The sequence below is a fragment of the Sporosarcina sp. ACRSL genome (genome assembly GCF_022346605.1).
Classification (GTDB): Bacteria; Bacillota; Bacilli; order Bacillales_A; family Planococcaceae; genus Sporosarcina.
In genome coordinates, this window is record NZ_JAKRNT010000004.1 from 1 (window position 1) to 57671 (window position 57671).

General features: G+C 48.9%; 59 protein-coding genes and 1 riboswitch (1 of these 60 running past the window's edge). Of the genes, 54 read left to right on the forward strand and 5 right to left on the reverse strand.

Annotation, left to right across the window (positions count from 1 at the left end; translation table 11 throughout):
• Nucleotides 1-330: 330 nt before the first annotated feature.
• The gene (locus MHZ92_RS06950; RefSeq protein ID WP_239430870.1) at nucleotides 331-519 is read right to left on the reverse strand and encodes a 2-hydroxymuconate tautomerase; all 189 of its coding nucleotides are present in this window, start codon (nucleotides 517-519) and stop codon (nucleotides 331-333) included.
• Nucleotides 520-587: 68 nt separating this feature from the next.
• On the opposite strand from MHZ92_RS06950, the gene MHZ92_RS06955 reads away from it, so the two are divergent.
• Nucleotides 588-1118 carry a YwhD family protein gene (locus MHZ92_RS06955; protein WP_239430871.1) on the forward strand — a complete coding sequence of 177 codons (531 nt, stop codon included), beginning with the start codon at nucleotides 588-590 and terminating at the stop codon, nucleotides 1116-1118.
• 487 nt (nucleotides 1119-1605) lie between these two features.
• Here the strand turns inward: MHZ92_RS06955 and MHZ92_RS06960 are convergent, their stop codons facing one another.
• The gene (locus MHZ92_RS06960; protein WP_239430872.1) at nucleotides 1606-3663 is read right to left on the reverse strand and encodes a transglycosylase domain-containing protein; all 2058 of its coding nucleotides are present in this window, start codon (nucleotides 3661-3663) and stop codon (nucleotides 1606-1608) included.
• A gap of 165 nt (nucleotides 3664-3828) precedes the next feature.
• Here MHZ92_RS06960 and MHZ92_RS06965 point away from each other — a divergent pair, with 165 nt between their 5' ends.
• The 15 genes from MHZ92_RS06965 to MHZ92_RS07035 all read left to right on the forward strand — a co-directional run bounded on the left by MHZ92_RS06965 (nucleotide 3829) and on the right by MHZ92_RS07035 (nucleotide 17384).
• Nucleotides 3829-4254 carry a DUF1934 domain-containing protein gene (locus MHZ92_RS06965; RefSeq protein WP_239430873.1) on the forward strand — a complete coding sequence of 142 codons (426 nt, stop codon included), beginning with the start codon at nucleotides 3829-3831 and terminating at the stop codon, nucleotides 4252-4254.
• Nucleotides 4251-5918 (forward strand): arginine--tRNA ligase, encoded by a 1668-nt coding sequence (gene argS / locus MHZ92_RS06970; protein ID WP_239430874.1) that lies wholly within the window; start codon nucleotides 4251-4253, stop codon nucleotides 5916-5918. Before MHZ92_RS06965 ends, argS begins: the two co-directional genes overlap by 4 nt.
• A 466-nt stretch (nucleotides 5919-6384) precedes the next feature.
• Nucleotides 6385-6570, forward strand: a riboswitch (cobalamin riboswitch).
• A 129-nt stretch (nucleotides 6571-6699) separates the two neighbouring features.
• A complete protein-coding gene (locus tag MHZ92_RS06975; RefSeq protein WP_239430875.1) occupies nucleotides 6700-7692 on the forward strand; it encodes an ABC transporter substrate-binding protein in 993 nt (330 codons plus the stop codon).
• Nucleotides 7685-8677: a FecCD family ABC transporter permease gene (locus MHZ92_RS06980; RefSeq protein ID WP_239430876.1), complete on the forward strand. Its 993-nt coding sequence runs from the start codon at nucleotides 7685-7687 to the stop codon at nucleotides 8675-8677. Before MHZ92_RS06975 ends, MHZ92_RS06980 begins: the two co-directional genes overlap by 8 nt.
• Before the next feature lies 1 nt (nucleotide 8678).
• Nucleotides 8679-10145, forward strand: coding sequence for an adenosylcobinamide amidohydrolase (locus tag MHZ92_RS06985; RefSeq protein WP_239430877.1), 1467 nt, complete (start codon nucleotides 8679-8681; stop codon nucleotides 10143-10145).
• Between the two features lie 25 nt (nucleotides 10146-10170).
• On the forward strand, nucleotides 10171-11127 hold the full coding sequence (gene cbiB / locus MHZ92_RS06990; protein ID WP_239430878.1) for an adenosylcobinamide-phosphate synthase CbiB: 957 nt from the start codon (nucleotides 10171-10173) through the stop codon (nucleotides 11125-11127).
• Nucleotides 11114-12175: a threonine-phosphate decarboxylase CobD gene (cobD, locus tag MHZ92_RS06995; protein WP_239430879.1), complete on the forward strand. Its 1062-nt coding sequence runs from the start codon at nucleotides 11114-11116 to the stop codon at nucleotides 12173-12175. Before cbiB ends, cobD begins: the two co-directional genes overlap by 14 nt.
• Nucleotides 12176-12520: 345 nt before the next feature.
• On the forward strand, nucleotides 12521-13108 hold the full coding sequence (locus tag MHZ92_RS07000) for a bifunctional adenosylcobinamide kinase/adenosylcobinamide-phosphate guanylyltransferase (protein ID WP_239430880.1): 588 nt from the start codon (nucleotides 12521-12523) through the stop codon (nucleotides 13106-13108).
• Entirely contained in the window at nucleotides 13105-13935 is an 831-nt protein-coding gene (locus MHZ92_RS07005) for a cobyric acid synthase (protein WP_239430881.1), read from the forward strand. The genes MHZ92_RS07000 and MHZ92_RS07005 overlap by 4 nt, the downstream gene beginning before the upstream one ends.
• A gap of 1 nt (nucleotide 13936) precedes the next feature.
• Complete coding sequence (gene cobS, locus MHZ92_RS07010; protein ID WP_239430882.1) at nucleotides 13937-14701, forward strand: adenosylcobinamide-GDP ribazoletransferase; 765 nt, start codon at nucleotides 13937-13939, stop codon at nucleotides 14699-14701.
• Nucleotides 14674-15270 (forward strand): histidine phosphatase family protein, encoded by a 597-nt coding sequence (locus MHZ92_RS07015; RefSeq protein ID WP_239430883.1) that lies wholly within the window; start codon nucleotides 14674-14676, stop codon nucleotides 15268-15270. The genes cobS and MHZ92_RS07015 overlap by 28 nt, the downstream gene beginning before the upstream one ends.
• Complete coding sequence (locus MHZ92_RS07020) at nucleotides 15222-15620, forward strand: bifunctional adenosylcobinamide kinase/adenosylcobinamide-phosphate guanylyltransferase (RefSeq protein ID WP_239430884.1); 399 nt, start codon at nucleotides 15222-15224, stop codon at nucleotides 15618-15620. Before MHZ92_RS07015 ends, MHZ92_RS07020 begins: the two co-directional genes overlap by 49 nt.
• On the forward strand, nucleotides 15617-16198 hold the full coding sequence (locus tag MHZ92_RS07025) for a cob(I)yrinic acid a,c-diamide adenosyltransferase (protein WP_239430886.1): 582 nt from the start codon (nucleotides 15617-15619) through the stop codon (nucleotides 16196-16198). The genes MHZ92_RS07020 and MHZ92_RS07025 overlap by 4 nt, the downstream gene beginning before the upstream one ends.
• A gap of 2 nt (nucleotides 16199-16200) precedes the next feature.
• Nucleotides 16201-16686: an ECF transporter S component gene (locus MHZ92_RS07030; protein ID WP_239430887.1), complete on the forward strand. Its 486-nt coding sequence runs from the start codon at nucleotides 16201-16203 to the stop codon at nucleotides 16684-16686.
• On the forward strand, nucleotides 16683-17384 hold the full coding sequence (locus MHZ92_RS07035; RefSeq protein ID WP_239430888.1) for an alpha-ribazole-5-phosphate synthase: 702 nt from the start codon (nucleotides 16683-16685) through the stop codon (nucleotides 17382-17384). Before MHZ92_RS07030 ends, MHZ92_RS07035 begins: the two co-directional genes overlap by 4 nt.
• A 12-nt stretch (nucleotides 17385-17396) precedes the next feature.
• Here MHZ92_RS07035 and MHZ92_RS07040 read toward each other — a convergent pair whose 3' ends face one another.
• Nucleotides 17397-18338, reverse strand: coding sequence for an alpha/beta hydrolase (locus MHZ92_RS07040; protein WP_239430889.1), 942 nt, complete (start codon nucleotides 18336-18338; stop codon nucleotides 17397-17399).
• A 287-nt stretch (nucleotides 18339-18625) separates the two neighbouring features.
• On the opposite strand from MHZ92_RS07040, the gene MHZ92_RS07045 reads away from it, so the two are divergent.
• The 10 genes from MHZ92_RS07045 (at nucleotide 18626) to MHZ92_RS07090 (ending at nucleotide 32677) form a co-directional block, all read left to right on the forward strand.
• Nucleotides 18626-20776, forward strand: a complete 2151-nt coding sequence (locus MHZ92_RS07045) for a heterodisulfide reductase-related iron-sulfur binding cluster (protein ID WP_239430891.1) — start codon at nucleotides 18626-18628, stop codon at nucleotides 20774-20776.
• Nucleotides 20777-20957: 181 nt separating this feature from the next.
• Nucleotides 20958-22151, forward strand: a complete 1194-nt coding sequence (locus MHZ92_RS07050) for an acetyl-CoA C-acetyltransferase (protein WP_239430892.1) — start codon at nucleotides 20958-20960, stop codon at nucleotides 22149-22151.
• Between the two features lie 206 nt (nucleotides 22152-22357).
• Nucleotides 22358-23206 (forward strand): 3-hydroxybutyryl-CoA dehydrogenase, encoded by an 849-nt coding sequence (locus tag MHZ92_RS07055; RefSeq protein WP_239430893.1) that lies wholly within the window; start codon nucleotides 22358-22360, stop codon nucleotides 23204-23206.
• A 190-nt stretch (nucleotides 23207-23396) separates the two neighbouring features.
• Nucleotides 23397-24533: an acyl-CoA dehydrogenase gene (locus tag MHZ92_RS07060; protein WP_239430895.1), complete on the forward strand. Its 1137-nt coding sequence runs from the start codon at nucleotides 23397-23399 to the stop codon at nucleotides 24531-24533.
• Nucleotides 24534-24730: 197 nt separating this feature from the next.
• Nucleotides 24731-25870, forward strand: a complete 1140-nt coding sequence (locus tag MHZ92_RS07065) for an acyl-CoA dehydrogenase (RefSeq protein ID WP_239430897.1) — start codon at nucleotides 24731-24733, stop codon at nucleotides 25868-25870.
• A gap of 13 nt (nucleotides 25871-25883) precedes the next feature.
• Nucleotides 25884-26510 (forward strand): TetR/AcrR family transcriptional regulator, encoded by a 627-nt coding sequence (locus MHZ92_RS07070; RefSeq protein WP_239430898.1) that lies wholly within the window; start codon nucleotides 25884-25886, stop codon nucleotides 26508-26510.
• A gap of 196 nt (nucleotides 26511-26706) precedes the next feature.
• Nucleotides 26707-29964, forward strand: a complete 3258-nt coding sequence (gene icmF, locus MHZ92_RS07075; RefSeq protein WP_239430901.1) for a fused isobutyryl-CoA mutase/GTPase IcmF — start codon at nucleotides 26707-26709, stop codon at nucleotides 29962-29964.
• Between the two features lie 128 nt (nucleotides 29965-30092).
• Nucleotides 30093-30257 carry a hypothetical protein gene (locus tag MHZ92_RS07080; RefSeq protein WP_239430903.1) on the forward strand — a complete coding sequence of 55 codons (165 nt, stop codon included), beginning with the start codon at nucleotides 30093-30095 and terminating at the stop codon, nucleotides 30255-30257.
• Between the two features lie 57 nt (nucleotides 30258-30314).
• Nucleotides 30315-30896, forward strand: coding sequence for a DNA-directed RNA polymerase subunit delta (rpoE, locus tag MHZ92_RS07085; RefSeq protein WP_370644648.1), 582 nt, complete (start codon nucleotides 30315-30317; stop codon nucleotides 30894-30896).
• A 167-nt stretch (nucleotides 30897-31063) separates the two neighbouring features.
• Nucleotides 31064-32677: a CTP synthase gene (locus MHZ92_RS07090; protein ID WP_239430907.1), complete on the forward strand. Its 1614-nt coding sequence runs from the start codon at nucleotides 31064-31066 to the stop codon at nucleotides 32675-32677.
• A gap of 253 nt (nucleotides 32678-32930) precedes the next feature.
• On the opposite strand, the gene MHZ92_RS07095 is transcribed toward MHZ92_RS07090, so the two are convergent.
• Complete coding sequence (locus tag MHZ92_RS07095; RefSeq protein WP_239430908.1) at nucleotides 32931-33452, reverse strand: DUF2529 family protein; 522 nt, start codon at nucleotides 33450-33452, stop codon at nucleotides 32931-32933.
• A gap of 190 nt (nucleotides 33453-33642) precedes the next feature.
• On the opposite strand from MHZ92_RS07095, the gene MHZ92_RS07100 reads away from it, so the two are divergent.
• The 6 genes from MHZ92_RS07100 (at nucleotide 33643) to rho (ending at nucleotide 39550) form a co-directional block, all read left to right on the forward strand.
• Nucleotides 33643-34011: a response regulator gene (locus tag MHZ92_RS07100; RefSeq protein WP_304649571.1), complete on the forward strand. Its 369-nt coding sequence runs from the start codon at nucleotides 33643-33645 to the stop codon at nucleotides 34009-34011.
• A gap of 133 nt (nucleotides 34012-34144) precedes the next feature.
• Nucleotides 34145-35002 carry a class II fructose-bisphosphate aldolase gene (locus MHZ92_RS07105; protein WP_239430910.1) on the forward strand — a complete coding sequence of 286 codons (858 nt, stop codon included), beginning with the start codon at nucleotides 34145-34147 and terminating at the stop codon, nucleotides 35000-35002.
• A gap of 90 nt (nucleotides 35003-35092) precedes the next feature.
• Nucleotides 35093-35740, forward strand: a complete 648-nt coding sequence (gene fsa / locus MHZ92_RS07110) for a fructose-6-phosphate aldolase (protein ID WP_239430911.1) — start codon at nucleotides 35093-35095, stop codon at nucleotides 35738-35740.
• Between the two features lie 20 nt (nucleotides 35741-35760).
• Entirely contained in the window at nucleotides 35761-37038 is a 1278-nt protein-coding gene (locus MHZ92_RS07115) for a UDP-N-acetylglucosamine 1-carboxyvinyltransferase (RefSeq protein WP_239430912.1), read from the forward strand.
• 110 nt (nucleotides 37039-37148) lie between these two features.
• Nucleotides 37149-38114 (forward strand): class II fructose-bisphosphatase, encoded by a 966-nt coding sequence (glpX, locus tag MHZ92_RS07120; RefSeq protein ID WP_239431240.1) that lies wholly within the window; start codon nucleotides 37149-37151, stop codon nucleotides 38112-38114.
• A 152-nt stretch (nucleotides 38115-38266) separates the two neighbouring features.
• Nucleotides 38267-39550, forward strand: a complete 1284-nt coding sequence (gene rho / locus MHZ92_RS07125) for a transcription termination factor Rho (protein WP_239430913.1) — start codon at nucleotides 38267-38269, stop codon at nucleotides 39548-39550.
• Between the two features lie 27 nt (nucleotides 39551-39577).
• Here the strand turns inward: rho and MHZ92_RS07130 are convergent, their stop codons facing one another.
• Complete coding sequence (locus tag MHZ92_RS07130) at nucleotides 39578-39835, reverse strand: hypothetical protein (RefSeq protein ID WP_239430914.1); 258 nt, start codon at nucleotides 39833-39835, stop codon at nucleotides 39578-39580.
• A 54-nt stretch (nucleotides 39836-39889) separates the two neighbouring features.
• Here MHZ92_RS07130 and rpmE point away from each other — a divergent pair, with 54 nt between their 5' ends.
• From rpmE to MHZ92_RS07240, 22 genes are all read left to right on the forward strand, one after another.
• A complete protein-coding gene (gene rpmE / locus MHZ92_RS07135) occupies nucleotides 39890-40105 on the forward strand; it encodes a 50S ribosomal protein L31 (RefSeq protein WP_147054073.1) in 216 nt (71 codons plus the stop codon).
• Between the two features lie 199 nt (nucleotides 40106-40304).
• Nucleotides 40305-40907, forward strand: coding sequence for a thymidine kinase (locus MHZ92_RS07140; protein WP_239430915.1), 603 nt, complete (start codon nucleotides 40305-40307; stop codon nucleotides 40905-40907).
• A gap of 126 nt (nucleotides 40908-41033) precedes the next feature.
• Complete coding sequence (locus tag MHZ92_RS07145) at nucleotides 41034-42038, forward strand: VanW family protein (RefSeq protein WP_239430916.1); 1005 nt, start codon at nucleotides 41034-41036, stop codon at nucleotides 42036-42038.
• Between the two features lie 200 nt (nucleotides 42039-42238).
• Entirely contained in the window at nucleotides 42239-43174 is a 936-nt protein-coding gene (locus tag MHZ92_RS07150; protein ID WP_239430917.1) for a nuclease-related domain-containing protein, read from the forward strand.
• A gap of 446 nt (nucleotides 43175-43620) precedes the next feature.
• Nucleotides 43621-44697 carry a peptide chain release factor 1 gene (prfA, locus tag MHZ92_RS07155; protein WP_239430918.1) on the forward strand — a complete coding sequence of 359 codons (1077 nt, stop codon included), beginning with the start codon at nucleotides 43621-43623 and terminating at the stop codon, nucleotides 44695-44697.
• Nucleotides 44690-45535, forward strand: a complete 846-nt coding sequence (gene prmC, locus MHZ92_RS07160) for a peptide chain release factor N(5)-glutamine methyltransferase (RefSeq protein ID WP_239430919.1) — start codon at nucleotides 44690-44692, stop codon at nucleotides 45533-45535. The genes prfA and prmC overlap by 8 nt, the downstream gene beginning before the upstream one ends.
• Before the next feature lie 43 nt (nucleotides 45536-45578).
• A complete protein-coding gene (locus MHZ92_RS07165; RefSeq protein ID WP_239430920.1) occupies nucleotides 45579-46142 on the forward strand; it encodes a stage II sporulation protein R in 564 nt (187 codons plus the stop codon).
• 61 nt (nucleotides 46143-46203) lie between these two features.
• Nucleotides 46204-47232, forward strand: coding sequence for an L-threonylcarbamoyladenylate synthase (locus MHZ92_RS07170; protein WP_239430921.1), 1029 nt, complete (start codon nucleotides 46204-46206; stop codon nucleotides 47230-47232).
• A 68-nt stretch (nucleotides 47233-47300) separates the two neighbouring features.
• Nucleotides 47301-47801: a manganese efflux pump MntP gene (locus tag MHZ92_RS07175; protein ID WP_239430922.1), complete on the forward strand. Its 501-nt coding sequence runs from the start codon at nucleotides 47301-47303 to the stop codon at nucleotides 47799-47801.
• A 59-nt stretch (nucleotides 47802-47860) separates the two neighbouring features.
• Nucleotides 47861-48307, forward strand: coding sequence for a low molecular weight protein arginine phosphatase (locus MHZ92_RS07180; RefSeq protein WP_239430923.1), 447 nt, complete (start codon nucleotides 47861-47863; stop codon nucleotides 48305-48307).
• The gene (locus MHZ92_RS07185; RefSeq protein WP_239430924.1) at nucleotides 48304-49584 is read left to right on the forward strand and encodes a methyl-accepting chemotaxis protein; all 1281 of its coding nucleotides are present in this window, start codon (nucleotides 48304-48306) and stop codon (nucleotides 49582-49584) included. Before MHZ92_RS07180 ends, MHZ92_RS07185 begins: the two co-directional genes overlap by 4 nt.
• A 120-nt stretch (nucleotides 49585-49704) precedes the next feature.
• Entirely contained in the window at nucleotides 49705-50142 is a 438-nt protein-coding gene (rpiB, locus tag MHZ92_RS07190) for a ribose 5-phosphate isomerase B (RefSeq protein ID WP_239430925.1), read from the forward strand.
• A 17-nt stretch (nucleotides 50143-50159) separates the two neighbouring features.
• Nucleotides 50160-50726, forward strand: coding sequence for a TIGR01440 family protein (locus MHZ92_RS07195; RefSeq protein WP_239430926.1), 567 nt, complete (start codon nucleotides 50160-50162; stop codon nucleotides 50724-50726).
• Between the two features lie 140 nt (nucleotides 50727-50866).
• Nucleotides 50867-52120, forward strand: a complete 1254-nt coding sequence (glyA, locus tag MHZ92_RS07200) for a serine hydroxymethyltransferase (protein WP_239430927.1) — start codon at nucleotides 50867-50869, stop codon at nucleotides 52118-52120.
• A 42-nt stretch (nucleotides 52121-52162) separates the two neighbouring features.
• Nucleotides 52163-52372: a hypothetical protein gene (locus tag MHZ92_RS07205; protein ID WP_239430928.1), complete on the forward strand. Its 210-nt coding sequence runs from the start codon at nucleotides 52163-52165 to the stop codon at nucleotides 52370-52372.
• A 333-nt stretch (nucleotides 52373-52705) separates the two neighbouring features.
• Nucleotides 52706-53335, forward strand: a complete 630-nt coding sequence (upp, locus tag MHZ92_RS07210) for a uracil phosphoribosyltransferase (RefSeq protein WP_239430929.1) — start codon at nucleotides 52706-52708, stop codon at nucleotides 53333-53335.
• Nucleotides 53336-53375: 40 nt separating this feature from the next.
• A complete protein-coding gene (wecB, locus tag MHZ92_RS07215) occupies nucleotides 53376-54476 on the forward strand; it encodes a non-hydrolyzing UDP-N-acetylglucosamine 2-epimerase (protein WP_370644664.1) in 1101 nt (366 codons plus the stop codon).
• Between the two features lie 538 nt (nucleotides 54477-55014).
• Entirely contained in the window at nucleotides 55015-55389 is a 375-nt protein-coding gene (locus tag MHZ92_RS07220; protein ID WP_239430930.1) for an ATP synthase subunit I, read from the forward strand.
• A 29-nt stretch (nucleotides 55390-55418) separates the two neighbouring features.
• Nucleotides 55419-56129 carry a F0F1 ATP synthase subunit A gene (gene atpB, locus MHZ92_RS07225; RefSeq protein WP_239430931.1) on the forward strand — a complete coding sequence of 237 codons (711 nt, stop codon included), beginning with the start codon at nucleotides 55419-55421 and terminating at the stop codon, nucleotides 56127-56129.
• 70 nt (nucleotides 56130-56199) lie between these two features.
• Nucleotides 56200-56424 carry a F0F1 ATP synthase subunit C gene (gene atpE, locus MHZ92_RS07230; protein ID WP_239430932.1) on the forward strand — a complete coding sequence of 75 codons (225 nt, stop codon included), beginning with the start codon at nucleotides 56200-56202 and terminating at the stop codon, nucleotides 56422-56424.
• Between the two features lie 206 nt (nucleotides 56425-56630).
• A complete protein-coding gene (atpF, locus tag MHZ92_RS07235) occupies nucleotides 56631-57158 on the forward strand; it encodes a F0F1 ATP synthase subunit B (RefSeq protein ID WP_239431242.1) in 528 nt (175 codons plus the stop codon).
• Nucleotides 57155-57671: the 5' portion of a F0F1 ATP synthase subunit delta gene (locus MHZ92_RS07240; RefSeq protein ID WP_239430933.1), read on the forward strand. The gene runs 23 nt beyond the window's last position; 517 of the gene's 540 nt are visible here — the first part of the coding sequence; its start codon is at nucleotides 57155-57157; its stop codon lies off the right edge, out of view. The genes atpF and MHZ92_RS07240 overlap by 4 nt, the downstream gene beginning before the upstream one ends.

The following is a 57671-nucleotide window of genomic DNA, read 5'->3' on the forward strand; positions in this document are numbered from 1 at the left end:
GCCATGGCACCAGCTAACAATTATGCTGGCCTTGCCTGCCAAGGCTAACATGTCCGCCACTCCATGTAAAATCCGCTGAGTTGTCGGCGATTGTGCTTTACACATACTTCTTGACGGTACCTCAAAGTGAAGTCGCCCGCGCTCAAAGTGAAGCCATCCGCGCTCAAAGTGAAGTCGCCCGCGCTCAAAGTGAAGCCATCCGCGCTCAAAGTGAAGTCGCCCGCGCTCAAAGCGATGCCACCCACGCTAAAGCAAGCTCCCGAACTCTCATCGCATCCACACCACAAACAAAAAAACGATGTGAGAATCAAGATTCTCACATCGCTTCAATCATTCGGCGTCGCTCATGCGCTTGCCTGCTTTTGCGTAATGGTTTTTCGCCATTTCTTCGATGATGACAGAAACGTTTTCAATAGGAGCCCCTGTTGTTTCAGCTACGACTGCAGACACTTTCTCACAGAGATTACGCTTCTGCTCATCCGTGCGGCCTTCAATCATTTTTACAGTTACAATCGGCATACTAGTTCCCCCTTTCGCCTAAACTTAGGTATAGTGTATATAATAGCAGAGTGGGAGGGGTTATAGGAATGTCGAATGAGCAGAAACCAAAACAGAAAATAGGATTTACCATCATAAAAGACGATCCGACCGATGGACATAAAGGATTTGGTATCGGATCATTGTCATTGGAAAACGTCTCGCCGGTCATCGTCGATATCGAGGAAGGGGAGGCGCGCATCGAAATTGGGGCCATGCATGCCCGGAGCGATACGGAGCGCGGGATCAAATTTACGACGAACCGCGAAGATTCCGAAGGCGGAAAGCCGTACTGGCTCGTCTGGGTGACGATCGATTTCAAAGAAGACGGCCCGTATTATGCAGGTGTCACGGCGTGCGAAATGGTCGTGAATCGCGAAAAGCGCAGAGGCTATAAAATTCTTGCAGATCATGTGAATAAAATGGATAAATCGATGAAGCGGCATATCATCGTGGATCATATGGACGACAAATCGAAACAGATCCTTGCAGACTTTCTGTCCTCACACAATCAGGAAATGTGGGAGCGCAGCGAGCCGAAATTGCGCATCGATTTAGGTGTGGAATCCCCAGAATTATGAACAAACTGTGAAACTTGGTAACTTCCGCGGCATCTGAGGTTGAATGTCTACGAAAAAGGAAGTACACTGAACTTACAGCTTGCAATTGTAAGCTAGGACAACCGAAGTTATGCGCCTGCTGTCTATTCATGGTTCAACACAACCCAAGCATTGAGCCGCCATGGATAGCTTGCATTTCAACGGTAAAAAAAGCTTTGCCTCACTGATTTAATTCAGAAGGGCAAAGCTTTTTTGATGTTCAACTTCGTCTAGACTCCGAGCGCCAGAAGCTCGGGGTCATAAGTCAAAGCTGCTCTGTGGCAAAAGGCGCCACGCCGCATCTTCGCCTTATGCCCGTCGCCTCTAGGCAGGCGCCAGTGATTGTGCTCGCAACGCTGCGCTTATGCTCGCAAAAGCCGTTCTTCGTGACGGCTAGTGCAAAGATGTGCTCGTAACGCTACGCTTTTACTCGCAAAAGCCGTTCTTCGTGACGGCTTTCGCTTTTGTTTTATTCAAAAAACGAAAACGGGAATAGATCGAATGTGCCAGATTCCTCTTCACCGTTGTTTCGCTTTTCCCTCAAGTTTTTGTCGGTGCATAGTTTTTGTGGCATGTCTTTCTCCTTCACGTACATGAGCCGCTGTTTCGGACATTCGTTGACTGCGATGCCGCCGGTTTCGATGTCGACGATGACGCCGCTCACGCCTTTCGGTGGGATGAACGGTTCTGGAGTTTTGCCGGCGTGGACTGTCTCCATGAAGTCTATCCAGATTTTCTTGGACGCCGCTTTGTCTTCTAATTCCGTCAGTTGCTGGCCGATGTCGTACCCGGTCCAAATCCCGGCTGTCAGCGAAGGAGTATAACCGACCAAATATTGATCGGAAATCGTCGTACCCGATTTTGCGGCGTACGGTCTTTTTTGCTTCGAGCGCATCGACAGCCCCGTTGAAACGGAATAATCATTGAAAACAGGGTCGAACATGCCTGTCATCAAATGGGTGAGGACAAATGCGTCCTGCTCGGTAATCACTCGCTTCGTGCTCCTCTTCGGCTGTTCGTACACCGTTTTTCCTTCTGCATCGGTAATTGATACAATCGTCGTCGGTACAACTTCCAACCCACCCGAAGCAAGTCGGTTATACGCATTCGTCATTTCGAGCAAGGTCACAGTTGAAGTACCCAAAGCGACAGCGGGGGACTCCTGGAACTTGACGTCGAGTCCAAGCCGCTCCGCCATTTTATTGAACTTTTTATAGCCGATATCTTCAAGTGTTTTCACGGCATAAATATTATCCGATATAGCGATCGCCTGTGCGAGGGAAATCGGATGGCCCGCAAACTTGCCGTTGACGTTTTTCGGCTCGTACGTCGAACGCCCTTCATCGTATGTGAAAATCGTCCGTTCCGTCGACATGAACGTGAGCGGATTATAGCCGTCTTCAAGCGCTGCAGCATACAAAATCGGCTTCATGACAGACCCGGGCTGCCGTTTCGCCTGCGTCACCCGGTTGAAAGGGCTCTCGCGATAGTTTAATCCGCCGACGAGCGAAGTGATTGCCCCGGTTTCAGGTTCCATCGATATGAATCCGACTTGCAGTCCGCTATCCGGCATCCATTTTTCGATGAACTCCTCCGCCGTCTGCTGATGATGCGGATCGAGCGTCGTCCGGATTGTCCAACCGCCTTCCGCTGGATATCTACCTTTCTCGCTTAAAATCTGTTCCGCTTCCCGCCACACTTCGTCCAGGAAATATGGGGCAACCCGCTTCATATCCCTCCAATCTTCGGTCTTCAACGTCACCGCCACATCCACCGCGCGTTGCCTTTGTACTTCAGTAATGAACCCTTGATTTTCCATTAGGGAAAGGATCAACAATTGACGTTCACGGGAACGTTCGGGATTATCCAACGGATCGAAAACGGCCGGACCTTTCGCAATCGCCGTAATAACAGCGGCCTCTTCAAGTGTCAACTCTTGCGCAGGTTTTGCGAAATAAAACCTGCTTGCTGCCTCGACACCATACATCCCATGTCCGAAATAGACTGTATTCAAATAGCCTTCCAAAATGACGTCTTTCTCGTAAAAAACTTCCAACCGATACGCATAGAGCGCTTCTTTTATTTTCCGATTCCATGATTTTTCATGTGTCAAATACAAATTCCGGGCATACTGCTGAGTGATGGAACTTGCGCCTTCCGCTTTCCGCATTGTCTTCAAATCTTTTAACACAGCACCAGCGATCCGTTTATAATCAAATCCATTATGTTCATAAAAATTACGGTCTTCCGTTGCAATGACCGCGTCGATCAGAAACGGAGAAATTTCATCGAGACTTACCCAATACCGGCGCTCTGCAGAGAATTTATCACCGATCTGCCGTCCGTTCTTATCGAGGAACACGCTCGCTTTCGGCACGCTCAACGAAGGGGCGCCCGTAATTTGCGCATAGAGCCGGAGACATAGAAACATAGTGAAAAGCGCCGTCAGCGCCGTCACAAGTAGCAGGGCGATGCGTCGAACGAAATGTTGTCTCTTCTTTTTCTTTTTATAATCGACCCGTCTCATACAATCCCTTCTCCCACCGTTCTTTTTAGTCAGTATGGGACAGGGGCGGGAAGATTAAACGGGGAACCGGCGAAAAAGCATCAATTCGATTCGCGATCTATTGGAATAGTGTAGGGAAAAACGATATAATGAATAGATATTTTGAACGTCAAGGGCGGTGCAAGAGTGAAATCAAACATGGAAGGACGAAACGTCGATGTCCGTCTCCAGTCAGCGATCCGGCATGTCGGCCAAGCTGCGGACAAGCATGAGCTTACGGCTTCCGGGTCAATCATTGAAAAAGCCGGAAAAGCCTACCTGCAATTTACGGAAAATGTGAACGGACAACAAGTGAGGACGACGGTAAAGCTTGATCAGAAAGATGCATTGATCATGCGGACCGGGGCCGTTCAAATGCGCCTGCCTTTCTCGATTGGCGACATGCGACCCGGCACGTATGGCAGCGGTCCGGCAACTTTCGATCTGTTAGTGAAGACGACGAAATTGGAAGTCCGACCGGATGAGTTCATCGCACATTATGAATTGCATTCGGAAGGCACATTACTAGGCACACACGAATTAACGATTACATATACGGAGGGACAACAATGAACGCAGTTGAAAAAATCCAACAGGAAATTAAAGAAGCATTCCGCGAAGCGGTGCTCGCTTCCGGGCTAGCAGACGAATCCGCAATGCCGGACATCATTCTCGAAACGCCGAAAAACAAAGAGAACGGGGACTATGCAACGAACATCGCGATGCAATTGACAAAAATTGCGAAAAAGCCGCCTCGCGCAATCGCGGAAGCTATTCTTGAGAAACTGGACACATCCTCGACATCCATCAAATCGTTGGAAATTGCGGGTCCAGGATTCATTAATATCCGCCTGAAAAGCGATTATTTAGGCGAAGTCGTCAAAACAGTGCTTTCCCAAGGAGCGGATTACGGCCGTTCCACGTACGGCAACAATGAAAAAGTCCAAGTTGAATTCGTTTCCGCGAATCCGACGGGCGACTTGCATCTCGGGCATGCTCGAGGTGCTTCGATTGGTGATTCGTTGTGCAATATCCTCGATTTTGCAGGCTTTGACGTATCACGGGAATATTACATCAATGACGCGGGCAATCAAGTGAATAATTTGGCCCTTTCCGTCGAGGCGCGATACTTCCAAGCATTAGGTCTTGAAAAGGAAATGCCGGAAGACGGCTACCACGGTCAAGACATCATCGATATCGGTGAGAAGCTCGCAGAGGAGTTTGGCGATAAGTATGTCAACGTCGGAGAAAAGGAGCGTCTTGAGTTTTTTAGAAAGTATGGCCTTGAATTCGAATTGGCGAAACTGAAGAAGGACTTGGAAGATTTCCGTGTGCCGTTCGACAACTGGTTCTCTGAAACGTCTTTGTATACGGACGGGAAAATCGGCATCGCGCTCGATAAATTGCGTGCGAACGGGCATGTGTTCGAGGAGGATGGGGCAACGTGGTTCCGTTCGACGACATTCGGTGATGATAAAGACCGCGTGCTCATTAAAAATGACGGCACGTACACGTATTTGACGCCGGATATCGCATATCACGAGGATAAATTGCGCCGCGGCTTCGATAAACTCATTAACATTTGGGGAGCCGACCACCACGGCTATATTCCGCGGATGAAAGCGGCGATCGAGGCACTCGGCTACGATCGCGATACGCTCGAAGTGGAAGTTGCGCAAATGGTGCAGCTGTATAAAGACGGCGAGAAATTCAAGATGAGCAAGCGTACCGGGAAAGCAGTAACACTTCGCGAACTCGTCGAGGAAGTCGGCTTGGACGCGGTCCGTTACTTCTTCGCAATGCGCTCAGCCGATTCACAAATGGATTTCGACCTCGATTTGGCGATTTCGCAGTCTAATGAAAACCCGGTCTACTACTCGCAATACGCGCATGCCCGTATTTCATCGATCCTCCGTCAAGCGGATGAAGCAAATCTGGCTGCTTCGATAGATCATGTTGATTTATTGCAGTCGGAGAAGGAATTGTCGCTGTTGAAGAAAATCGGTGACTTCCCGAAAGCCGTCAGCGATGCAGCAAGGCTCCGCGCACCGCACCGGATCACCAACTATATCCAGGAGCTAGCCGCGGAATTCCACAGCTTCTACAATGCCGAAAAAGTGCTCGACCCGGATAACCGCGACCTGTCCGAAGCACGCCTCGCATTGATCACAGCAACGCGCACGACGATCGCGAATGCATTGAAACTAATCGGCGTCGCAGCGCCTGAAAGAATGTAAATTGATACGCCCCTCTGCTTGAAATGTCGGCAGAGGGGCAATTTTTTGCGCATAAATCCTAGAATTGACGCATAAACGCAGCGAGAAGCGCATAATTCCTATAATATGCGCATAAAAGCCGTGAAATGCGCATAAATCTGGCAAGAGACGCATAACTCTTGGAAAGTACGCATAAATCCTAGGAAACACGCATAAATCGGTTAAACTGCTCATAACTATTAAGCGACTCAAGATGAAACAACATTAGTCGTCAGGAAGAGCCATCATGCAAATTTATGAGCGAGTTTGAAGCAGTTTTGCGCGAGTTCGGGCTAGTTATGATCAAGTTTGTGCTCGTTTTGCGCGAGTCCGAGTGAGTTATGCGCAAATTCGAACGAGTTATGCTCAATTCGGGACTTACGACTCACTTCTTTCTTTACTTTCCCATATCTCCAAAAACTGTAGTATAATAAATCAGAACAATAATTACATAACCAAACATGAAGGTGCCCCGCCGTCAACGCCGGGGTTAAAAGGGAAGCCGGTTCGAATCCGGTGCGGTCCCGCCACTGTAAATGCTCGCAAGCCGCAACAATGCCACTGGATAGTTTCCGGGAAGGCGCGGTACGCGATGAGCCTGAGCCAGGAGACCTGCCTTCATGAGTCACCCGTACCCTACGAGGATAGGTTTGGTGGAAATCAGCGCGTATCTAGTAATTTCAGTAGCTGTATTTTTACTAAACACATTCCTCCGTCGACAAAACGGGGGATTTTTATTTGGAACAAACAGGAGGAAATCAGAATGAAGAAGATTTGGCAGCTTTGGCTCACAGCAATTCTAGCGACGTTCCTGCTCGCGGCATGCGGCACGGATGATGCGAAGAAAGATGACACACCTGCAACAGAAAATACACAAACAGAGGATCAGGCGACTGACGAGTCATCTGAAGAAACAGCGGAAGCATTTCCAGTAACGCTGACGGATGCAGTCGGCAATGAAATCACGATCGAACAAGCACCTGAAACAATCGTTTCCATGATTCCGAGCAACACGGAAATCCTGTTCGCGCTCGGCCTAAACGACGAAATTGTCGGAGTTAACGACTGGGATAACTATCCTGAAGAAGCGCTTGAAAAAGAGAAAATCGGCGGCATGGAATTTAACGTCGAAAAAATTATCTCGATGACCCCGGATATCGTGTTCGCACACGAATCGATGCTCGGCGTAGGGGATGAAGGTCTTCAACAACTCCGCGACGCGGGACTTACAGTTTTTGTTGTAAAAAATGCAGCAGATTTCGAACAAACATATGAAACAATCCAAACAATCGGCCAGGCAACCGGCAAAACGGAAGAAGCTGAAAAAATCGTTGAGGACATGAAAGCAAAAGTCGAAGAAGTCGTTGCGAAAACAGCAACTGTCGAGAATAAAAAACGTGTATTCATCGAAACATCAGATGCACCTGAAATTTATGCACCTGGCAAAAATACGTTCATGCAGCAATTCCTTGATATGATCGGTGCTGAAAATATCGTCACGGAAGAAGGCTGGGTCATGATCAGCCCGGAAGAAATCGTGAGCCAGAACCCTGACGTCATCATCGTCATGTACAGCTATGTGCCCGATATCGTCGAAAGCGTGAAAAACCGTGACGGCTTCAGTGACATTACCGCTGTTAAGGAAGACGCGGTCATCCAAGTCGACGAGAATATAACAAGCCGCACAGGTCCGCGTCTCGCACAAGGTCTTGAAGAAGTGGCGAAAGCCATCTATCCAGAGGCGTTTGGTGAATAAAGCAACACTCGCCTACATCGTGTCCGCCGCCACGCTTCTCGTGGCGGTTTGGCTCGGTGTTTCGATTGGAACTGTTAAAATTCCGATCAGTACGTTTTGGGATTCGTCGGATACGACCGCTTCCAACATCCTTTGGAAAATCCGCATGCCCCGCGTCATCTTAGCAGGGCTTGTCGGCGCGGCACTCGCGATTTCCGGGGCCGCTTTCCAAGGATTGCTGAAAAACCCGCTTGCGGATCCATACACACTCGGAGTGTCATCCGGCGCCTCGGTGGGTGCTGTCGTGACACTCTTTTTCGGTTTATCGATTCCAATCTTAGGCACATACACCTTACCTGTTTTCAGCATGACCGCGGCCACCCTTACGATGTTCCTCGTCATCGGCTTCGCAAGGCTCGTCGACCGTTCAATGAAAATGGAGACGATCATCCTCACCGGCATCATCTTCGGTTCATTTTTAGGCTCCGTCCTGTCGCTTATGATCGCACTCACTGGCGAAGAACTGCGACAAATTATCGGCTGGCTCCTCGGCAGCGTTTCGATGCGCGGCTGGACGTATATCGTCATGGTGCTGCCGTTCGTCGTGATTGGTTCCTTCATTTTGTGGATGAACCGGAGGGAATTGAACGCCATGCTGTTCGGCGAGGAACGCGCCCACCATTTAGGCGTCAACGTCAAACGACGGAAATTCATGATCCTCATCGGCGGTTCCATTCTAACTGGGTCCGCTGTTGCGGTATCCGGAACGATCGGCTTCGTAGGACTCGTCGTTCCGCATATGACGCGCCTCATGTGGGGATCCGACCACCGGCATCTACTAACACTATCATTCATGAACGGAGCGTCATTGCTCATCATTTGCGACCTCATCGCCCGGACGATCATCTCGCCTTCGGAACTTCCGGTCGGCGTCATTACAGCGTTCATCGGTGCGCCGGTGTTCGCGTACATTTTCTACAGACAGAGAAGGAAAGGGGCCATGTAATATGCTGCAAGTCGACAATCTTACTGGGGGCTACGCCAAAGAACCAATAGTCAAAGACATTTCATTCGATGTCAATAAAGGCGAAATCCTCGGCATCCTCGGCCCGAACGGCAGCGGCAAATCGACGCTTCTGAAACTCATTTCAGGCATCTTGCCGAAACAGAAAGGGACCGTCAAAATCGACGGGGAGGATGCCGCTCTTTATTCCCAAAAGCAGTTTGCGAAAAAGGTGGCAGTCCTTCCGCAGCTCCATGCGCATGCCTTCTCGCATACCGTGAAAGACACCGTCGCGCTCGGCAGGTATCCACACCAGACCGGGCTTTTTTCGTCATGGTCCGAGGAAGACGAGCGGGCGGTGTCGGAAGCGATGAACTATACAGGCGTCACCCGCTACAAAGACCAGGCGATCGAACTGTTGTCAGGAGGCGAACAGCAACGGGTATTCGTTGCGCAAGCACTCGCGCAAGACGCGCCGATCCTCCTGCTCGACGAACCGACGAATCATCTCGACATCGCCCACCAGCAACAACTGCTCGACACAATTCGAAATCATGCAGTTGAAAAGGGCGTCACCGTCGTCTCCGTCTTCCATGACGTCAACCTTGCGTCCCTCTACTGCGACAGGCTGCTCCTCATGGAAAAAGGGGAGATTTCCATAATCGGTGATCCGCAAGAAGTCATTCGCGAAGCGACCATTGGCAACGTCTACAAGGCGCGTGTCAAAACGCAGCCACATCCGGAATTGCCGAAACCGCAAATGACGCTTCTCCCTCACAAAATCGAGGAAAGCAACCCGTTCACTGTCAATAAAGAGCACTTCACCGTCACAGCGGAACGCGTTTCATTACAGGTCAACCAACCTTTGAAAACACTCTCTTCGGCTGTCGTGAACGCAGGTCTCGGCTGGTACCGCGCATTCGTCAACCGCCACGTCGATGAAAACTACAATTGCGACGACGTCAAAGCGGAAATGTCCGCTTACCTCGAACAGCACGGCTACTCATTAACCGACACCGTCGGAATGATGACCGCCGTCACGACCGAGCACGCAGAAATCGACGAATACGAAGGCGATTTCGGCACCGTCCTCGTCATGGTAACAGCGGGCGTCGGCAATGCCGTCGATGTCTCGCAAGCTGTGACACGAGAACAGCGTGTCGGCACGATCAACACATGGGTCATCGTCAACGGCGAGCTGCCCGAAGAAGCCTTCATCCAGGCGATGATTACCGCAACCGAGGCGAAAACGAAAGCGCTCCAAACCGAGAACGTCCAAGACCCGCTCACCGGCACGATTGCGACCGGCACTTCGACCGACAGCCTCCTCGTCGCCGCGACGCAAGAAGGGGAGCACTTGCCGTACGCAGGCCCGATCACCCCCCTCGGTAAACTGATCGGCCACGGTGTCTACGATTGCACGATCCGAGCCATACGTGCCTACAAAAAAGCGAAAGGCTGGACGTCATGAGGGTAGCGAAAGGACGGTCCGTAAGATGTTAGCCCATTTTGTTGCAATCGCGCTCGGGTTCGCCCTTGACCGCCTCATCGGGGATCCCCCGAACTGGCCGCATCCTGTCCGCTGGATCGGTACTTTCATCTCGAAGCTGACCGCGGTCCTGAACAAAGGATGTGCCCGCGTACGAAAAGGCGCAGGGATGCTCTTCATCATCGTGTCCATCGTCACTGCGATCGTGCTCGCTATCGTCTGGTTCTCTTACCAATTACATATTGTTGTCGGGATTGTCGTCGAAGCCATCCTCATTGCCATCGGCCTTGCTCAGAAAAGCTTGCGGGATGCGGCGCTTGACGTGAGCAAACCGCTTGAAATGGGAGATTTTGCGGAAGCACGGACGAAACTTTCGTGGATCGTCGGCCGCGATACAGATAAGTTACAGGAAAGCGAAATCGCCCGTGGGGCAATCGAAACGGTATCCGAAAATACAGCGGACGGCATTACATCACCTTTATTCTGGGCATTCCTCTTCGGGGCTCCCGGATTATGGATGTATAAGGCAGTCAACACGCTCGATTCGATGATCGGCTACAAAGACGACCGTTATCGGGATTTCGGCAAGTTTTCCGCACGTGCCGATGAAATGTTGAATTTCATTCCCGCTCGTATTACGGGTTTCCTCATCCTCGTTTTCACGCTGAATGAAGGGGGCATCCCTTTCCGGAAGAGATTCGTCGGCTGGAGTAAGGACGCGAGGAACCATCCGAGCCCGAACAGCGGCTTCCTTGAGGCGGCGACCGCGTGGCAGCTCGGTATTACACTAGGCGGGAAAAGTACATATCGGGGAATCGTTTCCGAACGCCCGGAAATCGGCCCCGGACTGAAGCGACTTGAAGCGGCGCATATCAAGTCGGCGATCCGGCAAATGCACGCAGCGTCTATCGCCTTTTGGTTGTTAATGATGATTTTGGGAGTGATATTCTATGCAATTGCCTGAACACGGGGCGAATCCGCGTCGCGTATACGAGAATCTCGGCATGACTCCGCCCGAACGGATTCTCGATTTCAGCGAAAATTGCAATCCGGTAGGGCCTCCGCGGGCTGTCATGGAGTTGTGGCCGGATCTTTTGACGCGATTAAACACCTACCCGGACCCGTCCGGCGAGCCTTTCCTGTCGAAGGTGGCGGACTATCACGGCGTTTCGAAGGCGTCCGTTTTTGCTGGCAACGGGGCGGCAGAAGTTCTGTCGCTCATTGCGGAACGATACAGGGGGAAGCGGGCGCTTGTTGTCCACCCGACATTTTCGGAATACGAAGCGACGCTACTGGCAAAGGGAGTAGAAATTGACCGTTTGATAGCATCGGAGGCGGACGGTTTCCGTTTGCCGGTTGAGGCAATTTTAGAGAGACTGGCGGACGCAGCGGTCGTATACATATGCACGCCGAATAATCCGACAGGAGTCATGCCGGAGCACGATGATCTTCCGGCGATTATCCATAAAGCAAGGGAGGTCGGCTGTGAAGTCGTCCTCGATGAGGCGTTCATCGATTTTCTCGACGAAAGTAGATCGTTCATACATCAGTTGAACGATTTTCCGCATGTCATTATCGTTCGGTCGATGACCAAAATGTACGCCATTCCGGGCATTCGCCTGGGTTATGTTGTTGCGCATCCCGATGTCATAGCGGCTTTGAAATCGACTGCGCCGCATTGGAATGTGAACGGGATGGCTGCGGCAATCGGGGCGGTGTGCCTTGGTGAAGAAGCGTACCGGCAACAGGCAATCCAACATGCCCGTGCGGAACGCGAGAAAATGACAGCCTTTTTGAGTGAATGCGGCTGTACGGTGACTGATTCAGTTACAAATTTCCTGTCATTTAAGCCACGCGATGCCGAAAAGCTATACATAGATATGCTCGCGAAAGGGATTGTTCTCCGCCACTCGGAAAACTTCCGCGGGATGGACGGCCGCTGGCTCCGCATCGGCATGAAAAGCAGTGAAGAGATGGAAGAATTACGGAGCGAGCTTGCTGATTGGTTCTAGAGAGCTCAGAAACGCGGGAAGACACGCATAAAAACTGGAATTTACGCATAAACACATGCAACTGCGCATAAAAGCTTGTAGATACGCATAAAAGTTCGAACTCACGCATAAACGCCGCTATTTGCGCATAAATCCGTTGAAAAGCTTATAAATGCGGTTATGCGTTTCTCTTGGGATTTATGCGCGATTGCGATGAGTTATGCTTCTTTCGAACGGTTTATGCGTGATTGAAACGAATTATGCTTCTTTGAAGTGATTTATGCTTATTTGAGGAAATTTATGCGTGTTTGCGTTACGCATGATGCATGCGAAAGAGGAAATTAAAAAGAATGGTGGTCCGATTGCATGATGGGAAAACTGACATTCATCAGCGGCGGTGTGCGAAGCGGAAAGAGCGCTTATGCGGAAAAGGTGCTCGTGGATAGTGCCGCAAAGTTCGGCGGGAGGCTCGTCTATATTGCTTCCGGTCGCGCTGTTGATGAAGAAATGCGGCAACGGATTGAAAAGCATAAATTGGACCGGGCGAAAGAAGATTGGTTAACGATTGAGCAGCCGGTTAATTTAGAAGGAGTGCTTCTATTCATTCAACGAAATGATCTCGTCCTCTGGGATTGCTTGACGACGTGGCTTGCGAATGAATTGTACACCGAACAGGATGGGATATATTGTATTCGCACGGAAGGCTGCATGGAGCAGAAAGCGGCCCGCCTCATGCAAACAGTCGCCAAGATTCGTGAAAAGGCAGCCCATTTGATTATTGTTTCAAATGAAGTGCTGGACGAACCGGCTTCAACATATGAAGAGACGCGAACGTACTGCGAGTGGATCGGCAAGTTGCATCAATGCCTCGTCAGCCTGAGTGATGACGCGATTGAGATGGACTGCGGAATGCCTATGTATTGGAAAACAGAAGGGCAGGTGATTGTGCGATGAAAGGAATCATGGTGATGGGGACCGCTTCCGATGTCGGCAAGACGATGATTTGTACGGCGCTTTGCCGGCTGCTCTCCGACGAAGGGATGCGGGTCGCCCCATTCAAATCACAAAACATGTCGCGATTTTCCGCAACGACGGAAGACGGAAAAGAGATGAGCCGGGCACAGTTTCTCCAGGCGGAAGCCGCGCGGACGAAGCCAGTCATTGAAATGAACCCGATTCTGTTGAAGCCGTTAGACGGTAGAAAAGCGGACGTGCGGTTTTTCGGGGAGGCGTTCGACGCGGTGGACGGGATGGAATACCGGGAACAGTTTTTCGACCGTGGCATCAAGGCGATCCGGATGGCGCTCGATCGTCTCTCCGAATCCTTCGATGTACTCGTCATCGAAGGGGCAGGCAGTCCCGCGGAAGTGAATTTGAACGACCGGGAAATTGTCAATATGCGGGTGGCGGATATGGCGGACGTCCCTGTGGTCCTCATTGCGGATATCGATCGGGGCGGCGCGATTGCTTCGATTGTTGGAACTCTCCAATTGCTTGCTCCGGAACACCGGGCGCGCGTGAAAGGGATCATCATTAATAAATTCTACGGAGACACTGCTTTATTCCAGGAAGGTGTCGACTTTATCGAGTCGTACACAGGCATACGCGTGGCGGGGGTCATTCCGCATATGATGAATCACGGGATTGAAGAGGAGGACATGGATCGAGCGCAGTCTAAATCGCCGGTTGACGTGGACGTTTATGATGAATGGGCGGCACATGTGAAGAGGCATATCGACTGGCCATTCGTTCTGTCGATTGTCGAGGGGAAGGTGGACTGACGTGACCGGGTTGCTACTCGCACTTCAATTTTTCACGTCGGTCCCGATTAAGAAAGAGCTGCCGATGGAACGTAAAAATGTCACTGGCATGTATGTCGCGTTACCTTTTGTCGGGTGGCTCATCGGGCTCGCGATGTATGGCGTTGCGGTGCTGTTTACGGAGGGAATCGGCACGGGCTCGCTGCTCACTGCAGTGGCGGTCGTTGTCACGGGCGTTGCGTTGACGGGCGGCTTGCATATGGATGGTTTCGCAGACATGAGTGATGCGTTTTTTTCGTATCGCGACCGTGAAAAGCGGCTAGCGATTTTGGACGACCCGCGTATCGGCGCGTTCGGGACGATGGCGCTCGTCCTGTTGCTTATTGTGAAAATCGCTTTGCTCGAAGAATTAGTGCATCGCAATGTCGAGCTGCTCCCGTTCTTTATTGCTGTCCCGTTTCTCGCCAGGGCAGGTATGAATATTTACTTTTCAACGACGCGCCTGGCGAAAGAAAAAGGCATTGCTTATTTCTTTAAAGGAAAACTGGCGACAGGAAAGTTGATAGCATGGTCGCTCAGTTTGGGCATTGCCGTTATCGTGGCGATTGGCTTTGTTCTTCATTCCATTGTCGTTCCGGTCGTGCTCGTCGTTGTTGCAACGGGAGCGGTATTCATTTTCAGAAGCTGGTCTTTGAAGCATTTTGGTGGCGTCTCGGGTGATTTATGCGGTGCGTTTGTCGAAGGGACGGAGGTGCTGTTATGGCTAGCGATCATCATTTGTATTTGATTCGGCATTTGCCGACTGCGGGAAACCGCGAGAAGAAATATATTGGTTGGACGGATGAGCCGATTGAATCGGTGCCAAATTTGGTTCGGGAATTTCCGATGTCGGCAACCGGGGTCGTTTATGGGAGCGACCTGATGAGGGCGAGGCAAAGTGCCGCGCTTTTATTGCCAGATGCGGACTATGTAGCGGATGCAAGATTACGTGAATGCCATTTCGGTGAGTTTGAAGGAAAAACGTATGCCGACCTTGAATTGGATAAGGACTACCGGAATTGGCTCGATGATCCGCAATCGTTCGCACCGCGTGGCGGGGAAAGCTTGGCGGAAGTGGAAAAGCGGGTGCTGGAAACATTGGTTTCATTGCCGAATGGCGGGGTCGTTGTGACACACGGCGGTCCGATCCGCATTGCACTCACCCGATTTTCCCCGGAGCCCCGGGATTTCTGGTCGTGGCAAATCCCACATGGCTCGGCTTGGAAGTTCGAATGGCGCAATTACGACGAAATGAAGGAGGGCGGAGGGTGCGTGTCATTATCGGAGGTGCCCATAACGGGAAAAGAACCTATGTAAGAAGGATGCTCGCGGATGTTCCGCATCATTGGGTTGATTGTTCCGCTAGTAATGTAGAAATTCCGTCCGATGGCAAGGTCGTCATCGATCGCATCGAGCAATGGCTTGCACAGACGGAAATGACCGAGTCTGAAGCTGTGGAGTTTATCGTGAAAGCAATTGAAGAGAAGGACGTCATCTTCATCCTGACGGACATCGGACGGGGGATCGTTCCGATGGATGCGGAGCAAAGGGCATTGCGCGATGCTTGCGGCAGGCTGTACCAACGATTGATCGCGCAGGCGGATGAAGTGACGAGGATTTGGTATGGACTTGCACAAACATTGAAGAAAAGGGGAGAAATGATATGAAAATCTATACAAAAACTGGAGATAAAGGACAAACGAGCCTTATTGGAGGACGGGTCGACAAAGACAGTCTTCGCGTGGAAGCGTATGGGACGATGGATGAAGTGAATTCGTTCATCGGCAAGGCGATGACGGAGCTCGATAGTGAGAAGTTTGCGGATCTGCTCGAGGATCTTGAAGCGATCCAGAATGAATTGTTTGACGGTGGCGGGGATTTGGCGAATGTCATGAAGGAGCGCCATTATAAGCTTTCCGAAGAACCTATCGAAGTGCTTGAAAAGCGGATCGATGACTTGATGGAAGAAGCGCCGCCACTTGAAAAATTCATTCTTCCGGGCGGATCACCGGCTGCTGCAACATTGCATATCGCGCGTACAGTTACGCGTCGGGCGGAACGGTTGACGGTGACGTTAATGAAAGCAGAGGAAGACGTGCCGAGTACTGTCCAAAAATATTTAAACCGCCTATCGGACTATCTTTTCGTTGCCGCAAGGATCGTCAACGCGCGGCTAGGTGTACCTGATAATGAATACGTCCGCAGCGCGAAAGTGTTCCGGACGGGTAAAAAGAAAGAGGACTGACAATGAAGCTTAGAAAAATGACGCTAACGGCAATCTTTGCGGCACTTTGCGCAGTCGGCGGATTCATCAAGATCCCGTCAGGCGTCGGATCTTTAGCTCTCGATACGGTACCGGCGTTGCTCGCGGCTGCATTTTTGCCACCCGTCCTCGTTGGGACCGTGTCGATGACAGGACATCTCGCGTCGGCCATGTACGCGGGCTTTCCGCTTGGCCCATTCCATGTCCTGATCGCGATTGAAATGATGATTATCCTTTATGTTTTTGCCCGCCTTCATAAAGCGGGCCACCACACGTTAAAGTGGGTGTTTTTCATCGTCGCGAACGGGTTGCTTGCGCCGCTGCCGTTTTATTTCCTCGTGTCGCCCGCGTTCTTTGTAGGGGTGGTGCCGGCGATTTTAGTCGCAACGATTGTGAACGCCGTAGTGGCAGCAGTCGTTATGCCCGTCCTCTCGAAAGCGGCTAGCGGCAGATTCGGAGTCGTCCAATGAGGAACGCGATTTTGCTTGGTGACGGATTTGTCGTGACAACGGATAATTCGGGGGGCATTGGGGAGAAACCGCATGATGTTGTGACAGTATCAGATTTTGTTACTGCCTATTTCGCCGCCCGCGTCGCGCTGCTCGAGCAATGGGCGGCGCAAGCGGAACCGGTCTCGGTCATCATTCACAACTTCAGCGGTTCTGATAGCTGGGCTGCCTATGTAAAGGGCGTTGAAAAGATTTTCGAAGAGGCTGGCTGCGAGTTGCCCCAGGTAAGTGGCAGCACGGAAACAAATATGGAACTCATGCAATCAGCCGTCGCCGTGACGATGATCGGAATGCAGCGGCTTGTTGAGGACACCGATGAGCTAGAATGGTACGTATACGGCACGCCACTCGTCGGGAATGAAGTGCTTGAACGGCAAAACGAAATCGCTTCAACGCGATTAATTAAGGAAGCGATGGACACCGGTATCGTCCATCGAATGTGGCCGGTCGGCTCGAAAGGGATTCTGTCGGAATATAGAAGGCTAACAGGGAATCCGCAGATCGAGATTGAAACCCATTTCGATATACAATCCTCGGCGGGTCCTTCCACATCAGTGCTTCTTGGAATTAACGTCCATAATATCGAAAGGGCCCGCCAGTTGTTAGGCGGACCGCTTCATAAGATAACTGAAATTGACAGCTTCCGGAATGAAATATGACCGGGAGCTTTTTTATACAGTGATTAGGGTCTCATCCACTACTTCTTTGACGGTGTTAATGATCAGCTCTGGATTTTCTAAATGAATCGAATGACTGTTAACTGTTTTAATCTGCCTCGTGTTAGTTGACAAATTGCAAAGGAGTTCTTGGTGTTCAACCCAAGTCGGATCATTGTTATTGGAACTAATTACTCGAATGGGCAAGTCATGGCGTAATGGTGTAGACGTAGCAACTTGCATTGCGGATTGCTCGCTATGCAGAAATTCTTTATAAACCGCTTCAAATGTTTTTGGATGATAGCCAATATAGGTAACAGGTTTTTGGAAAGGGTCCGGTAAATATTTTCTGCCGACTGGTTGCTTCAGCAATCTAGGCAGCCCCACTCCGGATGTTATGTACCCCATTCTAAATAAATTCAAGTTTTTTTGATGGCTCTTTTTACGGGCTTCATCCCAATCACTGCTCAGATACCTTTTCTCATGTACGGCATCAATCAGAATTAATGCCGCTACTTTTTCCGGATACTTACTTGCGAATAACCTCATATTTAATCCGCCAAATGAATGCCCAACAAGTATATAAGGTGGCTTGATAGCCAGTTTCTCTAATACAAGTGATAAGTCATTTACGACATCTTCACTCGTGTTTGTGCCTTTTGAGGGGGAGCTCCAACCGTAACCTGCTCGATCGAAAGAAAGAACGTGAGCGAACTTGGCAATCTCTGGCTGAATGTAGTACCAATCGATGGAGCAACAACTTAATCCTGCATCGAGAATGACAGTAGGTTTTGTGTCATTGTTGCCGGAAACAATCGTATGTATAGTTCTACCGTTTATTTCAACCAATTGTCCTAATTCGTTGACCTTGTTCTTTTGATTGATCAACATATTCGTGATGGTGAAAGGAAATCCAATTATAGATAATGCCGTCCTAGCAATCATCTCTGTTTTCATGTTATCCTCCTTTAATCCTATTGAATTCATAATACCATGAATAATGCGGTAAATATAAGGAGATTACATACTTATTTCCAATGAGTCGGCCATCGCGTCCAAAGCTAGTACTTATATCAGCAGCTATCCCACAATCCAAAATCATCTAAAAATTATCTTTACATAAAAATATACGTTGACTGAATGCTCATTCATAATTTAAACTATGAAATAGAACATCGACAGGTTACCTATTTTCTACTACAATATTCATAATGTTTCATCGATTAGGGAAGGAGAGATGATGAATGAATGCATTATTGATTGCCAACTGGATTTTATTCCTGGCAGTTGTCGCTTATGCACTTGCATTGTTCACGCATTTGATCACATCACGCACTCAATTCATTAAGCTCGGACGGAAAGAGGAATTCGATAATAATGTTTCGCGCCGTCTGAAGGAAGTTTGGGTAAATGTTTTTGGACAGAAAAAACTATTGAAGGATAAGAAAAGTGGAGCGATCCACGTCATGTTCTTCTACGGATTCATTCTCGTCCAGTTCGGGGCGATCGATCTTATTTGGAAGGGGTTAAAGCCGGGATCGCATTTGCCGTTCGGACCGATTTATGGGGGATTCACGTTTTTCCAGGAAATCGTCGTTTTCATGATTTTAGTGGCGGTCGTCTGGGCGTTCCACCGCCGGTATGTCGAAAAGCTCGTCCGTTTGAAGCGCGGTTGGAAGTCTGGGCTCGTTCTCATTTTCATCGGCCTGCTCATGGTTTCGACGCTAGTCGCAAACGGAGCAAATATGATTTGGCAAGGGCATGAAACGACATGGACGGAGCCTATGGCGTCTACAATTGCAAGCGTTTTCAGCTTCATGAGTCCGACAGCGGCCGCGGTCGTCTTCTTCGTCGCCTGGTGGGTCCACTTGCTCACATTGCTGACGTTCCTCGTCTATATACCGCAATCGAAGCACGCGCATTTGATCGCAGGACCTGTCAATACGTATATGATGCGTTTCGATCGCCGCGGAAAGCTTGCACCAATCGACTTTGAGGCGCTTGAAGAGATGGAAGATGAAGATGAGATGCCGGCACTTGGGGTAGGCAAAATCACCGACTTCACGCAGAAACAGATGATCGACTTCTATGCTTGTGTCGAATGCGGACGTTGTACGAATATGTGTCCAGCGACCGGGACGGGCAAAATGCTGTCCCCGATGGATTTGATTACAAAACTGCGTGACAATTTGACGAATACTGGGGCGCTCGTCACGAAGAAACAACCGTGGGTGCCGGCTCCAATGTTCAAACATACTAAGGGGAACCAAATCGCGCTAGCTGCAGCTATGGAAGGCGCAACGCTTGACGATATTTACAATCCATCCCTTATCGGTGACGTCATCACGGAAGAGGAAATTTGGGCATGTACGACTTGCCGTAACTGTGAGGACCAATGTCCGGTCATGAACGAGCACGTCGACAAAATTATCGATCTCCGCCGTTATCTCGTCATGACGGAAGGGAAGATGGACGCGGATGCGCAGCGTGCGATGACGAACATCGAACGCCAAGGGAATCCGTGGGGGCTTAACCGAAAAGAGAAGGAAAACTGGCGCGATGCTCGTCCGGATCTTCATATCCCGACAGTAAAGGAAATGAAGAAGGCGGGCGAAGAATTCGAGTACCTGTTCTGGGTCGGCTCGATGGGCGCGTTCGACAACCGTTCGCAGAAAATTGCGCTTGCATTCGCGCATCTCATGAACGAAGCGGGCGTGAAATTCGCGATTCTCGGGAATAAAGAAAAGAACTCCGGCGACACGCCGAGACGTTTAGGAAATGAGTTTTTATTCCAGGAACTTGCAACTGGCAATATCGACGAATTCGAAAAAGCTGGCGTCACGAAAATAGTCACAATCGACCCGCATGCATACAATATCTTTAAGAACGAATATCCGGATTTCGGCTTCAAGGCGGAAGTCGTGCATCATACCGAAATGCTGTATGACCTCGTCATGCAAGGGAAGTTGAAGCCGGTCCATGAAATCAATGAAACGATCACGTTCCATGATTCGTGCTACCTCGGCAGATACAACGATGTGTACGATCCGCCACGGGAAATCCTCAAGGCGATTCCGGGCGTCAACCTCGTTGAAATGAAGCGAAACCGCCAAGACGGCATGTGCTGTGGAGCGGGCGGCGGACTTATGTGGATGGAAGAGGATACGGGTCACCGTGTCAACGTTGCCCGTACAGAACAGGCGATGGAAGTGAGCCCGGGCATCATTTCGTCCGGATGTCCATACTGCTTGACGATGTTGTCGGACGGAACGAAAGCGATTGAAGTGGAAGACAAAGTCGGCACGTACGACATTGCGGAATTGCTCGAGCGATCCATTTTCGGAGAAGGATTCCAACATGCGGTGAACGAGGAAGAAGAGCCGATTCTCCAATAAGTATATTGCGAGAGTGTAAGAAGAGCGTTATAATTAAGAAAATTGGGAGCGGGTTTGCTTCCGGGAAAAAGGGAGTCGATGTACTCCCTTTTTTATCGAAACATTGTCGAGCGAGCGTTCAGTCACTAATTTTTTTACGTGGAAATGAAAACGTTATCATTTTGAAATGGAGGAGAAGGGAATGGGCAGAACAGTTATTTTGGACGGGGCGCGGACTCCGTTCGGAAAATTTGGCGGTGCTTTGGCTACGAAAAGTGCAAGTGATCTAGGGGCGATCGCCATTAAGGAAGCATTGAAGCGATCCGGAGTGAAGGAAGAGGTAGTCGATGAAGTGATCATCGGAACGGTGCTGCAAGCGGGGCAAGGGCAAATCCCTTCGAGGCAAGCTGCGCAGAAGGCGGGGATTCCATGGTCCGTGAAAACTGAGACGGTAAATAAAGTATGTGCATCCGGCATGCGAAGCGTCACACTAGGTGACCAGCTCATCCGCCTCGGAGACGAGGAAGTGATCGTGGCGGGCGGCATGGAATCGATGTCCAACGCCCCGTACTATTTGCCGAAAGGACGTTTCGGACTGAAGATGGGCGATGCACCATTAATCGACGGTATGATCTACGACGGTCTGTCCTGTTCATTTTCACCGGACCGCGTCCATATGGGGACATACGGAAATCGGACGGCAAGCGAATTTTCCTTGACACGTGAAATGCAGGACGAATGGTCACTGCGCAGCCATAAGCGGGCAAATGCAGCGCTCGACGAAGGGAAACTTGCGGAGGAAATTGTCGCAGTGGAGATTCCGCAACGGAAAGGGGATCCGGTCGTCGTAGACACGGACGAAGCACCGCGACGAGACACATCACTCGAGTCGCTCGCGAAATTGCGTCCCGCTTTCGGCAATGACGGCACGATCACGGCAGGCAATGCGCCTGGTGTAAATGATGGTGCATGTGCGCTCGTTTTGATGAATGAAGAGCGTGCGCAGAAGGAAGGGAAACGACCATTAGCAACAATTATCGGTCACGCCGAAGTAGCCATTGAGCCTGAGAACTTCCCGCAAACGCCGGGCCTTGTCATTAATGAGTTGCTGAAGAAGACAGGGAAAGAATTGAACGACATTGATTTAATTGAAATAAACGAAGCATTTGCAGCAGTCGCACTTGCAAGCTCGCAAATTGCAGCGCTCGACCTTGAAAAAGTGAACGTCAACGGCGGCGCGGTAGCACTCGGCCATCCAATCGGCGCAAGCGGAGCGCGAATCATCTTGACACTTGCCTACGAATTGAAGCGGCGCGGAGGCGGCATCGGCATTGCAGCGATCTGCTCGGGCGGCGGTCAAGGCGATGCGGTCATGATTGAAGTGGGGAAAGAGTGATCGAGCGCTAGATGAGAGATTTATGCGTAATTGCAAAAGTTTATGCGTGTAAATAACGTTTTATGCGTTATTTTAAACTTTTATGCGTATATTTGACGATTTATGCGGGATTTACGTGATTTATGCTGATGTACGGAGATTTATGCGCATTTCAATGAATTTATGCGTATTTGCAAGTTTTAGACGAAGACGGGGGGAACTTCATTATGGAAATCAAAAAAGTGATGGTCATTGGAGCGGGACAAATGGGCGGCGGTATCGCCCAAGTGTGTGCGCAAGCAGGCTTCGACGTGAAATTGAATGATATTAAAGAAGAGTCGTATGAAAAAGGGCTAGCGGTCATCGCAAAAAACTTGTCCCGCAACGTCGAGAAAGGCCGCATGACGGAAGACGAAAAATCGGCAGTCCTTGGACGAATCACAAAATCGCTCGATCTAGAAGACGCACATGACGTCGATATCGTCATCGAGGCGGCGATCGAAAATATGGACATTAAAAAGTCGATCTTCGCAAAGCTTGATGCGATCGCGCCGAAGCACGCGATTCTTGCGACGAATACATCGTCTCTTCCGATCACCGAAATCGCTGCTGCGACGAATCGTCCAGAAAATGTCATCGGGATGCACTACATGAACCCAGTGCCCGTCATGAAACTTGTTGAAATCATCCGCGGCCTCGCGACTTCAGACGAGGTGTACCAAGCGGTTGAAGACATGACTCGTCAACTATCGAAGACGCCAGTAGAAGTGAACGACTTCCCGGGCTTCGTCGCAAACCGTGTCCTCATGCCGATGATCAACGAAGCGATTTACACGCTTTACGAAGGCGTCGCCTCGAAGGAAGCGATCGACGAAGTGATGAAGCTCGGCATGAATCACCCTATGGGACCGCTTCAGTTGGCGGATTTCATCGGACTTGACACATGCCTTTACATTATGGAAACGCTGCACGAAGGATTCGGCGACTCGAAATACCGTCCATGCCCATTGCTGCGGAAGTACGTCAACGCAGGCTGGCTCGGCAAAAAATCGGGCCGCGGCTTCTATGAATATTAATTAGTTCGAAGGTCTTGAAATGGTGATAACTTTCCGGATTCAATAGATAATCTTTGTTATTCGATAGATAAAAACGAGGATTCAATCGATATCTATCTAGATTCGATTGATAACTCCATGGATTCAATCGATATCCATTTCACAACCGGTATCTCCAAAGGGAATTTCATTTATAAAGGGGTTTAATCAAATGAATTTACAATTCACCGAAGAACAGCAGATGATGCGCGCGATGGTGAGGGATTTTGCGAAAGCGGAAATCGAGCCGTTCATTCCACGGATGGAAGCGGGGGAGTTTCCGCGTGAAATCCTGACGAAAATGGGCGAGCTTGGCTTGATGGGCATTACCGTTCCGGAGAAATACGGCGGCTCTGAAATGGACTTCGTTTCCTACATTATCGCCATCCACGAGCTGTCGAAAGTAAGTGCGGTCGTCGGCGTCATCCTCTCCGTCCATACGTCGGTCGGCACGAATCCGATCATGTATTTCGGAAATGAAGAGCAAAAAACCCGCTACTTGCCGAAAATGGCGTCGGGCGAATATTTGGGGGCATTCTGCCTGACTGAACCGAGCGCAGGGTCGGATGCCGGCTCGCTGAAGACGAAAGCTGTGAACAAAGGGGATCATTACGTGCTGAACGGCTCGAAGGTCTTTATTACGAACGGCGGGGAGGCAGACGTCTATATCGTTTTCGCATCGACCGATCCATCGCAAAAGACGTACGGCATTACAGCATTCATCGTCGATAAAGATACGCCGGGACTCATTATCGGAAAAGACGAAGAAAAGATGGGTCTTCACGGATCGCGAACCGTGCAGCTCACCTTCGAAGATATGAAAGTACCCGCGGAAAACCGCCTCGGCGAAGAAGGGGAAGGCTTCAAAATTGCGATGGCCAATCTCGATGTCGGCAGGATCGGCATCGCTGCACAGGCACTTGGCATCGGGGAAGCAGCACTTGAAGCGGCAACTGCCTATGCGAAGGAACGCGTTCAATTCGGGAAACCGATCGCAACGAACCAAGGCGTCGGCTTCAAATTAGCTGACATGGCAACGGCGTCCGAAGCAGCACGACTGCTCGTCTACCGCGCCGCACAGCTACGAGCTGAAGGGAAACCATGCGGGAAAGAAGCGTCCATGGCAAAACTGTTTGCTTCACAAACCGCGATGGACAACGCAATCGAAGCCGTCCAAATCTTCGGCGGCTACGGCTACACCGAAGACTACCCGGTCGAGCGTTACTTCCGCGACGCCAAAGTGACTCAAATCTACGAAGGCACAAGCGAAATCCAACGCATCGTCATCAACAAACATCTAACAAGATAACAAATTGTGTCGGTGCCTGTGCATGGTGCAATTATGACAATTCAACTGTGTGTATTTATATGCATCGTGAGATTGTATGAATGCAGTACTTATCATTTCGTTAACTACGTTTTATGCAATTGTAGTTAATAAACTGAATTGTGTGCTGCACAGGCACCGTATTAAAAAAGAGAGAACATACCTAGGAGGAAGTTGACATGGACTTTAAATTATCGGAAGAGCATGAAATGATTCGGAAAATGGTGCGGGATTTTGCGGAGAAGGATGTTGCACCGACAGCTGCAGAGCGTGATGAGGAAGAGCGCTTTGATATGGATATTTGGAATAAGATGGCTGAGCTTGGACTGACGGGGATTCCTTGGCCGGAAGAATACGGCGGCATCGGAAGCGATTATCTTGCGTATTGCATCGCTGTAGAGGAGCTGTCACGAGTTTGTGCATCGACAGGCGTAACATTATCGGCCCATACATCGCTTGCAGGCTGGCCGGTTTATAAATTCGGAACGGAGGAGCAAAAACAGAAATACCTTCGTCCGATGGCGGAAGGAACGAAAATTGGCGCGTATGGCTTGACTGAGCCAGGTTCCGGGTCTGATGCTGGCGGTATGCGTACGACTGCGAAGCTAGACGGAGACGATTACGTACTAAACGGCTCGAAGATTTTCATTACAAACGGTGGAATTGCGGATATTTACATCGTGTTTGCCGTGACCGATCAGGAATCGAAGCATAAAGGAACGAGCGCGTTCATCGTGGAGAAGGACTTCCCTGGCTTCTCGGTCGGCAAGAAAGAGAAGAAACTCGGCATCCGTTCATCACCGACAACGGAAATCATGTTTGACAATTGCCGCGTACCGAAGGAAAATTTGTTAGGCGCGGAAGGCGAAGGATTTATTATCGCGATGAAGACGTTGGACGGCGGCCGAAACGGAATTGCTGCGCAAGCGGTCGGCATCGCACAAGGGGCGCTTGACGCGGCAGTCGAATATGCGAAAGAGCGCGTTCAATTCGGCAAGCCGATTGCGGCAAACCAGGGCGTCGGCTTCAAACTTGCAGACATGGCAACGGCGACGGAAGCTTCCCGATTGCTTACTTACCAAGCAGCGTGGCTCGAATCCAACGACTTGCCGTATGGAAAAGCATCTGCCATGGCGAAACTGATGGCAGGAGATACAGCGATGAAAGTGACGACGGAAGCGGTCCAAGTGTATGGCGGTTATGGCTATACGAAGGATTATCCAGTCGAGCGATATATGCGCGACGCGAAAATTACGCAAATTTACGAAGGAACGCAGGAAATTCAACGTCTCGTCATCTCCCGCATGCTAACAAAATAATCGGGGGTGCACTATGCAATTGAAACGTGAAGTAAAATCATCGGTCAAAGATGAAAATTTAATTGAAAAAAGGCGCGAGCAAATCATTGATGGAGCCGTGAAACTGTTCAAGGAGAAAGGCTTCCACCGGGCGACGACGAGAGAAATCGCCAAAGCAGCAGGCTTCAGCATCGGCACGCTCTATGAATATATCCGGACGAAAGAGGACGTCCTCTACCTCGTCTGCGACAGTATTTACAATGAAGTGCAGAGTCGCCTATCGACTCTTATGGACCAAGAAGGAAATATTACAGGACTGCGTGAAGCAATCGGCACGTACTATCGCCTGATCGACGACATGTCCGACGAGTTCGTTGTCATGTACCAAGAATCCAAATCATTGCCGAAGGACGCGCTCCAATATGTTCTAAAAAAAGAGTTGGAAATGGTCGCGTTATTTAAGAACTTGCTAACCGCATGCGTCAAGTCGGGCGAATTGCGCATTAGCGAAGAGGCGGTTGACATGGCAGCACACCACGTCGTCGTCCAAGGCCAAATGTGGGCATTCCGCAGATGGGCATTACGCGGTAACTACACGATCGAAGAATTCATCAGCTCTCAAACAGACCAATTGTTCAACGGACTCGTGAAGACTCGATAAATTGTGCCGGTGCCTGTGCAAGGTGCATTTATGACAATTCATCCAGAAGTATGAATATACAATCCGAAATGCATAAAATACCGGTACAACTGCTTTCCTATTTCAGTTTTATGCAATTGTAGTTAATAAACTGAATAGTGTGGTGCACAGGCACCGCAAACCGCAAAAGGGGATCAATAAAAAGGGGTGTGTGATAATGACTACGATAGAGGTTTACAAACCGAAGCACCATGTTCGTTTCGTGACGGCGTCCAGCTTGTTTGATGGGCATGACGCGTCCATTAATATTATGCGCCGCATTTTGCAGTCGACGGGGGCGGAAGTGATCCACTTAGGGCATAACCGATCCGTCGAAGAGGTCGTCAACGCGGCGATTCAGGAAGATGTGCAAGGAATCGCCATTTCCTCGTACCAAGGCGGGCATGTCGAATACTTCAAATATATGTACGACTTGCTGCAGGAAAAAGGCGCTCCGCATATCCGGATTTACGGTGGCGGTGGGGGCGTCATCTTGCCGAAGGAAATCAAGGAATTGCATGACTATGGAATCGCCTGGATCTTCTCGCCCGAAGACGGACGTAAAATGGGGCTCCAAGGGATGATCAACCGGATGGTGGAGGAATGCGATTTCCTTACCGAAGTGGATGACGAGATGGCGAATCTCGAAAAAGTGAGTACGGACAAACCCGAAGTGCTCGCCAATTTGATTACGTACGCGGAAGAGATGTATGACAAGGAAAACCCTGCCGCGATTAAACTAATCGAAAAAGCTAGGGAACTATCGAAAAACACGCCTGTCCTTGGAATTACAGGTACCGGCGGAGCGGGGAAGAGCTCGCTCACGGATGAACTGATCCGACGTTTCCTGCGCGAACTGCCGGATAAGAAAGTGGCGATCCTCTCAATCGATCCGACGAAACAGAAGACGGGCGGTGCGCTGCTCGGCGACCGGATCCGCATGAACGCGATTTTCAACAAGCGCGTCTTCATGCGAAGCCTCGCGACACGCGGTTCCCGCTCCGAATTGTCGGGTGCTATCAAAGACGTGCTCGACGTCGTGAAAACAGCAGGCTTCGACCTGATCATCGTCGAGACGAGCGGTATCGGACAAGGCGACGCGCAAATTACGGAAGTGTCCGACGTGTCGATGTACGTCATGACGAGCGAGTTCGGTGCGCCGACACAGCTTGAAAAGATCGACATGATCGATTTCGCAGATTTGATCGTCATTAATAAATTCGAGCGGAAAGGGTCCGAGGATGCGCTCAGCCAAGTACAGAAGCAATACCAGCGGAGCCATCTCCTATTCGATAAGGACCTCGGCACGATGCCTGTCTACGGCACGATCGCGAGTCAATTTAACGACAAAGGGACGAACTCGCTGTTCGCTGCGCTCGTTTCGAAGTTGAATGAAAAATGCGGCCTCGACTGGGAGACGTCCTATACGGACTTCGTAAAGACACAAAAGCAGAACGTCATTATTCCAAACGATCGCGTCCATTATTTACGCGAAATCTCTAGCACGATCCGCGACTATCATAAAAAATCCGAGCAGCAAGTGGACCTTGCCCGCCGTTTATTCCAGCTCGAAGGTGCGATTGAAGCGGTGAATGAAAAATCGCCTGACAATGCGCTCACGGCTTCGCTTGAATCTCTAGCGGAAGGTGTCCGTGAAGAGCTTTCCGCGGAATCAAAGCGGATTCTCAACAACTGGGAAACTTTGAAAGAATCATATGCAGGCGATGAATTCATTACGAAAATCCGTGATAAAGAGCTTCGTACATTACTGACAACAACCAGTCTGTCAGGGTTGAAGATTCCAAAAGTGTCCTTGCCGAAATTCAAGGACTACGGTGAAATCCTTCGCTGGGTGTACAAAGAGAACGTCCCGGGTTCATTCCCATATACAGCTGGCGTTTTCCCGTTCAAGCGGGAAGGCGAAGACCCGAAACGTCAATTCGCTGGCGAGGGAACGCCGGAACGGACGAACCGCCGATTCCATTATCTCTCGAAAGATGACGATGCAAAACGGCTATCCACCGCTTTCGACTCGGTGACGTTATACGGAGAAGATCCCAACGAGCGTCCGGATATTTTCGGGAAAGTCGGAGAATCAGGGGTCAGCATTTGTACACTTGACGACATGAAAAAGCTATATGACGGCTTCGACCTATGCGCACCTTCGACGTCCGTCTCGATGACGATCAACGGCCCGGCGCCGATCATTCTTGCGATGTTCATGAACACGGCCATCGATCAGCAAGTGAAGAAGAAGGAAGAGGAGCTCGGCCGCGTGCTGACAGTCGAGGAATTCACGGAAGTCCGCAACGCGACGCTTCAAGTCGTGCGCGGAACGGTGCAAGCAGACATTCTAAAAGAAGACCAAGGACAAAATACGTGCATCTTCTCGACAGAATTCGCACTCCGCATGATGGGGGACATCCAGCAATATTTCATTGACCAGAAAGTGCGGAACTACTATTCCGTCTCGATTTCCGGCTACCATATCGCGGAAGCGGGGGCGAACCCGATTTCGCAGCTCGCCTTCACGCTCGCGAATGGCTTTACGTATGTGGAGTATTATTTGAGCCGCGGAATGCATATCGACGATTTCGCTCCGAATCTCTCGTTCTTCTTCTCGAACGGGCTCGATCCGGAATATACGGTCATCGGTCGCGTTGCAAGGCGAATCTGGGCTGTCGCGATGCGCGAGAAATACGGCGCAAACGAACGGAGCCAAAAGCTAAAGTACCACGTACAGACGTCCGGCCGAAGCTTGCATGCGCAGGAAATCGACTTCAACGACATCCGGACGACGCTCCAGGCGCTGATGGCTTTGCAGGACAACTGCAACTCGCTCCATACGAACGCGTACGACGAAGCGATCACAACGCCGACGGAAGAATCGGTCCGACGCGCGATGGCGATCCAGATGATCATTACGAAGGAGCATGGTTTATCGAAAAATGAAAACCCGCTCCAAGGCTCGTTCATCATCGAAGAGCTGACGGACCTCGTCGAAGAGTCCGTCCTGCAGGAATTTGAACGGCTCAATGACCGTGGCGGCGTTCTCGGCTCGATGGAAACGCAATACCAGCGCGGCAAAATCCAAGAGGAATCGATGCTCTACGAAATGAAGAAGCACTCGGGCGAATTGCCGATCATCGGCGTCAACACGTATTTAAACCCGAACCCGCCATCCGAAGAAGACATCGACAATATGGAAATCGCACGCGCCACGAAGGAAGAGAAAGAGACGCAAATTGCCAACTTGCGTGCTTTCCAAGCCGAGCATCGTGACGAGTCGGCGGCTGCATTACGGAAACTGCAGGAAGTCGCGGTATCCGGCGGCAACATCTTCGCCGAATTGATGGAAACGGTCAAAGTCGCAAGCCTCGGTCAGATTACGAACGCACTCTACGAAGTCGGCGGTCAATACCGTAGGAATATGTAAAAAGGGGGAACGCTCTAAGTAAAGGGCGTTCTTTTTTTCGAAAAACATTTTGAAAATCATGAACATTATTGGATTTTTCCTGTTCCTACCACGTATAATAAGAAGAAAAAAGGGAAAGAGGTGAGGAGATGAAACTGTATCATCATATGTTGATAATTATAGTGATCATAATCCTCATCATTTCCTTGTACGGTGCAGGTTACGGCGCCATCCCTTTCTTACTTGCCGCCCTATATCTCGGCTACGTCAGCGTGAAAGAATTTCAACGCCTCAAGAAGAGTAGAAGATGGTAGCATAACAGGCACATCATTGTATATAATGATAAGTATGCTTTTGCTCAGAGAAAGGACGTGCGTACGTTGAATCTACATGAATTAACGAAAGAAGAACTTCTGGAAGAATCAATGATCGATATTGCTTATGCCATCTTAACGGAACGACGGGAAGCATTGACACTTGAACAACTAATGAACGAGATCCGTGAATTGACAGGAATGTCGGAGAGCCAAATGAAGGACAGGCTCCTCCAATTCTACACAGATATGAATATCGATGGAAGATTCCTTGCCATTAACAACAACCAATGGGGCTTGCGTGAATGGTATCCAGTCGAACAGATTGAAGAAGAAACAGCTCCGGTCGTAAAAGTCCGCAAGAAGAAAAAGAAAAAAGCGTATGACGATGATGAAGAAGAAGAAGAGGACGAGGAAGAAATCGACGAAGACGAGCTGCTGTTCGACGAGGAATTCGACGAGCTCGATGATGACGAAGACGAATTAGATGAAGAGGAAGATGAAGAGGAAATCATCGAAATCGAAGAAGACTTGATCGATGATGATGAAGGACTCGAAATCGTTCCTGACGATGAATTGGATATTGACGATGTTGACGAAGAAGACGAGGAAGACGAAGAAGAAGAGGACCTTCTCTGACACTTTCCACTTGACTTCGGGCGTTTAAGGATTTAAGCTTCTAATTGGGCTCCTTGAAAAAGGACACATGAATCCGTGTATAAGCGCTCCTCTTGTAGATAGACTACAGTGGAGCGCTTTTTTGTATTTTCATTCGATCGACCCCTATCAAAAAGGAGGAGACATAGATGACAAAATATATCTTTGTTACGGGTGGAGTCGTATCATCACTAGGAAAGGGAATTAATGCCGCTTCCCTTGGAAGACTGTTGAAACAAAGAGGACTCCAAGTAACGAACCAAAAATTTGACCCGTACATCAACCTCGACCCGCGGATGATGAGTCCATACCAGCACGGGGAAGTGTTCGTCACGGAAGACGGTGCGGAAACCGACCTCGACATCGGGCATTATGAACGGTTCATCGACATTAAATTAAACAAATACTCCAATGTCACAATGGGGAAAGTATACTCCTCCGTGCTGCGGAAAGAGCGCCGCGGCGAATACAAAGGGGCGACAGTACAAGTTATCCCTCATATTACAAATGAAATTAAGAATCTTATCAAAAGAGCGGGCCAAGAAACGAATGCAGACGTCGTCATTACCGAAATCGGCGGAAGCGTTGGCGACATTGAGTCGCTCCCATACCTTGAAGCAATTCGCCAAATGAAAACGGACCTTGGCAAAAACGATGTCATGTACATTCACAACACACTTATTCCGTATTTGCACGCTGCAGGTGAAATGAAAACGAAGCCGACACAACATAGCGTGAAGGAATTGCGCGGTCTCGGTATCCAGCCGAATATGATCGTCGTGCGAAGCGAGTACCCAGTCCCTCAAGAAATGAAGGACAAAATCGCCCTGTTCTGTAACATCAAGCCGGAAGAAGTAATCGAGGCGCTTGACGCCGAAACATTATACGAAGTACCAATCCGACTACACGCGCAAAATATGGACAAGATCGTCGTTGATTTCCTCGGACTCGAAACGAAAGAGCCGGACTTGACGGAAATCGAGGAGCTCGTCAACCGCGTGCGGAATTTATCACGGAAAGTGAAAATTGCCCTTGTCGGTAAATATGTTGAGTTGCAAGACGCGTATATTTCGGCGGTCGAGGCATTCCGCCACGCTGGATACGAATTCGATACGGATATCGAGATCGACTGGATCAATTCCGAAGAAGTGACGAAAGAAAACGTCGCAGAAATCTTACAAGACGCGGACGGCATTTTCGTGCCAGGCGGCTTCGGCGACCGCGGCATCGACGGCAAAATCGAAGCAGTCTGCTATGCACGTGAAAACGGCGTTCCATTTTTCGGCGTAGGGCTCGGCATGCAGCTTGCTGCAGTGGAATTTGCTCGTGACGTCCTTGGAATAAAAGACGCACATTCAGCTGAATTCGACGGTGAAACAGAAAACGCAGTCATCGAAAACAACCGTTATTTCGAAGACCGTTCCGATATTGAACAGGTGAGTGGCGATATGCGACTCGGCGCTCACCCTTGTAAATTGAAGGAAGGCACAAAAGCGCAAGAAGCGTATAACGACGAATTGGTATACGAGCGCCACCGCCACCGCTATGAATTCAACAATAAATTCCGTGAGTCGTTCGAAAGCGCCGGTATGATCGTCTCTGGAGAAAGCCCGGATGGACATCTCGTGGAAATCATTGAATTGCAGGACCATCCGTTCTTCATCGGAACTCAATTCCATCCAGAATTCGCATCACGCCCGACCCGCCCTCAGCCGCTCATTCGCGAATTCATCCGCGCAGCACTTGCGCACCAAAACGCCTAAACAAAAAAACAGAAACCATCAAAACGATGGTTTCTGTTTTTATTTTTCGGATAAAAAATCTAATGAAATTATGACGAAATCCCTAGATTTTGTATAAAAATAATATTTTATGCATAATATCCGACGAATTACGCATAAAACCCGCCAAATAAGCATAAAATCATTTATTCACGCATAAATCTCGGCAATCACGCATAAATTCCGTCAAATGCGCATAAATCCGCATACATGCTCATAAACTTCCGCCAATTACTTACTCCTCTTCGCTCACCATCTCGTCATACGCCATCTTGACAGCCTCATACAAAAAGAGCGCAACCAAGACATGCGGCTGAACGATCCGGCTGCCGATGGCCTCGCCCGGCAAGATCCCTTTCACGACGCCTGTCGCCATATACGTATAGGCCAAATCTGCCAATTCATTGTCTTCCGTTGCCTTCTCGCCTGCCACGACCGCGAATGGAATAAATTGTTCCGCAAGCATTCGCGCCAACTGAAGTGCTCGCACATCCGTCGCCGATCGGGTAAATAACCAAACTCGGTCCGCGGAATGAATCTCCATTCCGTCATCATATCGCACAGCACCCCGGAATGGTTCCGCAGCAAAAATCGCGTTCAATCCGACCGCTTCCAGTTCATCGAATCCAGCGAAGATGACGCGACCTTCCCCGATTGTCGCCTGAGCCAATAGCCGGGCGGTCTCCTCGACAGCCTCTTCATTATTCGAACCGGCACGCTGCAAGAGCCCACCAATTTGTGTCGTCAATATTTTCATCTCAACCACCTCATTCTTTATTATATTTTTTCACGTACATAAAACCAAGCTTTCCTACCCGTCATGAAATTGAAATAATATTACAATAATGTTGCAAAAAAGAAGGAGATTCAACTTTTTTGTCAAACTATAGTATCTAATGCATCAGCATTCAACTAAGGGTCAATATTTAAAAAAGGGGTGGGGCCTTTTGAAAAGCTTGCTAATCGTCGACGATCAAGCCGGAATACGACTATTATTACACGAGGTATTCACAAAAGAGGGGTTTGAAGCGAGGTTGGCCGCAAATGGCGGAGAAGCCCTTCAATCAGTTACAGAGAAAGAACCTGATTGTGTCTTGCTGGACATGAAAATGCCGGGAATTAACGGGGTTGAAGTGCTAAAGAGGCTAAAGAGAGAGTGGCCGCACATTCCAGTCGTTATGATGACGGCTTATGGGGAAGTCGAATTGATGGAAGAGGCGACGGAATACGGGGTAGAACTTTTTTTTACGAAACCGTTCAATATTTATGAAGTTCGTGATGCAGTGATTGAAATTTTGAGTCGGAACGTAAATTAAAAATCGGCAAACGTAGAAGTGCTGTGGCAATGACTCAGACAGTAGTAAATACTGTCTGTTTTTGTTATGATGAAAAGGTAAATAGCGCATCAAATAATAAATTCATCTCGACGATCTGGAGGAGGATATTGCAATGGCACTTGTGTCAATGAAAGAAATGATGATCAAAGGCAAGAAAGAAGGATATGCAATTGGGCAGTTCAATCTGAACAATCTGGAATATACGCAAGCAATCCTGCAAGCCGCACAAGAAGAAAATTCCCCGGTCATCCTCGGTGTGTCCGAAGGGGCAGGGCGTTATATGGGCGGGTTTACGACAGTCGTCAACATGGTAAAAGGGTTGATGCATGATTATAATATCACTGTCCCTGTCGCTATCCATCTTGACCACGGATCCAGTTTCGAAAAATGCAAAGAGGCGATCGATGCAGGATTCACGTCCGTAATGATCGACGCATCTTCCAAACCTCTTGAAGAAAATATTGAAATTACGAAAAAAGTTGTGGAATATGCTCACGCAAAAGGCGTTTCCGTTGAAGCAGAGCTTGGCGTCGTCGGGGGACAGGAAGACGATGTCGTAGCGGATGGAGTCATTTACGCTGATCCGGCAGAATGCAAGCAACTCGTCGACGCGACAGACATCGACTGCTTAGCACCGGCACTCGGATCCGTTCACGGCCCTTACAAAGGCGAACCGAATTTAGGGTTCAAAGAGATGGAAGAAATCTCAAGCCAATCAGACCTTCCACTCGTCCTTCATGGAGGAACAGGCATCCCGACAAAAGATATCCAACGTGCCATCTCGCTCGGAACAGCAAAAATCAACGTCAACACTGAAAATCAAATCGAAGGAACGAAAGCGGTCCGCGAAACATTAAACGCAGACCCGAACGTCTACGATCCACGTAAATACCTAGCACCCATGCGCGAAGCAATCAAAAAGACAGTCATCTGCAAAATGCGCGAATTTGGTAGCTCGGGAAAAGCTTAATTAGTAAAAATCCTTAACATATAAAACAGGAGAAGCATCGAACACAGATGCATTCTCCTTCTTTTCCATCATGAAGGAGGAACAACACAAATGAAATTTTTCATCGACACAGCGAATTTTGAAGAAATCAAAGAAGCGCACAGCTGGGGAATCCTATCCGGCGTAACAACAAATCCATCTCTCGTTGCAAAGGAAAATGTTTCATTCCACGACAGACTACGTGAAATTACTGCACTCGTACCCGGTTCCGTTAGCGCGGAAGTCATCGCACTCGACGCAGAAGGAATGATCGAAGAAGGCCGCGAGCTTGCGAAAATCGCGCCGAACATTACCGTCAAGCTACCAATGACACCGGAAGGACTGAAAGCGTGCTCCGTTTTCGCTCAAGAAGGCATCAAAACAAACGTAACCCTCATTTTCAGTGCCAACCAAGCATTGCTTGCTGCGCGCGCTGGAGCCACTTATGTATCCCCATTCCTCGGCAGACTCGATGACATCGGTCAAGAAGGAATTCATCTGATCAGCACAATCGCGGACATTTTCACAATCCACGACATGGATACGCAAATCATCGCAGCATCCATCCGCAGTCCGCAGCATATTACAGACGCAGCACTAGCGGGAGCGCATATCGCAACGACTCCATACAATGTGCTTAAGCAATTGTTCAACCACCCGTTGACAGATAAAGGGATCCAACAATTCCTTGACGATTGGGAAGCAAGAAAGAACAAGTGAAACGCCTAAAGGAGACTGAAATGGACGTTTATAAAATTAGAGGGGGCAACCCTCTACGTGGAACGATAAAAGTGAGCGGAGCAAAAAACAGTGCAGTCGCGTTGATTCCGGCTTCTATCTTGGCGGATTCAACCGTCACGATTGACGGGCTTCCGGAAATCTCGGACGTTCACACGCTTCAAACACTCCTTGAAGATATTGGCGGTAAAGTACATTTCGAAGCGGGAAAAATGACGATTGACCCGTCTGAAATGATCGCTATGCCGCTTCCGAATGGCAATGTTAAAAAGCTTAGAGCTTCCTATTATTTAATGGGGGCGATGCTCGGCCGGTTCAAGCATGCCGCGATTGGACTTCCAGGCGGCTGCCATCTAGGGCCGCGTCCAATCGACCAGCATATTAAAGGCTTCGAAGCATTAGGCGCAAAAGTGACCAATGAGCACGGCGCTATCTATTTGCGTGCTGATGAATTACGGGGCGCTAAAATTTATCTCGATGTCGTCTCGGTCGGTGCAACGATCAATATCATGCTCGCTGCAGTGCTTGCTAAAGGGCGAACGATCATCGAAAACGCGGCGAAAGAACCTGAAATCATCGACGTCGCCACGTTGCTCTCCAATATGGGGGCGAACATTAAAGGTGCGGGAACGAATGTCATCCGTATTGAAGGTGTGGAACGGCTGCACGGAACGAAGCATACGATCATTCCGGATCGAATCGAGGCCGGAACATTCATGATCATGGCTGCAGCAGTCGGAGATGGCATTACAATCGACAACGTCATCCCTTTCCACGTGGAAGCGCTCACTGCGAAATTGCGTGAAATGGGCGTCAAAGTAGAGGAACGGGAAGAGCATATTTTCATTCCGAAATCGAGAAATTTGCAAGCTGTCGATGTGAAAACACTCGTCTACCCAGGGTTCCCGACAGATCTGCAACAGCCGTTTTCCGTCCTGTTGACGCAGGCGAACGGGTCATCTGTTATTACAGATACGATCTATTCCGCACGGTTCAAGCAGATTGACGAATTAAGGCGCATGAATGCCGAAGGAAAAGTCGAAGGGCAATCGGTCATTCTGTCAGGACCGACAGATCTCCAAGCGGCAACAGTCCGTGCTTCCGATCTCCGCGCAGGTGCAGCTCTCGTCATTGCAGGCCTAATCGCTGACGGTGAAACGGAAATACAGGAAATCCAACATATTGAACGGGGCTACAGCGACCTTATCGATAAACTTCGGGGGATTGGAGCGGACATCCGAAAAGAGGCCGTCTCTGAAAAAGCGGCTATCAGTGAATAATTGGTAATTTCCTTATGCTATACTAAACTTATGATTTGAAATGAAAAGCGTTGAACTTCATTGAAATGAAGATTGGAAATGAAATGCGCTATACGGGAGGAACAATCATTATGGAACGCAGTTTATCGATGGAATTAGTACGTGTAACAGAGGCGGCGGCTGTATCGGCTGCCCGCTGGATGGGGCGCGGTTTGAAAAACGAAGCGGATGATGCCGCAACGGAAGCGATGCGTACTGTGTTCGACACAATCCCGATGCAAGGGGTCGTCGTAATCGGAGAAGGCGAAATGGACGAAGCACCGATGCTTTATATCGGTGAAGAGCTCGGAACAGGCCAAGGTCCCGAAGTGGATGTTGCCGTTGACCCGGTGGAAGGAACGAACATCGTCGCATCAGGAGGCTGGAATGCACTCGCCGTCATCGCGATTGCAGATAAAGGCAACCTCCTCAACGCACCTGACATGTACATGAATAAAATCGCAGTCGGACCGGAAGCGGTCGGTAAAATCGACATCGACGCATCGATTACAGATAATCTTCATGCTGTCGCCAAAGCGAAAAACAAATCGATCGATGAAGTTGTGGCAACTGTCCTGAACCGTGAACGCCATTCTAAAATTATAGAAGAAATCAGAGCAGCTGGCGCGCGCATCAAGCTGATTGACGATGGAGACGTGGCAGCTGCCATCAATACAGCATTCGATGACACTGGCGTCGATATTATGTTCGGTATAGGCGGGGCTCCTGAAGGCGTCATCGCCGCAGTCGGACTCAAATGCCTAGGCGGGGAGATCCAAGGGCGTCTCATCCCTTCAAATGAAGAAGAGCGCCTTCGTTGCGAAAAAATGGGAATCGACGTCGAGAAAGTGCTTTACATGGATGACCTCGTAAAAGGCGACGACGCCATCTTCGCAGCAACGGGAGTCACAGACGGCGAATTGCTGCGAGGCGTCCAATTCAAAGGCGGCTACAGCAAAACCCACTCACTCGTCATGCGCTCCAAATCCGGCACAATCCGCTTCGTAGAAGGCCGCCACAGCATGGAGAAAAAACCTTTACTAGTTATGCAGGATTAAGTAAACTGATTTTCGGGAAATCTATGTTACAACACTATTAACAGCAAGCCTCTTGCCCGGCAATACGCCGGGCATCCTTCAACTGACAGATTCACCTACCCGGTAGAAAACCCTAAAACGAAAAACAAATAAAGAGTGGAGCATACGATACTATGTCAATTCTAACGATCGCCAGCTTGGAAAATATGACTTTGAAAGAGTTATACGAGCTTGCAAGAGAATACAAAATCTCCTATTACAGCAAACTGACGAAAAAAGAACTCATCTTCGCCATTCTAAAAACGAGAGCCGAACAAGAAGGATTTTTCTTCATGGAAGGCGTACTCGAAATCATCCAATCAGAAGGATACGGATTCCTCCGCCCAATCAACTACTCGCCAAGCTCTGAGGACATCTACATTTCCGCTTCTCAAATTAGACGATTCGATCTTCGAAACGGGGACAAGGTCACAGGGAAAGTGCGTCCGCCGAAAGAGAACGAACGCTATTACGGTCTATTACAAGTCGAAGCCGTCAACGGGGAAGACCCGGAAGTCGCTAGGGAACGTGTTCACTTCCCAGCATTGACACCGCTTTATCCGGATCGTCATATTAAACTCGAAACGAAGCCATCAAAACTATCGACACGCATCATGGACTTAGTGTCGCCAGTCGGTTTCGGCCAACGTGGACTCATCGTCGCGCCTCCAAAAGCAGGGAAAACGATGCTTTTGAAAGAAATTGCCAATGCGATCACGACAAATCATCCCGAAGCGGAATTGATTGTCCTGTTAATCGACGAGCGTCCTGAGGAAGTGACGGACATCGAACGTTCCGTCAATGCCGATGTTGTCAGCTCGACATTCGACGAAGTACCGGAAAACCACGTGAAAGTCGCTGAACTCGTATTGGAACGAGCCATGCGCCTCGTCGAGCATAAACGCGACGTCGTCATTCTGATGGATTCCATTACAAGACTTGCACGCGCTTATAACCTCGTCATCCCGCCAAGCGGCCGTACGCTTTCCGGAGGGATCGATCCTGCGGCATTCCACCGTCCGAAACGGTTCTTCGGTGCGGCTCGAAACCTTGAAGAAGGCGGCAGCTTAACGATTCTAGCAACAGCTTTAATCGACACAGGCTCACGAATGGATGAAGTCATTTACGAAGAATTCAAAGGAACCGGAAACATGGAGTTGCATCTGGACCGCAGCCTCGCAGAACGCCGCGTCTTCCCGGCACTCGACATTCGTCGCTCCGGTACGCGTAAAGAGGAACTGCTCATCCCATCCGAACAACTCGAAAAACTGTGGGCAATCCGGAAAACATTCTCCGATGCACCCGATTTCGCAGAACGCTTCCTGAAAAAACTACGCCAATCCAAATCAAACGCTGAATTTTTCGACAAGCTCAACGAAGAAATGAAAGCCCATCGCAATGGGAAAGGGCTACTTTGATTAATAAAAAATCGATGTAAAATAGTTTCAAACGCCGTCAAATAAAATAGTTGCGAACGCCGTCACGAAGAACGAAGTTTGCGAGCAAAAGCAAAGCGTTGCGAGCACATCTTTGCGCTTGCCGTCAAAAATGACGTTGTTTGAACGGAAATCAACAGTGATATTTGAAATTAAATAGTTGCGAACACCTGACGAATTTGTTATACTTTTCGAGTATGGTTTATAGCCATCTGCTGCATATGCGGTTGACATATTCGGACCGTGTAAGGCATCAGTCTTATGCAACACCCTACAATAATACTCTGTTCCAGATGGTTCAGGGCGAGAGGAGAGAGACCGATGAGAGCAGGAATTCATCCAAACTACAAACTTGCAAAAGTTACTTGTTCATGTGGAAACACATTCGAAACAGGTTCTGTAAAAGAGGACATCCGCGTAGAAGTTTGCTCGGAATGCCACCCATTCTACACTGGACGCCAAAAATTCGCTGCAGCGGACGGACGTATCGACCGCTTCAACAAGAAATATGGCTTCAAAGAAGAAGGACAAGAATAAGAACCTTCCAACCCGCCAACATTGTTTGGCGGGTTTTCAATTTGGGAATAAACCAATAGATCTCCGCATTTTTCACATCCTATAACATATTCCGCTACGAAAGAAAAGACGTCAATTTTACAATGAATTCATGTATGATAGACATTCCGACAACATAAGAAAAACGTTTACATAGAGCAATGATGAGAGGGGAACAAACATGTACGTGTCAATGCAAGGTGGCTGGATAGAAGTAATTTGCGGAAGTATGTTTTCAGGAAAATCCGAGGAATTGATTCGACGGGTACGGCGCTCGCAATTCGCCAAACAGAAAATTGCAGTGTTCAAGCCCGAAATCGATGATCGATATAGCGAGGAAGCCGTCGTCAGCCATAACGGAACGACTGTAATCGCGACCCCTGTTGCGCATTCAACGCAGATTGAGCAACATATTAAAGATGATTACGATGTCATCGCAATCGACGAAGCCCAATTTTTCGACGAAGGCATCATCGACGTCGTCATGGAATTGGCCGATCGTGGATTCCGAGTCATCGTCGCTGGACTGGACCAAGACTTCCGCGGCGAACCGTTCGGACCAATGCCTCAGCTCATGGCAGTAGCCGAAAACGTCACAAAACTGCACGCGGTCTGTACGGTTTGCGGATCACCCGCAAGCCGGACGCAACGGCTCATTAACGGACAACCCGCCGGCTACGATGATCCGATCATCCTCGTCGGTGCATCTGAAGCGTACGAAGCAAGATGCCGTGCGCATCACGAAGTCCCGAGCGGCGTAACCGCTAGTGTACAAGCGAAATAAAGGTAGGAGACAGCATGGACAATCGCCATGCTGTCTTTTTATTGGGTAAAATTACACCAACACATTATCCACATCCGTTGAATATTATGGCTATGGCAAACCCTAAAATAAGATGGGAGGTGGAACGTGTTGAAAAAATGGATTTTTGTCCTCATTCTTCTTTGTTCAATTGGACTGTTCGGATGCCAACAAAAGCAAGCTTCCGAATGGAAAAAGACCGATACACCACAACAAACGGAGCCGACGGAACAACCGACCGACGAAACCGAAGTTCAACCTGATATCGAAACGGAACCGGGAAATGAACCAGAGCCTGCAGTTATTCACATCATCGACCCGTCAACCAATGAAATTATCCACACATTATCTCCGATTGATTTGGGTTTTGAGATGGACATCGAGGCATACATTGCGAAAATCGAAAAACTTGCGAAAGAGTTGGCACGTGGAACCGAAGGGAAATCCGGCTACGATCAACGGATGATCCTCGACAAATTGGACGACCAAGGCCAAGTCATCAAAGGAAGCCCTCTGATCCTGTTGCGTGAAAATATATTAGTGGAGCGGATTATGGAAGTGTCCGCGGAAGGCGGCGATGTCGAATTACCGATCGAAGTAACGGAAAGTGGCTACGATCAGGAAGATGTTCCTCACTTGGATGACGTTACAATCGCAACGTACACGACCTACTTCAATCCGTCAGACACAAACCGGAATAAAAATATCGAACTTTCCGCGAAAGCGATTAACAATGTAATCATCGGAAGCGGAGACCATTTCTCCTTTAACACCGTCGTCGGCCCACGTGACGAAGCAAACGGCTACCAGCCAGCCCCGGAAATCATCAACAAAAAACTGGTCATGGGAATAGGCGGAGGGATTTGCCAAACATCCTCCACCTTATTCAACGCGATCGATCAACTGCCAGTGAAATACATCGAGCGGCACCATCATTCAATTGACATTGGCTACGTCCCGAAAGGAAGGGATGCAACCGTCTCCTACGGCGCCCTCGACTTCAGATTCCAAAACACAACCGACGCCCCGCTCCTCGTCAAAGCCATTTACGGCAAAAACTTTTTAACAGTTGAAATTAGAACATCGCAGAAATATGTTGATGTCCTGAAGTAAATTCCGACGCCGCGGCTCCCGTACTTAAACGGAGCCGCCATGCGTTCAAAACGACTGATTGGAAATTAAAAATTTTATTTTTAACCCGCATTCTGCACCAAAACAAAATTTTAAATCGCATATTGGGGTCGAATTTAAATTTCCGCCAATATTAGAAAACTCACTAACTGCTACAATGTTTGTGAGGTGATGACATGCTAATGAAAAAACGGAGCGAACCATTATCCTTGCTAGGTTTGCAAGCATTAACCGACCGGCTGCCTACCAACCACAAACAATACGCAATAATTGAGGAAGATCTCAGAAGGAGAAAAGCTGGATTCAGTGGTGAATTAAATTTTGACAAGCATATAAACGAATTCCGCCCAACCTATCCATTTGCCTTACTCCATGATATTTGCCTCCTACAAAACGGTATTTATTTTCAAATGGATTCCGTACTAATTCTGCCAGATAAAATTCTCATCTTTGAAATTAAAAATCTTGGCGGAAAACTCACCGTCAAAGCAAATCCAACGCAATTCATCCAAGAAATCAAAGGTGAAAGGAAGATTATCCAAAGCCCCATCACGGAATTGGATCGTAAAATGATTTTCATGGACAGATGGCTAAAGGAGAGAGGAATTGATATTCCCATTCAAGGAATGATAGGACTTGCCTATACTAACGAATTATTTATTGAAGAAGAAACAAGAGTTGAAATTTTATTCACACATGAAATTCCGATAAGGCTGTATAACATGGAAATTACAGAAGAAAAATTAAGTAGAACTAAAATCAATAAAATTGCACGCGACTTTGTTGACTCACACCAGGAGTACAACCCATTTCCTTTGACAAAGACGTTGAAGATAGAAAAAGAAAATATAATTACAGGAGTTTATTGTCCAGCATGCAAACGCACTGGGATGAAGTGGAACCTCATGAAATGGCAATGTCCCGGCTGTTCTTATAGTTCTGTAGATTGTCATCTGGCTCTTCTCGACGATTGGTTCTATCTAATGGACAGCAGTATCACCAATCGCCAATTTCGGTCATTTTCCGGTATTCAAGATCCGGATGTAGCTAAAAGAATCCTGAAGAAGTCGGGTCTCATCATGAAAGGTGCTCACAGAACTGCATTTTATATAAGGTGATTATATAAGCGCTTTGACCATAAAGCGTTTTTTTAATCGCGCCATACTTTGCCTTTCGCCGCTCGTATTAAGATTGTAGTCCCGCGCTCAAAGCCGACCGCCTGGCGCCCGAAGTATCGGCAATTGCGCCCGAAGTAAAGTCATCCGCGCCCGAAGAGTCGGCACTGGCGCCCGAAGCATCGTCCTCCGCGCCCGAAGCATCATCCTCCGCGCCCGAAGAGCCGGCACCGGCGCCCGAAGTATAGGCCTTCGCGCCCGAAGAGTCGGCACTGGCGCCCGAAACATAGGCCCCCGCGCCTGAAGAGTCGGCAAAGTCGCCCGAAGCAATTGCACCCACTCCGCCTACTCCAAAAACCACTCCCCCTGAAGAAATCACTGTATTTCATCGCCTTATTCCCGTACAATAAACATACAAAAGAGACTGTAAACAAAGAGGTGCAATGATTATGTTTGATAGGCTGCAAGCCGTGGAGGATCGGTATGAGCGATTGAATGAATTGCTGAGCGATCCGGATATTGTGAGTGATATGACGAAGCTGCGGACGTATTCGAAGGAGCAGTCCGACTTGCAGGATACGGTCGATGCGTACCGTGAATATAAAAGTGCGACGACCCAGTACAACAATGCGAAACAAATGCTTGAAGAACCGTTGGATGATGAAATGAAGGAGCTCGTCAAAATGGAGCTCGCGGAACTTGATGATCAGATCGAAGCGCTCGAAGCGAGATTGAAATTGCTGCTCGTTCCGAAAGATCCGAACGACGACAAAAACGTCATAATGGAAATCCGTGGCGCGGCGGGCGGCGACGAAGCCGCGTTGTTCGCGGGCAACTTGTATCGAATGTACAGCCGATTTGCGGAAATGAATCATTGGAAAGTCGAAGTGATGGATTCCTCGCCGACCGAACTCGGCGGGTTTAAAGAAATCATCTTCATGATTAACGGCAGCGGCGCCTATTCAAAATTGAAATATGAAAACGGCGCACATCGCGTACAGCGCGTGCCGGAAACGGAATCGGGCGGCCGTATCCATACATCGACGGCCACTGTCGCGGTTCTTCCGGAAGCGGAGGAAGTTGAAATCGAAATCCACGAGAAAGATATCCGTACCGACACGTTCGCGTCTTCCGGACCAGGTGGGCAATCCGTCAACACGACGATGTCTGCTGTCCGCCTGACGCACTTGCCGACAGGCATCACCGTATCGTGTCAGGATGAAAAATCGCAAATCAAAAACAAAGAGAAAGCGATGAAAGTCCTCCGTGCACGCATCTACGACAAATTCATGCAGGAGGCGCAAGCCGAATACGACGAAAAGCGGAAATCCGCCGTCGGGACAGGCGACCGTTCTGAGCGGATCCGCACATATAACTTCCCGCAAAACCGCGTGACGGACCACCGGATCGGGCTCACGATCCAAAAACTCGACCAGATCATCGAAGGGAAGCTCGACGAAGTAATCGACGCTCTCATCGTCGAGGACCAGGCAAGACGATTGGAAAGCTTGGAGCAACATGACTGAAAAAATCTATGAAGCTTTAAAAAAAGCGAAATCCCTTCTCGAATCGAAAAACTTGGACACCCATGCCGCACAATTGCTCATGGAGCATGTCACAGAAAAATCCAGCGCAGCATTACTCGCGGATTTACGTGAGCCGCTTACAACCGAACAGCAAACCGCTTTCTGGAATAAAACCGAAGAGCTGCTCACAGGGAAACCCGTTCAGCATATTATCGGAACCGAACAGTTTTACGGACTGTCATTCGAAGTAAATGAACATGTTCTTATCCCACGACCTGAAACAGAGGAGCTCGTATTCGGCGCTCTTGAACATAGTCGAAAGTTTCCTACATTCCGCGTGGCGGATATCGGTACAGGGAGCGGCGCGATCGCGATTGCCTTCAAAAAAGAAAGGCCAGATGCACTCGTCACGGCGACCGACATTAGTGAAGCGGCACTCGACGTTGCGAAACGGAATGCAAAACGGAACGGCGTCGACATCGATTTCAGGCAAGGGAATATGACCGAGCCGATTGAAGGGGAGAAGTGGGATGTCGTCCTATCGAACCCGCCTTATATTGCATGGGAAGAGTCAAAAGAGATGTCGACGACAGTGCTCGATTTCGAGCCGCATAGTGCATTGTTTGCGGATGATGACGGGCTTTTCTTCTACAAACAGCTCGCAAAAAAATTGCCGCTGCTCATGAGCGAACAATCCCTCATCGGCGTTGAAATAGGTTACCTTCAAGGCCCGGAGGTAAGCGAACTGTTCCAAAAGGCGTTTCCTGATGCTCGAGTTTCGATAATGAAAGACGTAAACGGAAAAGACCGAATGATATTTTGTGAGATTGGTGAATAAATCGTCCTCTCCTTGGTGACAATGATGTCAGGAGGGGATCGATATGTTGCAAGACTATGAAATTAGCAAACCAGTAGGAAGAATAGATAGTTTCATGGCTGTTATTGAGTTCATTCTCGTGCTTTTCCTCATTCAGTCCGCGTTACTGTTATTTTCAGGGCAGGCGGAGCAGGATGAAGAGATCAGATTTCGGATCCTGTCGCATTCAAATGCGCCTGCGGACCAGAAGTTAAAAGAAGAAATCCAGTTAGTCATCGAGCCGATGATTAATCAAGCAATTGCGCAGGCAGAATCAAAGTCTGAGATTGTGGATAATTTAAAAGCGATTGAAGCGACAATTTTAGAGACTGCTCAATCGATGGCGGACGGGCAAGACGTTCGATTTGAAAGAAAGGCGGCACTGTTTCCGCCGAAGCGTTCGGGCTTCGTCATTACGCCGCAAGCTCCCTATGACGCTTATATATTGACGATTGGCAGCGGGCGTGGCGACAATTGGTGGTGTTCTTTATTCCCGAAGGTCTGTTTTCCCGATAAAGATGTGGAAAAAGCGGAGGATGAAAAAGTTACTTTCTTCATTTGGGAGTGGATAAAGTCATGGTTTGATTGAAGTTATCCACTAGTAACTGTGGATAAGTGGATGGAATTGTGTATAAATGGGGGTTTGCAACGTGGAAACTGAAATCGTTTCAGTGGATAACGATATGGATAACTCAAAAAGTTATCAACAGGCTGTGGATATATTGAAAGACGGAGGCGTTGTCGCGTTCCCGACCGAAACGGTTTACGGTCTTGGTGCGCTTGCGACGGATGCCCGCGCCGTGCAACGGATATTCGAAGCGAAAGGGCGCCCGTCCGACAACCCGCTCATCGTACATATTGGCAATAAAGAAGATGTGGATAAATATGCGGTCAATGTGCCGGAAAATGCGAAACGTCTCATGGACGCATTTTGGCCGGGCCCGTTGACGCTCGTCTTCCATAAAAGGCCTGGCGTTATTGCGGAAAATGTTACGCCTGGTTTCGAAACGGTCGGTATACGGATGCCCGACCATCCTGTCGCGCTCACATTACTACAGACGCTAGGCGGGCCGCTTGCCGCACCGAGTGCAAACCGAAGCGGAAAGCCGAGCCCGACAGAAGCACTTCATGTTATGACCGATTTGCAAGGGCGGATCCCGCTCATCGTCGACGGCGGAAGGACTGGCGTCGGCGTCGAATCGACCGTGATTGACATGACGGTCGACCCGCCAGCGATTTTGCGCCCCGGCGGTGTGACGCGCGAGATGATCGAGGATGTAATCGGTCCTGTTACGGCGGAAAGCAAGTCAGCGGGTGAAGAAGCGCCGAAAGCTCCAGGTATGAAATATATGCATTACGCACCCGAGTCGCCACTTTTCGTCATCGAGCCGGATGAAGCGGTCATCCGGGATGCAGTGCGACAACTCCACGCTGAAGGGAAACGGGTTGCCGTCATCGGTCCTAATGAGTTTGATATCGGAGAGGCTGACTGGTACTTCCCGGTCGGACCTCTCCATGACAATGACGCGATGGCGGTGAATTTATACGGGGCGATCCGGCAATGTGATTTGACCGAAGCCGATCTTATCCTTGCCGCCGGGACCAATTTTGAAGGCGTCGGTGCCGCTGTCATGAACCGGCTCCTGAAGGCGGCGGACGGAAAGCGGTTCAACCGATAATAGGGTATGAATGACCTCCTAAACGAGCGCATAAGATGGATGGATGCGGAAGTTGGGAGGTCAATTCATTGTTGGAAATTATCGCTGCAAGTATTACGACAATCGATATTGTTGTTGTATTATCGTTGCTACGGCTACGGAAAAATAGGCTACCCCTCGCCCTATGGATAGCGTTTTTGAATATGGCGCTCCCTTTCCTCGGTTTCATGATGGGGGATTGGTCCGCCAATCTTTTTTCAGTATGGAGCAATTTATTGTCAGGCGTATTACTCGCGTTGATCGGCATCCATATGCTCCTGCAAGATGATGACAGCAGTGCGCTGCAACAACAGCTCCATCCGTCCATCATTGCAATTGCCATCAGTCTCGACACATTTTCGGTCAGCGTTTCGTTCGGCATGCTTCATATGAATAAAATGCTGTTTATCTTCGCCTCTGGTTTCCTGTCGTTCGTCTTTTCCTGCCTTGCGCTTTATTATGGAAGAATGTTAAACATCAAAAACGGCAAGCTGCTTCGGTGGATTTCGGGGTTGGCACTTGTCGCCTTGGGGATAATGTCATGTTTTTGATGAAATTATCTATTCCTTTCTTCACGGTTATCAAGTATTCTAAAGGTAGGTGATGATGAATGAATATTTATTTTATTTGTACAGGGAATACATGCAGAAGTCCGATGGCCGAGGCGATTCTTCGTGCGAAGGCGATTGAAGGCGTCGCGGTCCGTTCGGCTGGTGTGAGTGCAATTGATGGAATGCCGATTTCAAAAAACGCCCAGACGCTTATCGAAGAATCGGACATGCCATATACAAGTGTGTCGCATTCGGTGACGGAAGAGGATCTAGCTTGGGCGGATCTCGTATTGACGATGACTGCATCGCATAAGGCAATTCTGCTTCATTCATTCCCGGAAGTTGAAAAGAAAACATTTACATTGAAAGAGTATGTGACACCCGGGGATGTCGGGGATGTGCACGATCCGTACGGTGGCAACTTGGCTACCTACCGGACGACATTCGATGAATTGCGTAGGTTGATTGAGCAGTTGAAGATGAAGCTGACGGAGGATGGGGCATGAAGAGGAAATTTGGGTTGCGCAAAAAAATGGTGTTATTCGTAACGGTGCTTGCAATTATTACGTATTCAACGAGTGCGGTATTCATTAACTATATCGGACCGGAGTTCTTTCCAAACATTGAGCCGTTCGTTTTTGAAATTAGTACATATGCATTGGGGATCATTTGGTCAGGCATCTTGGCGGCCTTGTTCAGCACGATCTTGACGAAGCCGCTGCAAAATTTGGAGAAGGCGGCAATCGAAGTGGCGGACGGGAAGATTGGCAAAGACATTGTACTGCCGAAGTCTTCGGACGAAATCCGTTCTGTCGCGGAAGCGTTCCAGCAGCTCGTCGTCAATTTGAGAACAATTGTCTCGGAAATCGAGACGAATTTCGAGAAGACCGCGAAAATGGTCGACAAATTATCGGGTGAGACAAGCATTGCAGCGTCACAGGCGGATGCAGTCGCTACGACGATTATGGAAATCTCCTCGGGTGCGGAAGCTTCAGCTGTCGCGATTCAGGAAACGGCCGAAGCGATTGAAGACGTACGGACGCTTGCTGCAGAAGTGAGCAGGCGTGCGGAAGATTCGTCCGATCAATCGAAAGAGATGCTTGCGGAACTGGAGCGTACGACTGAAGTGTTCCGGACGCTCGTCAAAGGAATTCGAGACATGTCGAATCAAAGCGAGCAGTCGCTTGGTACGATCCGTGAACTCGATCAAAATGCGCAAAAGATTGGCGAAATCGTTCAGCTCGTCGGCAGCATCGCCGGCCAGACGAATTTGCTTGCACTGAACGCGTCCATTGAAGCTGCTCGTGCGGGGGAACACGGAAAAGGATTCGCGGTCGTTGCGGAGGAAGTCCGAGTACTTGCGGATGAAAGTGCGAAAGCGGTACATAGCATCGACGAACTCGTCAAAATGATTCAATCGGACGTTTCGAAAGTTGTCAAAGAGATGGAAAAGCAAGTGAAGACCGCAGCAAACGAAGCGGACCGTGCGGATGCAACGAGCGGCAACGTCGAAGCGATGGCGGAGAAAGTGAACGGCATGGCCGATTCGGTAGTCAAAATTTCCGAGCTCGTCGAACACCAGCTGTCGAATATCGAAACGACGGCCCTGCAATCGCAAGAAGTTGCAGCCATTGCGGAGCAAACATCAGCGGGTGCACAAGAAGTTCGAGCTGCAACCGACGAGCAAGTGAAATCGATTGAGCAGACGGACATCATGGCAAATCAATTGAAAAAGCAATCCGAAGATTTGTATCAAGTAATCAAACAGTTTGATCGAACATAACGGTATCGATATCTAATTCATTTCACAGCCCGAAATAGTCACCCGAGGGCTGTGTTTTTTTGTCGAACAATGGTAGAATCATTTGTGAGTAAATTAAGAATTAAGAAATGAGGGGAAGCAATGAAAATCGCAATCTCTTCGGATCATGGCGGCAATCGTCTTCGCCATGAAATTATGGACTTGTTATCGGAACTTGGATTGGACTATGAAGATTTTGGTCCGGATTCCGATGATTCGGTCGATTATCCGGATTATGCCAAGCCTGTAGCGGACGGGGTCGCCAGCGGGAAATTTGATCGGGGCATCCTCATTTGTGGAACAGGAATCGGCATGTCGATCGCTGCGAATAAAGTTAAAGGAATACGTTGTGCGCTCGTCCACGACGTCTTCAGTGCGAAGGCGACGAGAGGGCATAACGATTCGAATATCCTTGCCATGGGAGAACGAGTTATCGGACCGGGTCTGGCGAGGGAAGTGGCGACAGCATGGCTCGACACTTCATTCGAAGGCGGCCGCCACGAGCGCCGCGTCGCCAAATTGTCGGAGCTCGAAAATTAAGCGAGGTGAGCAAGACAATGGATGATGTATTGAAATTATGGAAGCTTCAACTTGAACAACTTTTATCGGAAATGGGAGAGCAGACAACATTCACACCAGGATCCTACTTCGTCGTAGGCTGCTCAACGTCCGAAATTGCGGGCAAACGGATCGGGACAGGCGGCGCACTAGAAGTCGCCGAAGCGTTATTCGAACCGTTACATGCATTTGCGAAGAAGCATGACGTGCAGCTAGCATTCCAAGGCTGCGAACATATTAACCGTGCGTTGACGATCGAGCGCAAAGCAGCGGAAAAAGCGAACCTCGACACCGTCTCTGTCATACCTGCGATACATGCGGGCGGATCGATGTCGACGTATGCATTCGAGCATTTGGAAGATGCCGTCGTCGTCGAGTCCATCCGTGCACATGCAGGGATCGATATCGGCCAGACATTGATCGGCATGCATCTGAAGCCCGTCGCCGTACCACTGCGCACATCCATCGACAAGATTGGGGATGCGATTGTGACTGTCGCGACGACGCGTCCGAAGCTGATCGGCGGGGAACGTGCGATCTACGTACGGCCGGTAGAAGAAGACTGACTTTTATTCAATGGAAGCGCCCGCAAGCATTCATCAGCCTAGCCGGTTGATGAACAGCTGCGTAAAATCACCGGGTATGTTTGATCGTCTATTTGGCGCCTGTATCCGGATATATAATTCAGAAAAGGGGAAATGGCATCATGGACTTAAGCAATGTGAAACGTGAAGATTCTGCAGTATACGAAGCGATTATGGCGGAAAAAAACCGTCAGAACGCCAATATCGAATTGATTGCATCCGAAAACTTCGTGACGGAAGCGGTCATGGAAGCACAAGGATCCTATTTGACGAATAAATATGCTGAAGGTTATCCAGGCAAGCGTTATTACGGTGGATGCGAGCACGTAGACGTCGTTGAAAACATCGCGCGCGACCGTGTAAAAGAAATTTTCGGCGCAGGATACGCAAACGTGCAAGCCCACTCTGGTGCACAAGCGAACATGGCTGTCTATTTCACAGTTCTTGAACCGGGCGACACTGTTCTCGGCATGAACCTTTCCCACGGCGGTCACTTGACGCACGGAAGCCCGGTGAACTTCTCAGGTAAGCTGTACAATTTCGTCGAATACGGCGTAAGCAAAGAGGACGAGCGTATCGATTACGAAGACGTCCGCCAAAAAGCGCTCGAGCACAAGCCGAAGCTGATCGTTGCAGGCGCAAGCGCATATCCACGCGAAATCGACTTCGCGAAATTCCGTGAAATTGCGGACGAAGTCGGTGCATACTTGATGGTCGACATGGCGCATATCGCTGGCCTCGTCGCTGTTGGCGAGCATCCGAACCCAGTGCCGCACGCACATTTCGTCACGTCCACGACGCATAAAACATTGCGCGGACCACGTGGCGGCTTGATCCTCGTGAACGAGGAATTTGCTGAGGAATTCGGCAAAAAGATCGACAAAACGATCTTCCCTGGCATCCAAGGCGGTCCATTGATGCACGTCATCGCTGCAAAAGCGGTTGCATTCGGCGAAGCGCAAAAGCCTGAGTTTAAATCGCATATCCAGCAAGTGAAGAAAAATGCTGCTGCCCTTGCGGAATCTTTGATGGCTGAAGGCGTCGACATCGTATCAGGCGGAACGGACAACCACTTGTTGCTCGTCAACTTGAAATCACTTGGCATCACAGGCAAAATCGCTGAACACGTCCTTGACGAAGTCGGTATCACTGTTAATAAAAACACAATTCCATTCGACACGGAAAGCCCATTCGTCACTTCGGGCATCCGTATCGGAACACCTGCTGTTACGACACGCGGTTTCAAAGAGGAAGAAATGAAGGAGATTGGCTCCATCATCGCTACCCTTTTGAAAAACCACGAAGACGAAGCGGCGAAAAAAGAAGCAGCGGAGCGTGTCAAAGCACTAACAGACCGTTTCCCATTATATGCGTAATTGATTCAACCCCGTTTTCTCTATGAGAACGGGGATTTTTTTATGGATTGGGGATACTTAGGACGAGTATGCGTGCATGGACTTTTCATTTTGCGCGAGTTCGGGCCAGTTATGCGCGATTTCGGCGGAGTAATGATCGAGTTTTTGCGAATTATGAGCGAGTTCAAAGGAGTTATGCGCATGTTAGAGCAAGTTTTGCTCATTTCGGGACCTTCGTCCCATCACAAAGCCGCCCGAAAGAAGTTCATTTAATTTGTCAAAAGCATCTAGCGCGACGGAAAGCGCCTATGTATCCATACAAGTCCGCGGCCACGCATAAAACGGCTAGAAATACGCATAATTCGCGATTCCCACGCATAAACGACCAAAAATGCGCATAATTCGCGATTCCCACGCATAAACACAGCCAAATCCGCATAAATTGCAAAATCAACGCATAACTCAGAATTTCGACGCATAAACCGCCACAAATCAGCATAAAAACCGTTTTTCACGCATAACTGACATTATCCGCATTCCGCAATGTAGTAACTGATATGTTTCTGTTATAATGTACAAGACATTCCGAAAAGGAGCGATTTAGCAATGGCAAAAGTACATGTATTTGATCACCCGCTCATCCAACATAAATTGACGCACATCCGTGACGTGAATACGGGAACGAAGGAGTTCCGCGAGCTCGTCGACGAAGTGGCGACGTTGATGGCGTATGAGATCACCCGCGACCTTCCCTTGACTGAAGTCGAAGTGGAAACACCGGTCCAGACTGCGAAATCAAAAGTGTTGGCAGGCAAAAAAATTGGGATCGTACCCATCCTTCGTGCAGGCATCGGCATGGTCGATGGCATTTTGAACTTGATTCCTGCGGCGAAAGTCGGACATATCGGCTTGTTCCGTGACCCAGAAACTCTCCAACCGCATGAATATTTCGTGAAGCTTCCTTCCGACGTATCGGAACGTGAATTCATTCTCGTCGACCCGATGCTCGCAACAGGGGGCACAGCTGTCGAAGCAGTGAATTCATTGAAAAAACGTGGTGCGGTCAACATCCGCTTCATGTGCCTAATTGCAGCTCCTGAAGGCGTGAAGGTATTCACGGATGCACATCCAGACGTCGACGTGTATATTGCTGCATTAGATGAGAAATTGAACGAACACGGATATATCGTTCCAGGACTTGGTGACGCAGGAGACCGCCTATTTGGAACAAAATAATGGGGAAGGCGTGAATGGATTGAAACAGAAATGGAAAGTGATGACGATCTTCGGTACGCGGCCGGAAGCGATTAAAATGGCGCCGCTCGTACTCGAGCTCCAAAAGCATCCAGACGAAATCGAGTCGATCGTTACGGTTACTGCGCAGCATCGCGAAATGCTCGACCAAGTCTTACATGCATTCAACATCACACCAGATTATGATCTCAACATTATGAAAAACCGGCAGACACTCATTGATGTCGCAACCCGCGGATTAGAAGGGCTCGACGAAATTATGAAAAAGGCGCAGCCCGACATCGTGCTCGTCCATGGCGACACATCGACGACATTCATCGGCAGCCTCGCCGCGTTTTACAATAAAATAGCGGTCGGCCATGTCGAAGCAGGACTTCGTACATGGGACAAATTCTCCCCGTGGCCGGAGGAAATGAACCGCCAGCTCACAGGCGTCCTGGCCGACCTTCATTTCTCGCCGACTGAAAAGTCCGCGCAAAACCTATTAAATGAAGGAAAGCCGGAAGACCGGATTTACATTACGGGGAATACAGCGATCGATGCGCTTCATACGACTGTGAAAGACGACTACAACCATCCGATCCTTGACGAGATCGGCGACGACCGGCTCATCCTTCTCACTGCGCACCGCCGCGAAAACTTAGGCGAGCCGATGCGTAATATGTTCCGAGCCATCAATCGGATCCTCGACAAGCATCCGGACACGCAAGTCATCTATCCGGTTCATATGAATCCTGCCGTGCGAGAAGTTGCGGACGAAATACTTGGCAACAACAACCGAGTGCATTTGATCGAACCACTCGAAGTCGTCGATTTCCACAACTTTGCTGCACGGTCGCATATCATCTTGACCGATTCAGGCGGCATCCAAGAGGAAGCACCGTCACTCGGTAAACCGGTCATCGTCCTCCGCGACACGACGGAGCGTCCGGAAGGCATTGCGGCAGGTACATTGAAGCTTGCCGGAACAGACGAGGACACGATCTTCAACTTGACAGATGCACTTCTATCCGACGAAGCGGAGTATAGCGCAATGGCGAAGGCATCGAATCCTTACGGTGACGGTCACGCTTCCGAACGGATCGTCAGCGCATTAAAGGAATATCTTTCCTCAATGAACTAAAATGAAGTGAAACGTTTGTGCATGTTGAACAATGAATGCACATTTGTTGAAAAAGCACGTGAAACCGCGCCAGTGAGGGATTTTTTCATCGGATTAAACTGAGGGAAATCCCTCACTTTTCCATTGTAAAATATTTGACTGTACAAATATGTCGATTATTTGACAATGAACGGACTATGTGAATAATTTCACGGGAATCAATTGACATCAAAATGCCCCTATTGTATGCTTACAAAGGGTAAGAATGATAGGGATTCATACATATAAAACAGCCTTAGCTATAAGCTTTTGGCAACTCTATCATCCTTCACTGGACGTCGTTCTTCAGCACCCCCATGAGCGTGGCTCAATGGCAACGCTACCTGGTGGTTAGTTATACGGCGATTCAATTACAATTATAGGTTCCGACCTTATTCGGAGTCTCTATCAGTACAAGCCCTAATGAGGGAAACGACCTACATCGTTTGGCATCGCCTTTGTACACAACCCCGCTTTCGAAATTAGACCCGGAAAATACGAATCAGGAGAATCACCCATCATGCATACATTGCGACAAATCTTTAATCGGCAAAAAAAAGCAGTTATCCTTTTGCTCGCACTGTTCGTCATCGGATGGGCTTTTACTGAGTTTAAAACAGTTTTCGGGGGATTGATCCTAGGTTCTATGTTCGGACTGTATAATTTCTTTATTCTTGTCCGTAGAATGGAAAGGTTTGATCAAAAGATTTTGGAAGGGAAAGAAACAAAGTCAGTCGGAGGAACCGTTTTGCGATTCGCTTCCGGCGTGGCTGCGGCAGCCATTGCGTTGTCGATGCCGGAAAAATTCAATCTGATCGCTACTGTGATTGGATTGATGATTCCATACGTTCTGTTGCTAGTCGACAGAATTGTAGTCCACGTAAAGCAGTACTAACTGTCTCGCATAAGGGAGGTGAACGAAACGTGAACCATGATAATCCGTCTTTTGAATTTCTCGGATTAAGCTTTAACCCGTCTAACATCCTCATGCTCTTTGTTACATGTCTTGTCGTTTTCCTTATTGCCTTCATTGCGACGCGTAATTTGCAAATGAAACCGACTGGCATGCAGAACTTCATGGAATGGGTCATGGATTTCGTCAAAGGGATCATCAAGAACAATATGGACTGGAAAGATGGTGGCCGTTTCCACGTACTCGGCATCACCTTGATCATGTTCGTTTTCGTTGCAAATATGCTCGGATTGCCGTTTGCAATCGTTTGGGATCATGAGCTTTGGTGGAAATCACCGACAGCGGATCCTGTCATTACATTAACGCTCGCTTCGATGGTCGTTGTGTTAACCCATTATTATGGCGTGAAACAACTCGGGACGAAAGGGTACTTCAAAACATACCTTCAACCGATGCCATTCCTAGCACCACTTAAAGTTATCGAAGAGTTTGCGAACACATTGACACTCGGTCTACGTCTTTACGGTAACATTTTCGCAGGGGAGATCCTGATCGGACTTCTCGCGGGTCTCGGAGCTTCTTCGATCTTCGGATTAATTGGAGCAGCAATTCCGGCAATCGCTTGGTTAGGATTCTCAGTCTTTATCGGGTCGATCCAGGCTTTCATCTTCGTTATGTTAACGATGGTCTATATGTCTCATAAAGTCTCATCAGACCATTAAACATATATTGCCCTAACTAGGGTTGATAAACAACACCAAAATATATGAAATTTTAGGAGGATATTACACTATGGTAGGTTCAGTTGGTCTATTAGCAGCAGCACTAGCAGTTGGTCTTGGTGCACTTGGAGCAGGTATTGGTAACGGTTTGATCGTTGCAAAAACAGTTGAAGGTATCGCGCGTCAACCAGAAGCACGCGGTATGCTTCAAACAACAATGTTCATCGGGGTAGCGTTAGTTGAGGCCCTTCCGATCATCGCGACAGTTATCGCGTTCATCGTCATGAACCAATAATCGATAGAAAAATTTAAAATGGCGAAGACTGCAACGCATTGCTATGCCCTTCGCCATTCATTTATGTACGACTGACGTTTGAAATAGCAATTTGAAGTTGAAAATTAAGAATGACATTCTTTCTATACAATATTGAACAATATCGAAATTTGATATGAGCTCTTGAAGGGAGTGAAACAATCGTGTTTGGAAATACCTTCATCCTATTGTCGGCAAACGCTGACGCAGGATTTTTAGCGGCCTTGAACCAAAGATTGAATCTTGGTGACATCATCGTCACAGTTATTTTCTTCTCACTTCTCATGCTTCTACTCAAGAAGTTCGCATGGGGACCACTTATGGGCGTGATGAATCAACGTGCTGAATTAATCGCTAATGAAATCGAAGCAGCTGAAAACAGCCGCTTGGAATCTCAAAAGCTTCTGGAAGAGCAACGTGCCCTTTTGAAAGAAGCGCGTGACAACGCACAATCGATTGTTGAAAATGCTCGTAAGCAAGGTGAAACACAACGTGAAGAGCTGATCGCAGCAGCGCGTGCAGAAGTGAACCGGATGAAAGAATCTGCGACGCTTGAAATCGCGACAGAGAGAGAAAAGGCTGTTGCAGCTGTCCGCGAAGAATTCGTTTCGCTTTCAATCTTGGCGGCATCTAAAGTTCTTGGTAAAGAAATCTCCGAGGAAGACAACCGTGCTTTGATTGAAGAAACGATTGTGAAGGCAGGCGAAGGCCGATGAGTAATTCGGTCGTAGCAAAACGCTATGCCTCCGCATTGTTTGAACTCGCTCAACAACACGGACAAACCGGTGCAATTCAGGAAGAAATGAAAGAATTGAAAAAGGTTTTCCGTGACAATAAAGGCCTTAGTGAATTAATAGGCTCTCCGAAGTTATCGTTGGCAAAAAAGAAGGAAATGATCGCGGATGTTTTCAAAGGCTTGAACCCACTCGTATTGAATACGTTAAACGTATTGCTTGATGCGAAACGCACGGACGAAGCTCAAAATATCTTTGATGAATTCCTTAATCTTGCAGATGATGCTGCGGGAGTCGCAGAAGCGAAAGTTTTCTCAACTCGTCCATTGACGGAGCAGGAGACAAATGCCATTTCGGCAGCATTCGCGAGAAAAGTCGGTAAACAATCATTACGAATTGAAAATATCATCGATCCAAGCTTGATCGGAGGCGTCCGTCTCCAAATCGGCAATCAAATTTACGACAGCAGCTTGAGCGCGAAGCTTGAAAAACTGC

Bases quoted from the DNA above. Each gene is read 5' to 3' on its own strand.
- MHZ92_RS06950 (WP_239430870.1), bottom strand. From the start codon at position 519: ATGCCGATTGTAACTGTAAAAATGATTGAAGGCCGCACGGATGAGCAG.
- MHZ92_RS06955 (WP_239430871.1), top strand. From the start codon at position 588: ATGTCGAATGAGCAGAAACCAAAACAGAAAATAGGATTTACCATCATA.
- MHZ92_RS06960 (WP_239430872.1), bottom strand. From the start codon at position 3,663: ATGAGACGGGTCGATTATAAAAAGAAAAAGAAGAGACAACATTTCGTT.
- argS (WP_239430874.1), top strand. From the start codon at position 4,251: ATGAACGCAGTTGAAAAAATCCAACAGGAAATTAAAGAAGCATTCCGC.
- MHZ92_RS06975 (WP_239430875.1), top strand. From the start codon at position 6,700: ATGAAGAAGATTTGGCAGCTTTGGCTCACAGCAATTCTAGCGACGTTC.
- MHZ92_RS06985 (WP_239430877.1), top strand. From the start codon at position 8,679: ATGCTGCAAGTCGACAATCTTACTGGGGGCTACGCCAAAGAACCAATA.
- cbiB (WP_239430878.1), top strand. From the start codon at position 10,171: ATGTTAGCCCATTTTGTTGCAATCGCGCTCGGGTTCGCCCTTGACCGC.
- cobD (WP_239430879.1), top strand. From the start codon at position 11,114: ATGCAATTGCCTGAACACGGGGCGAATCCGCGTCGCGTATACGAGAAT.
- MHZ92_RS07000 (WP_239430880.1), top strand. From the start codon at position 12,521: ATGATGGGAAAACTGACATTCATCAGCGGCGGTGTGCGAAGCGGAAAG.
- MHZ92_RS07005 (WP_239430881.1), top strand. From the start codon at position 13,105: ATGAAAGGAATCATGGTGATGGGGACCGCTTCCGATGTCGGCAAGACG.
- MHZ92_RS07015 (WP_239430883.1), top strand. From the start codon at position 14,674: ATGGCTAGCGATCATCATTTGTATTTGATTCGGCATTTGCCGACTGCG.
- MHZ92_RS07025 (WP_239430886.1), top strand. From the start codon at position 15,617: ATGAAAATCTATACAAAAACTGGAGATAAAGGACAAACGAGCCTTATT.
- MHZ92_RS07030 (WP_239430887.1), top strand. From the start codon at position 16,201: ATGAAGCTTAGAAAAATGACGCTAACGGCAATCTTTGCGGCACTTTGC.
- MHZ92_RS07035 (WP_239430888.1), top strand. From the start codon at position 16,683: ATGAGGAACGCGATTTTGCTTGGTGACGGATTTGTCGTGACAACGGAT.
- MHZ92_RS07040 (WP_239430889.1), bottom strand. From the start codon at position 18,338: ATGAAAACAGAGATGATTGCTAGGACGGCATTATCTATAATTGGATTT.
- MHZ92_RS07045 (WP_239430891.1), top strand. From the start codon at position 18,626: ATGAATGCATTATTGATTGCCAACTGGATTTTATTCCTGGCAGTTGTC.
- MHZ92_RS07050 (WP_239430892.1), top strand. From the start codon at position 20,958: ATGGGCAGAACAGTTATTTTGGACGGGGCGCGGACTCCGTTCGGAAAA.
- MHZ92_RS07055 (WP_239430893.1), top strand. From the start codon at position 22,358: ATGGAAATCAAAAAAGTGATGGTCATTGGAGCGGGACAAATGGGCGGC.
- MHZ92_RS07060 (WP_239430895.1), top strand. From the start codon at position 23,397: ATGAATTTACAATTCACCGAAGAACAGCAGATGATGCGCGCGATGGTG.
- MHZ92_RS07065 (WP_239430897.1), top strand. From the start codon at position 24,731: ATGGACTTTAAATTATCGGAAGAGCATGAAATGATTCGGAAAATGGTG.
- MHZ92_RS07070 (WP_239430898.1), top strand. From the start codon at position 25,884: ATGCAATTGAAACGTGAAGTAAAATCATCGGTCAAAGATGAAAATTTA.
- icmF (WP_239430901.1), top strand. From the start codon at position 26,707: ATGACTACGATAGAGGTTTACAAACCGAAGCACCATGTTCGTTTCGTG.
- MHZ92_RS07080 (WP_239430903.1), top strand. From the start codon at position 30,093: ATGAAACTGTATCATCATATGTTGATAATTATAGTGATCATAATCCTC.
- MHZ92_RS07090 (WP_239430907.1), top strand. From the start codon at position 31,064: ATGACAAAATATATCTTTGTTACGGGTGGAGTCGTATCATCACTAGGA.
- MHZ92_RS07095 (WP_239430908.1), bottom strand. From the start codon at position 33,452: ATGAAAATATTGACGACACAAATTGGTGGGCTCTTGCAGCGTGCCGGT.
- MHZ92_RS07105 (WP_239430910.1), top strand. From the start codon at position 34,145: ATGGCACTTGTGTCAATGAAAGAAATGATGATCAAAGGCAAGAAAGAA.
- fsa (WP_239430911.1), top strand. From the start codon at position 35,093: ATGAAATTTTTCATCGACACAGCGAATTTTGAAGAAATCAAAGAAGCG.
- MHZ92_RS07115 (WP_239430912.1), top strand. From the start codon at position 35,761: ATGGACGTTTATAAAATTAGAGGGGGCAACCCTCTACGTGGAACGATA.
- glpX (WP_239431240.1), top strand. From the start codon at position 37,149: ATGGAACGCAGTTTATCGATGGAATTAGTACGTGTAACAGAGGCGGCG.
- rho (WP_239430913.1), top strand. From the start codon at position 38,267: ATGTCAATTCTAACGATCGCCAGCTTGGAAAATATGACTTTGAAAGAG.
- rpmE (WP_147054073.1), top strand. From the start codon at position 39,890: ATGAGAGCAGGAATTCATCCAAACTACAAACTTGCAAAAGTTACTTGT.
- MHZ92_RS07140 (WP_239430915.1), top strand. From the start codon at position 40,305: ATGTACGTGTCAATGCAAGGTGGCTGGATAGAAGTAATTTGCGGAAGT.
- MHZ92_RS07150 (WP_239430917.1), top strand. From the start codon at position 42,239: ATGAAAAAACGGAGCGAACCATTATCCTTGCTAGGTTTGCAAGCATTA.
- prfA (WP_239430918.1), top strand. From the start codon at position 43,621: ATGTTTGATAGGCTGCAAGCCGTGGAGGATCGGTATGAGCGATTGAAT.
- prmC (WP_239430919.1), top strand. From the start codon at position 44,690: ATGACTGAAAAAATCTATGAAGCTTTAAAAAAAGCGAAATCCCTTCTC.
- MHZ92_RS07165 (WP_239430920.1), top strand. From the start codon at position 45,579: ATGTTGCAAGACTATGAAATTAGCAAACCAGTAGGAAGAATAGATAGT.
- MHZ92_RS07180 (WP_239430923.1), top strand. From the start codon at position 47,861: ATGAATATTTATTTTATTTGTACAGGGAATACATGCAGAAGTCCGATG.
- MHZ92_RS07185 (WP_239430924.1), top strand. From the start codon at position 48,304: ATGAAGAGGAAATTTGGGTTGCGCAAAAAAATGGTGTTATTCGTAACG.
- rpiB (WP_239430925.1), top strand. From the start codon at position 49,705: ATGAAAATCGCAATCTCTTCGGATCATGGCGGCAATCGTCTTCGCCAT.
- MHZ92_RS07195 (WP_239430926.1), top strand. From the start codon at position 50,160: ATGGATGATGTATTGAAATTATGGAAGCTTCAACTTGAACAACTTTTA.
- glyA (WP_239430927.1), top strand. From the start codon at position 50,867: ATGGACTTAAGCAATGTGAAACGTGAAGATTCTGCAGTATACGAAGCG.
- MHZ92_RS07205 (WP_239430928.1), top strand. From the start codon at position 52,163: ATGGATTGGGGATACTTAGGACGAGTATGCGTGCATGGACTTTTCATT.
- upp (WP_239430929.1), top strand. From the start codon at position 52,706: ATGGCAAAAGTACATGTATTTGATCACCCGCTCATCCAACATAAATTG.
- wecB (WP_370644664.1), top strand. From the start codon at position 53,376: ATGACGATCTTCGGTACGCGGCCGGAAGCGATTAAAATGGCGCCGCTC.
- MHZ92_RS07220 (WP_239430930.1), top strand. From the start codon at position 55,015: ATGCATACATTGCGACAAATCTTTAATCGGCAAAAAAAAGCAGTTATC.
- atpE (WP_239430932.1), top strand. From the start codon at position 56,200: ATGGTAGGTTCAGTTGGTCTATTAGCAGCAGCACTAGCAGTTGGTCTT.